At 74.4% G+C, this 55,315-nt stretch carries 53 protein-coding genes and 3 pseudogenes (1 of these 56 cut by a window edge); 39 read left to right on the forward strand and 17 right to left on the reverse strand.

Annotated features, from left to right (window positions below):
• From ABD345_RS29615 to ABD345_RS29635, 5 genes and pseudogenes are all read left to right on the forward strand, one after another.
• Window positions 1-524, forward strand: a pseudogene (locus ABD345_RS29615) (hypothetical protein); the annotation flags it as partial.
• The gene (locus ABD345_RS29620; RefSeq protein ID WP_344556529.1) at window positions 521-940 is read left to right on the forward strand and encodes a roadblock/LC7 domain-containing protein; all 420 of its coding nucleotides are present in this window, start codon (window positions 521-523) and stop codon (window positions 938-940) included. The pseudogene ABD345_RS29615 and the gene ABD345_RS29620, both read left to right, overlap by 4 nt.
• A gap of 8 nt (window positions 941-948) precedes the next feature.
• On the forward strand, window positions 949-1,458 hold the full coding sequence (locus ABD345_RS29625; protein ID WP_344556531.1) for a DUF742 domain-containing protein: 510 nt from the start codon (window positions 949-951) through the stop codon (window positions 1,456-1,458).
• The gene (locus ABD345_RS29630; RefSeq protein ID WP_344556533.1) at window positions 1,439-2,050 is read left to right on the forward strand and encodes a GTP-binding protein; all 612 of its coding nucleotides are present in this window, start codon (window positions 1,439-1,441) and stop codon (window positions 2,048-2,050) included. Before ABD345_RS29625 ends, ABD345_RS29630 begins: the two co-directional genes overlap by 20 nt.
• 597 nt (window positions 2,051-2,647) lie before the next feature.
• Window positions 2,648-3,307: a winged helix-turn-helix domain-containing protein gene (locus tag ABD345_RS29635; RefSeq protein ID WP_344556535.1), complete on the forward strand. Its 660-nt coding sequence runs from the start codon at window positions 2,648-2,650 to the stop codon at window positions 3,305-3,307.
• A gap of 119 nt (window positions 3,308-3,426) precedes the next feature.
• Here the strand turns inward: ABD345_RS29635 and ABD345_RS29640 are convergent, their stop codons facing one another.
• Complete coding sequence (locus tag ABD345_RS29640) at window positions 3,427-4,197, reverse strand: IclR family transcriptional regulator (protein WP_344556537.1); 771 nt, start codon at window positions 4,195-4,197, stop codon at window positions 3,427-3,429.
• Between the two features lie 365 nt (window positions 4,198-4,562).
• Here ABD345_RS29640 and ABD345_RS29645 point away from each other — a divergent pair, with 365 nt between their 5' ends.
• Genes ABD345_RS29645 through ABD345_RS29670 form a run of 6 tightly spaced genes read left to right on the forward strand, consistent with a single transcriptional unit; the run spans window position 4,563 to window position 10,249 of the window.
• Window positions 4,563-5,573, forward strand: a complete 1,011-nt coding sequence (locus ABD345_RS29645) for an ABC transporter substrate-binding protein (protein ID WP_344556539.1) — start codon at window positions 4,563-4,565, stop codon at window positions 5,571-5,573.
• A 30-nt stretch (window positions 5,574-5,603) separates the two neighbouring features.
• A complete protein-coding gene (locus ABD345_RS29650; protein WP_344556541.1) occupies window positions 5,604-6,644 on the forward strand; it encodes an ABC transporter substrate-binding protein in 1,041 nt (346 codons plus the stop codon).
• Entirely contained in the window at window positions 6,641-7,489 is an 849-nt protein-coding gene (locus tag ABD345_RS29655) for an ABC transporter permease (protein WP_344556543.1), read from the forward strand. Before ABD345_RS29650 ends, ABD345_RS29655 begins: the two co-directional genes overlap by 4 nt.
• Entirely contained in the window at window positions 7,486-8,238 is a 753-nt protein-coding gene (locus ABD345_RS29660) for an ABC transporter ATP-binding protein (protein ID WP_344556545.1), read from the forward strand. The genes ABD345_RS29655 and ABD345_RS29660 overlap by 4 nt, the downstream gene beginning before the upstream one ends.
• Window positions 8,239-8,264: 26 nt before the next feature.
• Window positions 8,265-9,173 carry an ABC transporter substrate-binding protein gene (locus tag ABD345_RS29665; protein ID WP_344556547.1) on the forward strand — a complete coding sequence of 303 codons (909 nt, stop codon included), beginning with the start codon at window positions 8,265-8,267 and terminating at the stop codon, window positions 9,171-9,173.
• A 5-nt stretch (window positions 9,174-9,178) separates the two neighbouring features.
• Window positions 9,179-10,249, forward strand: a complete 1,071-nt coding sequence (locus ABD345_RS29670) for an LLM class flavin-dependent oxidoreductase (RefSeq protein ID WP_344556549.1) — start codon at window positions 9,179-9,181, stop codon at window positions 10,247-10,249.
• A 68-nt stretch (window positions 10,250-10,317) separates the two neighbouring features.
• Here the strand turns inward: ABD345_RS29670 and ABD345_RS29675 are convergent, their stop codons facing one another.
• Complete coding sequence (locus tag ABD345_RS29675; protein WP_344556551.1) at window positions 10,318-11,307, reverse strand: aldo/keto reductase; 990 nt, start codon at window positions 11,305-11,307, stop codon at window positions 10,318-10,320.
• 165 nt (window positions 11,308-11,472) lie between these two features.
• Between ABD345_RS29675 and ABD345_RS29680 the strand changes: the two genes are divergently transcribed.
• The 8 genes from ABD345_RS29680 (at window position 11,473) to ABD345_RS29715 (ending at window position 25,108) form a co-directional block, all read left to right on the forward strand.
• Window positions 11,473-11,922, forward strand: coding sequence for a group III truncated hemoglobin (locus tag ABD345_RS29680; protein WP_344556553.1), 450 nt, complete (start codon window positions 11,473-11,475; stop codon window positions 11,920-11,922).
• Between the two features lie 142 nt (window positions 11,923-12,064).
• Window positions 12,065-16,129: an ATP-binding protein gene (locus ABD345_RS29685; RefSeq protein WP_344556555.1), complete on the forward strand. Its 4,065-nt coding sequence runs from the start codon at window positions 12,065-12,067 to the stop codon at window positions 16,127-16,129.
• Between the two features lie 150 nt (window positions 16,130-16,279).
• Window positions 16,280-18,451: an MMPL family transporter gene (locus ABD345_RS29690; RefSeq protein WP_344556557.1), complete on the forward strand. Its 2,172-nt coding sequence runs from the start codon at window positions 16,280-16,282 to the stop codon at window positions 18,449-18,451.
• A gap of 42 nt (window positions 18,452-18,493) precedes the next feature.
• Complete coding sequence (locus ABD345_RS29695; protein WP_344556559.1) at window positions 18,494-18,865, forward strand: DUF488 domain-containing protein; 372 nt, start codon at window positions 18,494-18,496, stop codon at window positions 18,863-18,865.
• Window positions 18,866-18,922: 57 nt separating this feature from the next.
• On the forward strand, window positions 18,923-20,605 hold the full coding sequence (gene aspT / locus ABD345_RS29700; RefSeq protein ID WP_344556561.1) for an aspartate-alanine antiporter: 1,683 nt from the start codon (window positions 18,923-18,925) through the stop codon (window positions 20,603-20,605).
• Window positions 20,606-20,611: 6 nt separating this feature from the next.
• Complete coding sequence (gene aspT / locus ABD345_RS29705) at window positions 20,612-22,309, forward strand: aspartate-alanine antiporter (RefSeq protein WP_344556563.1); 1,698 nt, start codon at window positions 20,612-20,614, stop codon at window positions 22,307-22,309.
• A gap of 22 nt (window positions 22,310-22,331) precedes the next feature.
• Complete coding sequence (locus ABD345_RS29710; protein WP_344556565.1) at window positions 22,332-23,984, forward strand: bifunctional aspartate transaminase/aspartate 4-decarboxylase; 1,653 nt, start codon at window positions 22,332-22,334, stop codon at window positions 23,982-23,984.
• Between the two features lie 260 nt (window positions 23,985-24,244).
• Window positions 24,245-25,108, forward strand: a complete 864-nt coding sequence (locus ABD345_RS29715; protein ID WP_344556567.1) for a universal stress protein — start codon at window positions 24,245-24,247, stop codon at window positions 25,106-25,108.
• Window positions 25,109-25,151: 43 nt separating this feature from the next.
• Here ABD345_RS29715 and ABD345_RS29720 read toward each other — a convergent pair whose 3' ends face one another.
• Window positions 25,152-25,781, reverse strand: coding sequence for a TetR/AcrR family transcriptional regulator (locus ABD345_RS29720; protein WP_344556569.1), 630 nt, complete (start codon window positions 25,779-25,781; stop codon window positions 25,152-25,154).
• A gap of 247 nt (window positions 25,782-26,028) precedes the next feature.
• Between ABD345_RS29720 and ABD345_RS29725 the strand changes: the two genes are divergently transcribed.
• Window positions 26,029-26,793 (forward strand): SDR family NAD(P)-dependent oxidoreductase, encoded by a 765-nt coding sequence (locus ABD345_RS29725; protein WP_344556571.1) that lies wholly within the window; start codon window positions 26,029-26,031, stop codon window positions 26,791-26,793.
• Window positions 26,794-26,851: 58 nt separating this feature from the next.
• Here ABD345_RS29725 and ABD345_RS29730 read toward each other — a convergent pair whose 3' ends face one another.
• Together ABD345_RS29730 and ABD345_RS29735 are read right to left on the reverse strand one after the other, a co-directional pair.
• On the reverse strand, window positions 26,852-27,181 hold the full coding sequence (locus tag ABD345_RS29730; RefSeq protein ID WP_344556573.1) for a MoaF-related domain-containing protein: 330 nt from the start codon (window positions 27,179-27,181) through the stop codon (window positions 26,852-26,854).
• 114 nt (window positions 27,182-27,295) lie between these two features.
• A complete protein-coding gene (locus tag ABD345_RS29735) occupies window positions 27,296-27,691 on the reverse strand; it encodes a guanyl-specific ribonuclease (RefSeq protein WP_344556575.1) in 396 nt (131 codons plus the stop codon).
• A 517-nt stretch (window positions 27,692-28,208) separates the two neighbouring features.
• Between ABD345_RS29735 and ABD345_RS29740 the strand changes: the two genes are divergently transcribed.
• Complete coding sequence (locus tag ABD345_RS29740; protein ID WP_344556577.1) at window positions 28,209-29,372, forward strand: glycoside hydrolase family 16 protein; 1,164 nt, start codon at window positions 28,209-28,211, stop codon at window positions 29,370-29,372.
• A gap of 31 nt (window positions 29,373-29,403) precedes the next feature.
• On the opposite strand, the gene ABD345_RS29745 is transcribed toward ABD345_RS29740, so the two are convergent.
• A complete protein-coding gene (locus ABD345_RS29745) occupies window positions 29,404-29,871 on the reverse strand; it encodes a hypothetical protein (RefSeq protein WP_344556579.1) in 468 nt (155 codons plus the stop codon).
• Between the two features lie 90 nt (window positions 29,872-29,961).
• Here ABD345_RS29745 and ABD345_RS29750 point away from each other — a divergent pair, with 90 nt between their 5' ends.
• The 4 genes from ABD345_RS29750 (at window position 29,962) to ABD345_RS29765 (ending at window position 33,289) form a co-directional block, all read left to right on the forward strand.
• Entirely contained in the window at window positions 29,962-30,519 is a 558-nt protein-coding gene (locus ABD345_RS29750; protein WP_344556581.1) for a hypothetical protein, read from the forward strand.
• A gap of 215 nt (window positions 30,520-30,734) precedes the next feature.
• On the forward strand, window positions 30,735-31,313 hold the full coding sequence (locus tag ABD345_RS29755) for a hypothetical protein (RefSeq protein WP_344556583.1): 579 nt from the start codon (window positions 30,735-30,737) through the stop codon (window positions 31,311-31,313).
• On the forward strand, window positions 31,303-32,022 hold the full coding sequence (locus ABD345_RS29760; protein WP_344556585.1) for a Fic family protein: 720 nt from the start codon (window positions 31,303-31,305) through the stop codon (window positions 32,020-32,022). Before ABD345_RS29755 ends, ABD345_RS29760 begins: the two co-directional genes overlap by 11 nt.
• Window positions 31,976-33,289, forward strand: coding sequence for an SUKH-4 family immunity protein (locus ABD345_RS29765; protein ID WP_344556587.1), 1,314 nt, complete (start codon window positions 31,976-31,978; stop codon window positions 33,287-33,289). Before ABD345_RS29760 ends, ABD345_RS29765 begins: the two co-directional genes overlap by 47 nt.
• A 28-nt stretch (window positions 33,290-33,317) precedes the next feature.
• Here the strand turns inward: ABD345_RS29765 and ABD345_RS29770 are convergent, their stop codons facing one another.
• Window positions 33,318-34,088: an IclR family transcriptional regulator gene (locus ABD345_RS29770; protein WP_380275378.1), complete on the reverse strand. Its 771-nt coding sequence runs from the start codon at window positions 34,086-34,088 to the stop codon at window positions 33,318-33,320.
• Window positions 34,089-34,224: 136 nt separating this feature from the next.
• Here ABD345_RS29770 and aceB point away from each other — a divergent pair, with 136 nt between their 5' ends.
• The gene (aceB, locus tag ABD345_RS29775; RefSeq protein WP_344556591.1) at window positions 34,225-35,871 is read left to right on the forward strand and encodes a malate synthase A; all 1,647 of its coding nucleotides are present in this window, start codon (window positions 34,225-34,227) and stop codon (window positions 35,869-35,871) included.
• Window positions 35,872-35,954: 83 nt separating this feature from the next.
• Window positions 35,955-36,341, forward strand: coding sequence for an allophanate hydrolase-related protein (locus tag ABD345_RS29780; protein ID WP_344556593.1), 387 nt, complete (start codon window positions 35,955-35,957; stop codon window positions 36,339-36,341).
• Between the two features lie 23 nt (window positions 36,342-36,364).
• Here ABD345_RS29780 and ABD345_RS29785 read toward each other — a convergent pair whose 3' ends face one another.
• Complete coding sequence (locus tag ABD345_RS29785; RefSeq protein ID WP_344556595.1) at window positions 36,365-36,739, reverse strand: hypothetical protein; 375 nt, start codon at window positions 36,737-36,739, stop codon at window positions 36,365-36,367.
• Between the two features lie 86 nt (window positions 36,740-36,825).
• Between ABD345_RS29785 and ABD345_RS29790 the strand changes: the two are divergent.
• Together ABD345_RS29790 and ABD345_RS29795 are read left to right on the forward strand one after the other, a co-directional pair.
• Window positions 36,826-37,567 (forward strand): annotated as a pseudogene (locus tag ABD345_RS29790) (RNA-guided endonuclease InsQ/TnpB family protein); the annotation flags it as partial.
• Window positions 37,498-37,683: pseudogene (locus ABD345_RS29795) on the forward strand (hypothetical protein); the annotation flags it as partial. The pseudogenes ABD345_RS29790 and ABD345_RS29795, both read left to right, overlap by 70 nt.
• Window positions 37,684-37,810: 127 nt before the next feature.
• Here ABD345_RS29795 and ABD345_RS29800 read toward each other — a convergent pair.
• The 7 genes from ABD345_RS29800 to ABD345_RS29830 form a co-directional block, all read right to left on the reverse strand.
• A complete protein-coding gene (locus ABD345_RS29800) occupies window positions 37,811-39,193 on the reverse strand; it encodes an 8-oxoguanine deaminase (RefSeq protein ID WP_344556597.1) in 1,383 nt (460 codons plus the stop codon).
• Entirely contained in the window at window positions 39,154-40,578 is a 1,425-nt protein-coding gene (locus tag ABD345_RS29805) for a nucleobase:cation symporter-2 family protein (protein ID WP_344556599.1), read from the reverse strand. Before ABD345_RS29805 ends, ABD345_RS29800 begins: the two co-directional genes overlap by 40 nt.
• A 209-nt stretch (window positions 40,579-40,787) precedes the next feature.
• Window positions 40,788-41,708, reverse strand: a complete 921-nt coding sequence (gene pucL / locus ABD345_RS29810; protein ID WP_344556601.1) for a factor-independent urate hydroxylase — start codon at window positions 41,706-41,708, stop codon at window positions 40,788-40,790.
• A 30-nt stretch (window positions 41,709-41,738) separates the two neighbouring features.
• Window positions 41,739-42,071, reverse strand: coding sequence for a hydroxyisourate hydrolase (gene uraH / locus ABD345_RS29815; RefSeq protein WP_344556603.1), 333 nt, complete (start codon window positions 42,069-42,071; stop codon window positions 41,739-41,741).
• A gap of 45 nt (window positions 42,072-42,116) precedes the next feature.
• Complete coding sequence (gene uraD, locus ABD345_RS29820; protein ID WP_344556605.1) at window positions 42,117-42,632, reverse strand: 2-oxo-4-hydroxy-4-carboxy-5-ureidoimidazoline decarboxylase; 516 nt, start codon at window positions 42,630-42,632, stop codon at window positions 42,117-42,119.
• A gap of 153 nt (window positions 42,633-42,785) precedes the next feature.
• Window positions 42,786-43,157, reverse strand: a complete 372-nt coding sequence (locus ABD345_RS29825; protein ID WP_344556607.1) for a helix-turn-helix domain-containing protein — start codon at window positions 43,155-43,157, stop codon at window positions 42,786-42,788.
• A complete protein-coding gene (locus ABD345_RS29830) occupies window positions 43,154-43,426 on the reverse strand; it encodes a thiamine-binding protein (protein ID WP_344556611.1) in 273 nt (90 codons plus the stop codon). Before ABD345_RS29830 ends, ABD345_RS29825 begins: the two co-directional genes overlap by 4 nt.
• A 200-nt stretch (window positions 43,427-43,626) precedes the next feature.
• Between ABD345_RS29830 and ABD345_RS29835 the strand changes: the two genes are divergently transcribed.
• From ABD345_RS29835 to ABD345_RS29870, 8 genes are all read left to right on the forward strand, one after another.
• Window positions 43,627-44,472 carry a TIM barrel protein gene (locus ABD345_RS29835; RefSeq protein WP_344556613.1) on the forward strand — a complete coding sequence of 282 codons (846 nt, stop codon included), beginning with the start codon at window positions 43,627-43,629 and terminating at the stop codon, window positions 44,470-44,472.
• Window positions 44,473-44,515: 43 nt separating this feature from the next.
• Window positions 44,516-45,403: a 2-hydroxy-3-oxopropionate reductase gene (locus ABD345_RS29840; protein ID WP_344556617.1), complete on the forward strand. Its 888-nt coding sequence runs from the start codon at window positions 44,516-44,518 to the stop codon at window positions 45,401-45,403.
• A gap of 231 nt (window positions 45,404-45,634) precedes the next feature.
• Window positions 45,635-46,747 carry a glycerate kinase gene (locus ABD345_RS29845; RefSeq protein WP_344556619.1) on the forward strand — a complete coding sequence of 371 codons (1,113 nt, stop codon included), beginning with the start codon at window positions 45,635-45,637 and terminating at the stop codon, window positions 46,745-46,747.
• A gap of 146 nt (window positions 46,748-46,893) precedes the next feature.
• Window positions 46,894-48,246, forward strand: coding sequence for an allantoinase AllB (gene allB, locus ABD345_RS29850; protein ID WP_344556620.1), 1,353 nt, complete (start codon window positions 46,894-46,896; stop codon window positions 48,244-48,246).
• Between the two features lie 38 nt (window positions 48,247-48,284).
• A complete protein-coding gene (alc, locus tag ABD345_RS29855; RefSeq protein ID WP_344556621.1) occupies window positions 48,285-49,436 on the forward strand; it encodes an allantoicase in 1,152 nt (383 codons plus the stop codon).
• A gap of 130 nt (window positions 49,437-49,566) precedes the next feature.
• Window positions 49,567-51,027 carry a catalase gene (locus ABD345_RS29860; protein ID WP_344556622.1) on the forward strand — a complete coding sequence of 487 codons (1,461 nt, stop codon included), beginning with the start codon at window positions 49,567-49,569 and terminating at the stop codon, window positions 51,025-51,027.
• Window positions 51,028-51,220: 193 nt separating this feature from the next.
• Window positions 51,221-52,012 carry an IclR family transcriptional regulator gene (locus tag ABD345_RS29865; protein WP_344556623.1) on the forward strand — a complete coding sequence of 264 codons (792 nt, stop codon included), beginning with the start codon at window positions 51,221-51,223 and terminating at the stop codon, window positions 52,010-52,012.
• A 52-nt stretch (window positions 52,013-52,064) separates the two neighbouring features.
• Entirely contained in the window at window positions 52,065-52,691 is a 627-nt protein-coding gene (locus ABD345_RS29870) for a GNAT family N-acetyltransferase (RefSeq protein ID WP_344556624.1), read from the forward strand.
• Window positions 52,692-52,977: 286 nt separating this feature from the next.
• On the opposite strand, the gene ABD345_RS29875 is transcribed toward ABD345_RS29870, so the two are convergent.
• Window positions 52,978-53,355 carry a fluoride efflux transporter FluC gene (locus ABD345_RS29875; RefSeq protein WP_344556625.1) on the reverse strand — a complete coding sequence of 126 codons (378 nt, stop codon included), beginning with the start codon at window positions 53,353-53,355 and terminating at the stop codon, window positions 52,978-52,980.
• On the reverse strand, window positions 53,345-53,842 hold the full coding sequence (locus ABD345_RS29880; protein ID WP_344556626.1) for a fluoride efflux transporter FluC: 498 nt from the start codon (window positions 53,840-53,842) through the stop codon (window positions 53,345-53,347). Before ABD345_RS29880 ends, ABD345_RS29875 begins: the two co-directional genes overlap by 11 nt.
• Before the next feature lie 170 nt (window positions 53,843-54,012).
• Between ABD345_RS29880 and ABD345_RS29885 the strand changes: the two genes are divergently transcribed.
• Both ABD345_RS29885 and ABD345_RS29890 read left to right on the forward strand, forming a co-directional pair.
• Window positions 54,013-54,978: an urea transporter gene (locus tag ABD345_RS29885; protein ID WP_344556627.1), complete on the forward strand. Its 966-nt coding sequence runs from the start codon at window positions 54,013-54,015 to the stop codon at window positions 54,976-54,978.
• 76 nt (window positions 54,979-55,054) lie between these two features.
• Window positions 55,055-55,315 carry the 5' portion of an urease subunit gamma gene (locus ABD345_RS29890; protein ID WP_344556628.1) on the forward strand. 45 nt of this gene lie beyond the right edge of the window, so only the first 261 of its 306 coding nucleotides appear in the window; its start codon is at window positions 55,055-55,057; the stop codon falls past the right edge of the window.

Genomic DNA, 55,315 nt, shown 5'->3' on the forward strand with positions numbered 1-55,315 from the left:
CCGGACGGCACCGCCGCCCCGGTGAGGACGCCGCGCCCGCCCCGGCGGCCGCGCTGCCCGCCGGTTCGCCCGCCGCCGAGCCGCCCGCCGGGCCCGCGCTCACCCCGGTGGTCGGCGGACTGCTGCCCAAGCGGGTCCGGCAGGCCAACCTGGCGCCCCAACTGCGGCCCGGCGCCGGGCCCGAGGCCGCCGAACCGGCCCGCGAGCGCGACCCCGAGGAGGCCCGCTCCGCGTTCTCCTCCTTCCAGCGCGGCTTCGCCCGCGGCCGCGGCGACCGGCTCCAGCCCGCCTCGCTCACCGTGGTGCGCTCCGAACCGGAGCCGCCCGGCACCGGGCCGGGTCAGGACCGGACCGCCCCGGCGCGGCCGCTGGTCCCCGTCCCCGGGCAGGCGCCCCGCCTGCGGGTCGCGCTGCCCTCCGCGCCGGTGCCGCCCGCGCTGCCCGCCGCCCCCAGCCGTTCCGTCCCGCCGGCGCACCAACCGCCGACCGCACCGCCCGCACCAGCAGAAGGAACCGAATCATGACCGCAACAACACCGCCGTCCGGGGACCTCGACTGGCTCCTCAACGACCTGGTCGGCCGGGTGGCGACCCTTCGGCATGCGGTGATCCTGTCCAGCGACGGCCTGGCCACCGGCGTCTCCAGCGGCCTCGGCCGCGAGGACGCCGAGCACCTGGCCGCGGTCGCCGCGGGCTTCCACAGCCTCGCCAAGGGCGCCGGCCGGCACTTCCAGGTCGGCGGAGTCCGGCAGACCATGGTCGAGCTGGACGAGGCGTTCCTGTTCATCACCGCGGCCGGTGACGGCAGTTGCCTCGCCGTGCTCAGCGACGCCGAGTCCGACGTGGGCCAGATCGCCTACGAGATGGCACTGTTGGTCAAGCGCGTCGGCGAGCACCTGGCCGCCGAACCGAGGACCGAGAACACGCTGCCCGGGAGATGACCGATTCGATGAGCGAGCCCGATCCGACCGAGCCGACCGAGGCCACCGCCCCGGCCGGTCCCGGTGGCGCGCCCGCGGACGACGAGGGGGCCGGCGCCGAGCCGGTCGACCTGTTCGCGCCCCGCACCCCGGTGGACGACCGCTGGTTCGACGACGAGGCCGGGCCGGTGGTCCGGCTGTTCTCGATGACCAGGGGGCGCGCCCGCCCGGTCGACGACGGCCTGTTCGACCTGATTTCCCTGGTCACCGCCGCCGGGCCGGTTCCCGGCCCCGGCGGCGCCCGGCCCGACCTCGTGCTCGACCCGGAACACCACGCGATCCTCGGACTCTGCCGCGACGAGCCGCTCAGCGTCGCCGAGCTGGGGTCCTACACCGACCTTCCGGTGAGCGTGGTCCGGGTCCTGCTCGGCGACCTCCACGACGCCGATCTGATCAGCGTCACCCGACCCTTCCAGCTCGCCCAGCAACCGGACGAGCGCCTGCTGCGAGACGTGATCAATGGCCTCCGTGCACTCTGACGCCCCGTCGACCTCCACCGCCGCCCGCAAGGCCCCCTGGGCCACCAGCGCGGTCAAGATCCTGATCGCCGGCGGCTTCGGCGCGGGCAAGACCACCCTGGTCGGCGCGGTCAGCGAGATCCGCCCGCTGCGCACCGAGGAGTCGCTCAGCGAGGTCGGCCGCCCGGTCGACGACACCGCCGGGGTGGAGGCCAAGCGCACCACCACCGTCGCGATGGACTTCGGCCGGATCGACCTCAAGCCCGGCCTCGCCCTGTACCTGTTCGGCACCCCCGGCCAGGACCGGTTCTGGTTCGTCTGGGACGAGCTCGCCCGCGGCACCCTCGGCGCGGTCGTCCTCGCCGACACCCGGCGGCTGGCCGACTCCTTCCCCTCGGTCGACTACTTCGAGCAGCGCGGCATCCCGTTCATCGTCGCCGTCAACTGCTTCGAGGGCACCGAGGTGTACGCCCCCGACGCCGTCCGCGCCGCGCTCGACCTGCCGGCCGGGGTGCCCGTGCTGCTGTGCGACGCCCGGCGCCGCGAGGACGGCAAGGAGTTGCTGATCCGCCTGGTCGAGCACGCGGCGGACCGGGCCGGCGTGCGGCTCTGACGCCGTTTCGGGCCGCCGGGCCCGGGCGGCCGAGGTAGTTCTGCCTCCGATATTTTCTGCGTCCCCGCAGGTCGGGGCGGTGGCATCCGGATGGTGGACGCTTTCCGTCTCGCCCTGCGGATGAGCCCCTCCGGTGGGTTGCCTTCCGGGCACCGGGCGTGGAAGTCTCGTAGTCGTGCCCGCCGCCGAACGGCCGCGGAGCCCGACACACCCGGGGGGAGGAGCCGCGCCATGACCGTATCGGTCCGCCTCGCCGCGCTCCCGGTGCTCCCCGTCCTCACCGTCCGCCGGTACATCGACCACGGCCGGATCTACAGCGCCTGCTGTCGCTGACGCACCGCCACCCGGCCCGCCCCTGACGGGCGGTGGCGGTTCCGTGCGTCCCCGCCGACCCACGCAGCGCCCGGAGAGCAACCGTGCACGTACGCACCCTCCTCGAACCGTTCTGGCCCTCGCGCCGGAACCACCACTTCGACCTGCCCTGTCGGCGCGCGACCAGCGCCTCCCGGCCCCGGACCTGACCAACCGTCAACTCCCGTGCGCCGGAAGCGCAGACGACGACCACCCACCGACCGTCACGCGCGAAAGAGCCCTCACATGTCGTACGCCGCCACCGCCACCGCGACCCCGCACCTGCGCGCGGTCCGCTCCCTCCCCAACCTCGCCCCCGCGACCGCCGCCGGCCTCGCCGCCGAACACCGGCGGGCCGCCGGGCCCCGGCCGGTCGCCGCCGCCACCGTCGCCCCCGCGCCCGCCCCGGAGAGCCTGCTCGCCGGACTCCAGGACGGCGCCGCCGTGGTCGCCGCCCTCCCGCAGTCCGTCCTCCCGCAGGGGCTGCTCGCCCAGCTCGGCGCGGCCAACTCCCCGCTGGTCGGCTACCTGGTCCTGGTGCCCGCGGAGACCCCGGTCGCCGCCGCCCCCGCTGCCGTCGAGGCCCCGGCGGCCCCCCGGCCGTTCACCCGCCCCGCCGACAGCGGCATCTCCGTCGACCTCGACCGCCGCAACGCCTACGTCGACGGAGTGCTGCTCGACCTCACCTACCTCGAATTCGAACTCCTCGCCCACCTCACCGAGCACCCGCACCGGGTCCACACCCGCGACCAGCTCGTCCACACCGTCTGGGGCTACGGCCACGTCGGTGACGGCCGCACCGTCGACGTCCACGTCGCCCGCCTGCGCCGCAAGCTCGGCGCGGCCTACCGCGACACCATCGTCACCGTCCGCCGGGTCGGCTACAAGTACGCCCCGGTGGCGTAGCGGACCGCACGCCCGCCCGCGCAGGCCGCGGCGAGGACACCCCGGTGTCCCGCCGCGGCCGTCGTGTTTCCGCGCCCCGGGCCGTCAACCGCCCTTCCGCACCGCCCCGGTGGCGCGGCTCAGCGCTGGTCCGGGGGCAGCAGCAGGACGGTGAGCGCCGCCGCGCAGGCCCGGGCGTGGACGAGGGCGCGGGGCAGCTCCTCGTCGGGGAGGCGGGCGGGAGTGGCGCGGACGGCGAGGGCGAAGCGCGCGCTGGGGGTGCGGTCGAGGACGGGGACGGCGAGGGTGCGGACGCCGGGGGCGGACTCGCCGTCGTTGAGGGCGTAGCCGCGCTCGCGGGTGCGGGCGAGCTCGGCGTCCAGCGCGGCCGGGTCGGTGAGGGTGTGCGGGGTGTAGGCGTCCAGCGGACCGTCCAGCGGCGGGTCGGCGGGGGAGGGCCAGGCCAGCAGCACCTTGCCGAGGGCGGTGGAGTGCAGCGGGCGGCGCAGGCCCAGGCCGGTGGAGGGCAGGACGGAGCCGCCGACCAGGATGACGGCGTGCGGGCCGGAGCGGATGGCCAGGTCGGCGGTGGCGCCGGTGCGGGCGGCCAGCCGGTCGAGTTCGGGGCCGGCCAGGTGCAGGCCGCGCTGGTGGAAGGTGAGCTGGCCGAGCTCGGCGACGGCCGGGCCGAGCCGGTAGCGGGCGGTGCGCTCGTCCTGGTCGAGGAAGCCGGTGGCGACCAGGGTGCGGGCCAGGCGGTGCGCGGTGGAGACGGACAGGCCGGTGCGGCGGGCGAGTTCGGAGGCGCTGAGGTCGGGCCCGTTGTCGTGGAAGCAGTTCAGCAGGCCGAGCGCCCGGTGGACCGCCTGGGCGCCGCTCGGCGGGGCGGGGAGGGTTCCGGGGGCGGGCATCGCACTTCTCCGGTTCGGTTCGTTGCGGGCTGAGGAGGGGGCAACTTCCGTGCTCAGCCCAGGATATGGGCGTGATCACGAAGGCAGTGTTGCGGCAGTGTTGCGGCCGACGGGTCTTGTGTGAACAGGTGATCCCATCATCTGGCAAGGCTTGATTCCGCCCCCGGTCGGATGGAACGCTCGGGTCATCAGGTCACCGCCGGCTGGAGCAGCCGGTCCGAACAGGAGGGAGCCCACCGTGAAGACGCACCGGTGCCTCTCCTGCTGTTGTCGCTGACCGCCCCCGAACCCCCTTTCCCCGCCCGGCCGTTCCCACCATGCGGAACGAAGCCCGCGCGCCTCCTGCCGATCACCGGAGCCCCGCCATGAGCACCACCCCCGCCGCGCCCCCGTACCCCGACACCCTGTGGTTCACCCGCTGCCCGGTGCCGACCGCCACCGGCATCGCCGCCGACCAGGGCTGGCTGGCCGAGGAGTTCGCCGCCGAGGGCATCGCGGTGCGCTCGCTGCAGGACGTCCCGCCGGAGGTCGCCGCCGACCACCACTACACCCACGCGCTGACCGGCCTGTTCCGGGAGGGCGGCAACGTCCCCGCGCTGTGGGCCCGTTCGCGCGGCGAACGGACCAGGCTGATCGGCCTCACCTGGATCGAGGAGCGCCAGACGGTGCTCGTCCGGGAGGGCAGCGGCATCGACTCCGCCGAGCGGCTGCGCGGGCGGCGGCTCGCGGTGCCCCGGCACCCGATCGCGATCGACTTCTGGCGGGCGATGGCGCTGGCCGGCCACCACGGCGCGCTGGCCTCGGCCGGACTCGGCCCGGCGGACGTCGAGTGGGTGGACGTCGAGGCCGAGCGGAACGGCGGCCAGTGGGAGGCCGAACTGACCGCGCTGGCCGAGGGCCGGGTGGACGCCGTGTACGTGAAGGGCGCGCTCGCCGTGGAGGCCGCCCGCCGCCACGGGGCCGTCCCCGCCGTCGAGTTGGACGCGCTGCCGGACCGCCGGCACCGGGTCAACAACGGCACCCCGCGCCCGATCACCGTCCACCAGCACCTGCTGGACGAGCACCCCGAGCTGGTGGCCCGGTTCCTGGCCGTGCTGCTGCGCGCCGCCGACTGGGCGGCCGAGCGGCCCGCGGACGTGGCCCGGATCCTCGGCGCCGAGACCGGCGCCGGACCGGAGGGCGTCGCGGGCGCCTACGCGGCGGGCAGCCACCGCACCCTGCACCCGGACCTGTCCGCCGAACGCCTCGAACTCCTGGCCCGGCAGGAGGAGTTCCTGCACACCCACGGCTTCCTCGCCGACCGGGTCGACGTGCACGCCTGGGCCGACCCCGCCCCGCTGGCCGCCGCCCGCGCCCTGCTCGCCGCCCGCTCCTGACACTTCCCCCCGACCCTGCTGGAGAGCCCCATGAGCACCACCACCACCGTCCGCCGCCGCACCCTGCTCGCCGCCACCGCCCTGACCGCCGTCGCCGCGCTCGCCCTGACCGCCTGCGGCTCGTCCGCCAAGGACGCCTCGGCCTCCGCCGACGGAAAGGGCGCCGAGGTGGTGCTGAGAGTCCCCGACCCCGGGAACTCCGGCTTCCTCGCCAAGGGCAAGAAGGACGGCTCGCTGGACGCGGCGCTGGCCGCCGTGCACGCCAAGGTGGTGTGGACGGGCAGCGCCGGGCCGTTCGCCCCCGCCGCGCAGGCCCTCAACGCCGACCAGCTGGACGTCGCCCAGGGCTCGATCACCTCGGCCGTCGCCGCGCTCGCCCAGAAGCCCGGCTTCAAGCTGTTCGCGCAGACCGAACCGGACCAGGCCGGCGAGGGCATCCTGGTGAAGAACGGCTCCCCGATCAAGGAGATCCAGGACCTGGTCGGCAAGAAGGTCGCCGTCTCGCAGGGCGGCACCTCCGAGTACCTGCTGCTCAAGGCGCTGGAGAAGAACGGCATCCCGGCCGACAAGGTCGAGCGGGTCTACCTGCGGGCCGACCAGACCTCCGGCGTCTTCAACTCCGGCCAGGTCGACGCCTGGGCGACCTGGGGCACCTTCTCGATCCCCGCCATCGCCAACGGAGGCGCGCACTTCCTGGCCGACGGCAAGGCCGTCGGCAGCGACAACTACGCGGTGTGGGCGGTGCGTTCGACCTTCGCCGAGAAGCACCCCGACGTACTGAAGGCGTTCTACGGCTACCTGCACGAGAACGGCGCCAAGGAGAAGGCCGACCCGGCCGCCTACCTCAACGTGTTCACCGACGCCGGCCCGACCGCCGTCACCCCCGCCGAGAAGGACATCGCCGTCGACTTCGGCAAGCAGCGCGCCGTCGACTCGCCGATCACCGACGCCGACGCGGCCCGGTTCGCGGTGGTCGCCAAGTTCTACGCCGACCAGGGCGTCACCAAGAGCCTGGTCGACGTCAAGCCCTACCTGATCGACATCGACTCCCTCGCCGGGAGCGGGAAATGACCGTCACCACCGAGGCGGCCCGGGCCGCCGGGCTGGTCGCCCCCCGGGCCCGCACCACCGCCGACCGGCCGCGCGGCGTCTCGCTCGCCCTGCGCACCCTGGGCCCGGTCGCCCTGATCGCCGCCTGGCAGATCTCCTCGGCGACCGGCGCGCTCACCCCCGACGTGCTCGCCTCTCCCGGTCAAGTCCTGCAAGCCGTCCAGGAGTTGTGGGGCAACGGGCAGCTCACCGACGCGCTCTCCACCTCGCTGACCCGGGCCGCCCTCGGCCTGCTGTTCGGCGCCGGCACCGGCCTGGTGCTCGGCGTGGTCACCGGCTTCTTCCGGCTCGGCGACGAACTGCTCGACTCCGCGATCCAAGTCCTGCGCACCGTCCCGTTCCTGGCGCTGGTGCCGCTGTTCATGGTCTGGTTCGGCATCACCGAGACCGCGAAGATCGCGCTGATCGGCGTCGCCACCTCCTTCCCGATGTACGTCTCCGCCTCCGGCGGCGTCCGCAACACCGACCGCAAACTCGTCGAGGCGATGCGCAGCTTCGGCCTCTCCCGCTGGGCCGTCGTCCGCGAGGTGGTGCTACCCGGCGCGCTGCCCGCCCTGCTCTCCGGGCTGCGGCTGTCGATGACGCTCAGCGTGATCGCGCTGATCGCCGCCGAGGAGATCAACTCCACCGAGGGGATCGGCTACCTGATGGCCCAGGCGCAGAACTTCTCCCGCACCGACGTGCTCGCCGTCTGCATCCTGATCTACGGCCTGCTCGGCCTGGCCGCCGACGGCGCGGTGCGCGTCCTGGAACGCGTCCTGATGCCCTGGCGGCCCGCCGGCGGGCGAGCGGGGGCCGGACGATGAGCACCACCACGACCACGACCACGACCACCACCCCCGCCGTCCACCTCCGGGGCCTGCGCCGGGTGTTCGGTACCCGGGCCGTCCTGGACGGCGTCGACCTGGACATCGCCCGCGGCGAGTTCCTCGCCCTGCTCGGCGCCTCCGGCACCGGCAAGACCACCCTGCTGCGGATCCTCGGCGCGCTCGACCGCGCCGACGAGGGCACCGTGCTCGTCCCGCCCTCGCGCACCGTGGTGTTCCAGGAGCCCCGGCTGATCCCGTCCAAGCGCGTCCTGGGCAACGTCACCGTCGGCCTGCCGCGCGGCGCCGCCACCCGGGAGACCGGCCGCCGGGCCCTGGCCGAGGTCGGCCTCGCCGACCACGCCGACGCCTGGCCCGGCACCCTCTCCGGCGGCGAGGCGCAGCGCGCCGCCCTCGCCCGGGCCCTCGTCCGGGAACCCGAACTCCTGCTGCTGGACGAGCCGTTCGCCGCCCTGGACGCGCTCACCCGGCTGCGCATGCAGGACCTGGTCGGCGAACTGTGCCGCAAGCACCGGCCCGCCGTCCTGCTGGTCACCCACGACGTGGACGAGGCGATCCGGCTCGCCGACCGGGTGGCCGTACTGCGCGACGGCGCGCTCGTCCGCGACGAGACCGTCACCGTCGAACGCCCCCGGGACGCCGCCGACCCCGACTTCGCGGCGCTGCGCCGCCGCCTGCTCGCCGACCTCGGCGTGCACCAGGACTCCGCACCACAGCACGTCAACTAGCCGCTCCCGCAAGGAAAGAGACCGCCATGACCATCACCGTCGGTGTGCACCGCTCCAACCCGTCCCTCTACCACCTGGCCCGACTCGACTACCTCCAGCAGGAGTTGGCCCCGCTCGGCGAGAACGCCGAGTTCCACCACTACGCCGACGGCACCAAGACCGGCCCCTACCTGGCCGACGGCACCATCGACTTCGGCGGCACCGGCTCCACCCCGCCGGTCACCGCCCAGGCCGCCGGGCACGACATCGTCTACACCGCGGTCTCCGCGCCCCGCCCCGACCACGGCGCGCTGCTGGTCGCCGCCGACGGGCCGGTGCACTCGATCGCCGACCTCAAGGGCACCACCGTGGTGCTCGGCATCGGCTCCTGGCAGACCCACCTGCTCGCCAAGGCCCTGCACCAGCACGGGCTCTCCTACCGCGACGACATCAGCGCCGAGCGCCCCGCCGGGGACGAGGCCGAGCGGCTGCGCGGCGGCGCCATCGCCGGCTGGATCGCCCAGGGCGCCGAACTCGCCGCCGCCCGCCGCACCGGGGACTTCCGCGAACTGATCCGCACCGGCGACGTCATCACCGACCGCTCGGTGTTCTTCGCCCGCCGCGAATTCGCCGTCCAGCGGCCCGAGGTGGTCGCCGCCATCGTCACCGCCCTGCAGCGCGCCGACCACTGGGCCGCCGCCCACCCGGCCGAGGCCGCCGCCCTCGCCGCCGAGGACCAGGGCGGCGAGGCCGCCGACTGGCACACCGCGCTGGCCGCCCTGCCCTGGCGACTGGAGCCCGCCACCGCCGAGTTCGTCGCCGAGCAGCAGGAAGCCGCCGACATCTTCCACCAGGTCGGCTTCATCGACCGCGCCGTCACCGTCGCCGACGCCCACCTGCCCGAGCTGGAGCAGCCCGTCGCCGCCGCCGTCTCCCGCGCCGCGAAGGAGGCGTGAGCACCATGGCCACCGAAGTCCTCTGGTACCTGATCCCCCGCGAGGGCCACTACCCGTGGGAGCCCGAAGGCCGCCGCCCGGTCGACCTCGGCTACCTCCAGCACCTCGCCGCCACCGTGGAACGGCTCGGCTACACCGGCGCCCTGCTCGCCACCGACCAGTACGACGTGTGGACGCTCGGCTCCGCGCTGGCCGCCGCCACCGGCCCCGGCTTCCAGCCCCTGCTGGCCGTCCACCCCGGCCTGGTCGCCCCCACCCTGCTGGCCAAGATGGCGCTCTCCTTCGAGCACCTGCACGGCCCCGGCCGGCTCCGCTTCAACGTGGTCAACGGCTCCACCAACCAGCTGCGCGAGTACGGCCTGCACGTCGAGCACGACGACCGCTACCGGCTGTCCGCCGAGTACTGGAACCTGGTCAAGCGCCTCACCAGCGGCGAAGTCTTCGACCACGAGGGCGAGTTCTACCAGCTGAAGAACGCCGGCGCCTCGCTGCGCGACCTGCCGCCGCTGCGCGAGGGCCACATCCCGCTCTGGTTCGGCGGCTCCTCCCCGGCGGGCATCGAGGTCGCCGCCGAGCACGTCGACGTCTACCTCACCTGGGGCGAACCCCCGCACCTGCTCAAGGAGAAGCTGGAGCGCGTCCGCGAACGCGCCGCCGCGCACGGCCGCACCCTGCGGCTCGGCCTGCGGCTGCACCTGATCGTCCGCGACACCGAGGAACAGGCCTGGGCCGCCGCCGACCGCCTGCTCGACGTCACCAGCGAGGCCACCTACGCCCGCCAGCTCGGCGGCCGGGCCGGCGAGGACGGCATCGGCTGGCAGCGCCAGTTCCGCCAGCACGGCGGCCGCGTCCCGGCCCGCGCGCGGGAGCTGGAGGAGCACCCCAACCTGTGGCCCGGGATGAGCCTGTTCCGCCCCGGCCCCGGCACCGCCGTGGTCGGCTCCACCGAGCAGGTCGTCGAACGGCTCCGGGAGTTCCAGGAGTTGGGCGTGGACACCTTCATCCTCTCCGGGAACCCGCTGCTGGAGGAGGCGTACCGGGTCGCCGAGACCGTCCTGCCGAAGCTGCACCCCTGAGCCCGGGCGTACCCGGAACGGGCCGGCGGGTGGCCGAACTCTCCCCGGCCACCCGCCGGTTCACCGCACTACTTGCTGATCCGGTCGATCTCCGCCAGCTCCTCCGCGGACAGCGGACCGGCCGCCAGCGCGTCCAGGTTCTGGTCCAGCTGCTTCACGCTCGACGCGCCGATGATCACCGACACCACCCGCTCGTCCCGCAGCACCCAGGACAGCGCCAGCTGCGCCAGGCTCTGCCCGCGGCCCTCCGCGACCTTCGCCAGCGCCCGCAGCTGCTCCAGCTTCTCCCCCGTCAGCGCCTCCTCCTTCAGGAAGTGGCCCACCGACATCCGCGAACCCGCCGGGACGTCACCCGACAGGTAGCGGTCGGTCAACAGGCCCTGCGCCAGCGGGGAGTAGGCGATCAGCGCGGTCTGCGTCTCGCCCACCGCGTCCAGCAGACCCTGCTCCGGCTCCCGGTTCAGGATCGAGTAGCTGGCCTGGTTCAGCAGGCACGGCGTGCCCAGCTCGCGCAGGATCGCCACCGCCTCCCGGTGCTGCTCCGCCGGGTAGTTGGAGATCGCCGCGTACAGCGCGCGGCCCGAGCGCACCGCCGTGTCCAGCGCCCCCATGGTCTCCTCCAGCGGGGTGGTCGGGTCCCACCGGTGCGAGTAGAAGACGTCGACGTAGTCCAGGCCCATCCGGCTCAGCGACTGGTCCAGGCTGGCCAGCAGGTACTTGCGGCTGCCGCCGTCCCCGTACGGGCCCGGCCACATGTCCCAGCCCGCCTTCGAGGCGATGAACAGCTCGTCCCGGAACGGGCGGAAGTCCTGCGCGAACAGGTAGCCGAAGTTGCGCTCCGCGCTGCCGTACGGCGGGCCGTAGTTGTTCGCCAGGTCGAAGTGGGTCACCCCCCGGTCGAAGGCCCGGCGCAGCACCGCGCGCTGCACCTCCAGCGGCTGGGTGTCACCGAAGTTGTGCCACAGGCCGAGCGAGACGGCGGGCAGCTGCACGCCGCTGCGCCCGGCGCGGCGGAAGGACATCGAGGCGTAGCGGTCTTCTGCGGGGAGGAAGCTCATGAACAGCATCCTGCCAGCTAGGAGCCCCGGGGGGACCAACGGCCCTGCCCGTGGACACCACCCCGGCGTAGCCTGGCCGGACGGGCGCGGCAGCGCGCACCGCCCGTGACAGCGCGTGACGACGAGTGACAGCGACAGCGCGGAACAGCACGAGAGGACACCGCCGTGGCACTGCCGGACATCACCAGCCGGGCCGACCTGGAACAGGCCCTCCGGCTCTTCTACCGCGCCGCCTTCGCCGACCCGCTGATCGGCCCGCACTTCACCGAGATCGCCCGCCTCGACCTGGACGCCCACCTCCCGCGGATCACCGACTTCTGGGAGAGCGCCCTGCTGCGCACCGCCTCCTACCGGGGCAACGCGCTCGCCCCGCACGCCGCCCTGCACGCCGCCGCCCCGCTCGCCGCCGCCCACTTCGGCCGCTGGGTCCAGCTCTGGCGCGCCACCCTCGACGGCCGGCACGCCGGGCCCGTCACCGAACGCGCCAAGGCCCAGTCCCAGCGGATCGCCGTCGCCATGCTGCGCCGCCTCGGCGAGGGCGACACCGGCGGCGGCAGCGGCGGCTTCGTCCCGCTCAGCGCCGTCCGACTGGCCTCGGGCAGCGCCGCCGGCTGACCGCGCCGCGAACGGCCCGGGCGTCAGGATCCGCCGGGCCGCTCCGGAGCCCGTTCGGAGTCCGTGCGGAGTCCGCTTGGAGCCCACTTGGAACGCAGGCCGGCACCGGTCGCGCGGGGGCATCGCATAGGCTCGACCCACGATGGTGCGGATCACTGTGCTCGGGACACTGACGGCGCAAGTGGCGGGGGCCGCCACCCGGTTGGGAGGCCCGCGCCAGCGCGGCGTGCTCGCCCAACTCCTGGTCGCCCGCGGGACGGTCGTCCCCGCCGACCGGCTGATCGACGGCCTGTGGGAGGGCCGCCCGCCCGCCAAGGCCGCCGGCTCCCTCCAGGCGTACGTCTCCAACCTGCGCCGCCTGCTCGAACCCGAACGCGGCCCCCGCCAGGAGGCCCGCCTGCTGGTCAGCGAGGCGGGCGGCTACGCGCTGCGCGGCGTGCGCACCGACGCCCAGGAGTTCGAGGACCTGCTCGACGGCCCCGCTGCTCCGGCTGCTCCCGGGGAGCCCGGCGGCCCGCACCCGGACGGCGCGGGGCGGCTGCGGCGGGCGCTCGGACTATGGCGGGGCCCCGCGTACGGCGAGTTCGCCGACCGGGCCTGGGCCGCCCCCGAGATCGCCCGGCTGGAGGAGCTGCGCACCACCGCACGGGAGTCCGCCGTCGAAGCCGACCTCGCCGCCGGCCGGGCCCGCGCCGCCGCGCGGGACGCCGCCGCCCTGGTCGAGGACCACCCGCTGCGCGAGGAGTCCTGGCGGCTGCTCGCCCTCGCCCTCTGGCACGGCGGCCGCCAGGCCGAGGCGCTCGCCGCCGTCCGCCGCGCCCGCGGCTACTTCGCCGCCGAACTCGGCCTGGACCCGGGCCCGTTGCTCACCGCCGTCGAATCCGCGATCCTCCACCAGCACGCCGAGGAGCTGACCCCGCGCCGCACCCCGCCGCCACGACCGGCCGGACCGGCCGGGGGAGCGACGGGCACCGCAGGGCCCGGAACCGGCGTGGCCGGCTGCGGCGGGGCCCTGATGCGGCCCGCCGGAGCCGTCGTCGGGCCGGCCGGGGCGGTGCTGCCGTTGGCCGGTGTGGCCGGTGTGGCCGGGGCACCGCCGGGGTCTGCCGGGGGCGTGGCTGGGCCGGATGACCGGGTGGCCGGGGTGCCGTTGGGGTCCGCCGCCGGGGTTGTTGGGCTCGATGGGGGTGCGGCGGGGGCTGTTGGCGGGGTCGTTTCCTGGGGTGTCTGGGCGGCCGGTCCGGCTGGGGCCGTTGCGCCGTCGGCCGGTGCGGCCGGTGTGGCTGGTGCGGCCGGGACAGCGCCGGGGTCCGCCGTCCGGGCCGCTGGGGATGCCGGGGGCGTGGCTGGGCCGGATGACCGGGTGGCCGGGGTGCCGGTGGGGTCCGCCGCCGGGGCTGCTGGGGATGCTGGGCTCGGTGGGGGTGTGGTGGAGGCTGGGGACGCCGGGGGCGTGGCCGGGCCGACCGGGGCGGTGCTGCCGTCGGCCGGTGTGGCCGGGGTGCCGGTGGGGTCCGCCGCCGGGGCTGTTGGCGGGGTCGTTCCCTGGGGTGTATGGGCGGCGGACCCGACTGGGGCCGTTGCGCCGTCGGCCGGTGCGGTCGGGGGCGCGCCCGGGCTCGGCGGGGCCGGCCCTCGGGCCGTCCCGGCGGCCGTACCCGCGCTCGTCCCCGTGGTCCGTCCGGGTGCCGGGCGTCCGCAGGTGTTCGTGGGGCGGCAGGACGAGGTGGCGGCGCTGCTGGACGCGGCCGGGCGGGCCCGGGGCGGGGCCGGGTTCGCGCTGGTGGGCGGGGAGGCGGGGGCCGGGAAGTCGACCCTGCTGGAGCGGTTGCGGGAGCGACTGGCCGACGGGGGCTGGCGGGTGGTGACCGGCCGGTGTCCGGAGAGCGCGGGGGCGCCGGCGGCCTGGGCGTGGACCGAGGTGCTGCGCGACCTGGCCCGGTACGAGCCGTCCACCGCCGCGGACCCGCTGCTCGCCCCGCTGCTCGCCGACCCGGACCCGACCGGTCGGCAGGACGCCGTCTCCGGCCGGTTCCGGCTGCACCGCGCGGTCGTCGCCCACCTGCACGCCGCCGCCCGGACGGTGCCGCTCGCCGTCCTGCTGGACGACCTGCACGCCGCCGACCCGGAGACCAGGGAACTGCTCGGCGAACTGGCCGCCGACCCGGCCGCCCCCGGCGGCGGCCTGCTGGTGGTGGCCGCGCTGCGCCCGGGCGAGGGCGAACTCGCGGACGTGCTGGCCAAGTTGGCCCGCCGTTCGCCGGTGCGGGTGCCGCTCGGAGGGCTCGCCGAGCCTGACGCCGGACGGCTGATCGAGGCGGTCTGTGCCGCCCCCGTCCGTCCGGAGACCGTCCGGGCGCTGGCCGAACGCACCGGCGGGAACCCGTTCTACCTCGCCGAGATCGCCCAACTCCTTTCCCTGGAGGACGAGTCCACCGCGCTGCGGCAGGTCCCGCAGGGCGTCCGGGACGTGCTGCGCCGCCGCTTCGAGCGGCTGCCCGCCCCCGCCGTCGACCTGCTGCGGCTGGCCGCCGTCGCGGGCCGGGAGAGCGACGTCGACCTGCTGCTGCGGGCCGGCGAGCAGGACGAGGACACCGCCACCGAGGCCGTCGAGGCGGCCGTCGCGGGCGGCCTGCTGCTCGAACCCCGGCCCGGCACCGTCCGGTTCGCCCACGTGCTGGTCCGCGACACCCTGTACGCCGACCTCGGCGGCCTGCGCCGGGCCCGCCTGCACGGCCGGATCGGCCACGCCCTGCACGACCTGCGTCCCGGTGAACTCACCGCGCTGGCCCACCACTTCACCCAGGCCGCGACCGCCGCCACGGCCGCCCTCGCGGTCGACCACTGCGTGCGCGCCGCCGAGGCCGCCGAGCGCCGCTACGCCCACCCCAGCGCCGTCAACCTGCTCCGGCAGGCCGTCGACAACCTGGAGCGCGCCGCCGAACAGCCCGGCGAGGACCGGCCCGCCCGCCGGATCGAGCTGCTCGGCGCCCTGCTGCGCGCGCAGGTCCGGGCCGGGCAGGTCACCGCCGCCACCCGCACCAAGGCCCGCGCGCTCGAACTGGCCCGGGAGAGCGGCCGGGAGGAACTCCTGATCGCCGCCTGGACCGCCTGGACCGAACCCACCCCGTGGGTCACCCACCCGTACGGCGCGCTCAACCAGGAGGCCGTCGACCAGCTCACCCGGCTGCTGCGCCGCACCGACCTGCCGCCCGCCACCCGCTGCCGGCTGCTCGACGCGCTCACCCAGGAACTCGACTGCGCGGGCTCCACCGAGGCGGTCGCCGCCGGGTACGAGGCGCTGGAGATCGCCCGCGCCGAGGGCGACCCGCGGCTGCTCTGCCTCGCGCTCACCGCCCGGGCCCGCTCCTGCGACCACGAGCTGGCGCCGGTCGACCGGAGCGCGCTGGCCGCCGAACTCGCCGCGCTCGCCACCGAGCACGACCTGCCCGCCTACCGCTGGCACGCCGAGCACCTGGCCGCCACCGCCGCCGCCGTGCACGGCGACCTCCCCGCGCTGCGCCGCCACATGGCGGTCGGCGAGGAGCTCGCGCACCGCTACGGGCTGGCCGAGTTCGTCGACGTGGTGCTGTTCCAGCGCGGCATGCTGGAACTCGCCGCGGGCCGGCTGGCGGAGGCGGCCGCCCTGTACGAGCAGGCCCTGACCGGCCTGCGCGAACGCGGCTCGCTGCACGCGGCCGGGCTGGACGCGCTGATCGGGGTGGTGATCGCCCACCGGCAGGGCCGCCTCGCCGAGACGCTGCCGCTGATCCGGGAGCACCAGGCCCAGTACGGCCCGCTGATCACCGACGTCACCGCGCTCGCCATGTTCGCCGCCGGGCACGACCCGCGGGAGGTCCGGCGGGCCCGGGGCGAGCCGCAGGGCGTCCAGGCCGACTACTTCCGCTCGCTGTTCCTGCAGCTGCGCGCCGAGCTGGTGATCGCCCTGGACGAACGCGAGGAGGCCGCCGAACTGCTGGCGGAGATGCGCCCGTTGGCCCACCTGGTGGCCGGTGCGGCGTCCACCTCGATCGCGATCCGCCCGGTCGCCCTCACCCTCGGCGAACTCGCCCGCCACCTCGGCCGCACCGCCGAGGCGGTCGGGCACTTCCGGCAGGCCGCCGAGGTCGCCCGCCGCTGGGAGGCCCCCGACTGGACGGCCGAGGCCACCGCCGCGCTGGCCGCCCTGGGCGCCCCGGACAAGTGACCCGCTCCGCCGCTGCGGGTCCCAGCCGAGGACGCCTCCCGGTCGGGCGTCCCCGGCCGGGACTTGGAACGGGCCGCCAAGTGGGCTCCAAGAGCGGCCTTCCACACTGGGGTCCGACCTCGTTCGACCGCTGCACGGAAGGCTTCTGCAATGTCCACACTCCTCGGCCGCCTCGGCGGGGCCGCGGCGGCCCGGCCCTGGCGCACCGTCGCCGCCTGGGTGCTGCTGATAGGCGCGGTGCTCGGCCTGGCGCAGGCGTTCGGCGGCGAGCCGCGCGACAACTACCGGATCCCCGGCACCCCGTCCACCGCCGGGATGGACCTGCTGAACGCGCGCTTCCCGGAGACCTCCGGCACCAGCGCCCGGGTGGTCGTGCACGCCCGCGACGGCGAGGAGCTGCCCGCCGACGCGCTGGCCGCGCTGCGCGGCAGCCTGGCGAGGGTGCCGCACGCGCTGTCGGTGAGCGAGCCGGTGCCGTCCCGGGCCGGGGACACCGCGCTGCTGACGGTCGGTTACGACGTCAAGGTGACCGCGTTCAAGGGCTCCGAGGGTCTGGACGCGCTGCGGGACGCCGCCCGGGCCACCACCGGCGCCGGGTACCAGGTCGAGTTCGGCGGCGAGCTGCCGGAGAACTTCAGCGCCCCGAACGGGACGGCCGAGGCGATCGGCATGGGCGCCGCGCTGGTGATCCTGGTGGTCGCGCTGGGCTCGGTCACCGCGGCGGGCCTGCCGCTGCTGGTCGCGCTGGCCGGGCTGGGCGCCGGCACCGGGCTGATCACCCTGCTGTCGGCCGTCGTCGACATCAGCGACATCGCGCCCACGGTGGCCTCCATGGTCGGCCTCGGCGTCGGCATCGACTACGCGCTGCTGCTGGTCTCCCGGCACGTGGAGGGGCTGCGCCGGGGCCTGGACGCCCGCGCCGCCGCCACCGAGGCGAACGCCACCGCGGGCTCCTCGGTGGTGGTCGCGGGGGCGACGGTGCTGGTCTCGCTGCTCGGCCTCAAGCTGGCGGGCCTGTCCACCTACGCCTCGTTCGGCTACGCCACCTTCGCCACCGTCGGCGCCGTGATGGCGGCCGCCCTGACGCTGGTGCCCGCGCTGGCCGCGCTCGCCGGCCCGCGCCTGCTGCGCCGCGCCGAACGCCGCGCCCCCGTTCCGCCCGCGGAACGCCACGGCTCCGCCCCCGCCCCCGCCGCGGAAGGCGCGACCCGCACCGAGCGCTGGGCCCGGCTGATCGGCCGCCGCCCGGTGACCGCCGCGCTCCTGTCGCTGGCCGTGCTGCTCGCGCTGGCCGCCCCGATGCTCGGCATGCGCACCTGGCCGCAGGACGCCGGCAGCCAGGCGTCCGGCAGCACCACCCGCAAGGCGTACGACCTGATCGCCGACGCGTACGGCCCCGGCGCGAACGGGCCGCTGCTGCTGGCGGTCGACCTGGATCGACTGCCCGCCGCCGAACTCCCGTCGCTGGAGCAGAAGCTGGCGGCGGAACCGGGCGTCGTCGCGGTCCGCCCGGCGCTGGTGAACGCGGCGGGCGACGCCGCGGTGATCAGCGTCCAGCCCGCCACCGGCCCGCAGGACGAGGCCACCGTCGAGCTGCTGGACCGGCTGCGCGACGGCGCGCTCCCGGCCGGGGTGCAGGTCACCGGCACGGTCGCGGCCTTCTCCGACATCTCCGACCGGCTCTCGCAGCGGCTGTGGGTGGTGGTCCCGTTCGTGGTGGTGCTGGCGCTGATCCTGCTGACCGTGCTGTTCCGGGCGCCGGTGATCGCGGTCAAGGCCGCCGCGATGAACCTGCTGTCGGTGGCCGCCGCGTACGGGGTGATGACGGCGGTCTTCCAGCACGACGCGGGGGCGAAGCTGCTCGGGCTGCCGCACGCGGTGCCGGTCTCCAGCTGGGTGCCGATCCTGATGTTCACCGTGCTGTTCGGCCTGTCGATGGACTACGAGGTGTTCCTGCTCTCCCGGGTCCGCGAGGACTGGCTGGCCACCGGCGACGCCCGCGGCAGCGTGGTGCGCGGGCTGTCCGCCACCGGGCGGGTGATCAGCAGCGCCGCGGCGATCATGGTGGCGGTGTTCACCGGCTTCGCGATCGACCCCGACATCACGGTCAAGATGATCGGCGTGGGCATGGCCGCCGCCGTCCTGGTGGACGCCACCGTGGTCCGGATGGTCCTGGTGCCCGCGACCATGACCCTGCTCGGCCGCCACAACTGGTGGCTGCCCCGCCGGCTGGACCGCCTGCTCCCGCAGCTGCGGATCGAGCACGGCGACGCCCCCGCCCCCGCCGTCCCCGCCCCCGCCGGGCAGCCGGTCGAGGTCTGACCCCGTCCGCGCCGCTCCCGCCCCCCGGGCCCCGCCGCGCTTATGGTGGGGCCCGTGGGCGTACGGGTGGAGCGGGTGTACGAGGAGCCGGACGGCGGCCTGCGGGTGCTGGTGGACCGGCTGTGGCCGCGCGGGCTGCGCAAGGAGGACGCGCACCTGGACCGCTGGGCGAAGGAGGTGGCGCCCTCCACGGAGCTGCGCCGCTGGTTCCACGGGCCTGACGGGCGGTACCCGGAGTTCGTCCGGCGCTACCGGGCCGAGCTGGAAGGGCCGGACGCGCGGCGGGAGTTGGACGGGCTGTGCGAGGCGGCCGGCTCCGGGGAGCTGGTGCTGCTGACGGCGGTGAAGGAGCCGGGGCACAGCCACGCGGAGGTGCTGCTGGAAGTGGTGCGGGAACGCTGCGCACGGCGATGATGATCATGGCGGCGTGTTAAATCGGACATATGGCTCCAATTCCGCTCTAATACGCTCATGAGTCTCCTGCGTGAGAACGCCGTTCTCGCCCTCTTCTTCTGCCTGGGCCTGGGCTACCTGGTCGGAAAGCTCCGCGTCGGACCGATCCAACTGGGCGGCATCTGCGGCGTCCTGATCGTGTCGATGCTGGTCGGCGCCCAGAACGTCTCGGTGAACGCGGACGTCAAGAACGTCGCGTTCGCCCTGTTCATCTTCTCGCTCGGCTACATCGCCGGCCCGCAGTTCTTCGCCAACATGAACGCCAAGGGCCTGCGCTTCGGCGTGCTCTCCGTCATGGAGGCGATCGTCGTCGTCCTGATGGCGCTCGGCATCGCCAAGGGCTTCGACCTCGACGTCGGCACCGCCGCCGGCATCCTGGCCGGCGCCGCCACCGAGTCCGCCGCCGTCGGCACCGCGCAGGACGCGATCGCCAAGCTCCCCGGCATCACCGCCGACCAGACCACCCAGCTGCAGGCGCACGTCGCCACCGCCTACTCGGTCTGCTACCTGTTCGGCCTGATCAGCATCGTCCTGCTGACCAGCCAGCTGTTCCCGCTGCTGATGCGGATCAAGCTGCCCGAAGCCTCCCGCCGGGTCTGGGAGAAGATGCGCGGCGAGGGCGGCGAACTGGAACCCGGCGAGGCCCCCTCGCTGCCCGCCCTGGTCGGCCGCACCTACCTGGTCTCGCAGGGCGAGGGCACCCGGATCAGCCAGGTCCAGGAGCGCTCCGGCCAACTCGTCACCGTCGAGGCCGTCCAGCGCGGCGGCAAGAAGCTCGGCGTCGACGACGACCCGGTGCTGCGCCGCGGCGACCAGGTGCTGGTGGTCGGCCGCCGCGCCGCCGTGCTGGACGCCGGGCACGAACTCGGCCCCGAGACCAGCGGCGTCCCCGGCCTGGACAGCCCGATGGCGGTCCGCCAGGTCGTGGTCACCAACAAGGAGGTCGCCGGACGCACCCTCAACGCCGTCCGCGACCAGGACCACGACGTCACCGGCGGCGTCTTCCTCACCGACATCCAGCGGGTCGACCACCACCTGCCCGCCGTCGGCGAGACCGAGGTGCACCGCGGCGACACCCTCACCGTGGTCGGCGCCCGCTCCCGGGTCGAGAAGTTCGCGGGCAAGGTCGGCGCCACCGTCCGCTCCGACACCGCCGACTACATCTACATCTCGCTCGGCATCTGCCTGGGCGTCCTGCTCGGCAAGGTCAACATCCACTTCGGCGAGGTCAACCTGACCCTCGGCACCGGCGGCGGCTGCCTGATCTCCGGCCTGGTCTTCGGCTGGTTCCGCTCGCTGCGCCCCACCTTCGGCGCTTACCCGCCGGCCGCCGCGCAGACCATGAAGGACCTCGGCCTGGCCATGTTCATCGCGGTCACCGGCATGGCCGCCGGACCCGACGCCGGGCCGCTGCTCAAGCAGTACCCCGTGCTGCTGCCGGTCTCCGGGATCCTGATGGTGGTCGTCCCGGCCTTCCTCGGCCTGTTCATCGGACGCCGCTTCCTCAAGATCGAACCGCCGATCCTGGTCGGCGCGATCGCCGGCCAGCAGTGCTCCACCCCCGCGATCACCGCCGTCGGCAACGTCGCCCAGAGCAGCGTCCCGATGCTCGGCTACACCATCACCTACACCATTTCCAACTTCCTGCTGCCGCTGACCGGACCACTGTTGGTCGGTCTGGTCGGCCTGGGCGGGGGATGAGGACCCATGGACTGGATCACCGACCACGTCTTCAAGCCCTACCCCGAACTGCTGATCTTCCTGACCATCGCGATCGGCTTCCTGGTCGGCCGGCTGCACTGGAAGGCCATCGGCCTGGGCGCCGTCACCGGCTGCCTGATCGCCGGGCTGTTCACCGGCTGGGTGACCGAGGTCGAGGTCAACGGCACCGTCAAGTCGGTGTTCTTCATCATGTTCCTGTTCGCCCTCGGCTACAAGGTCGGCCCGCAGTTCTTCCGCGGCCTCAAGAAGGACGGCCTGCCCCAGGTCGCGGTCACCGTCGCGGTCTGCCTCAGCGGCCTGGCGATCTGCTGGGGCTTCGCCGAGATGCTCGGGTACGGCCCCGGCCTCGGCGCCGGACTGCTCGGCGGCGCGCTCACCCAGTCCGCCGTCATCGGCGTCGCCCAGGACGCCATCGGCGGCCTGCCCGGCCTCAGCCAGGACCAGATCACCGCGCAGCAGAACCTCGTCCCGATCGGGTACGCCGTCACCTACCCGCTCGGCACCATCCTGTGCGCGATCCTGCTGGCCAACATCGCCCCCCGCTTCCTGCACAGCGACCTCGCCGCCGACTCCCGCGAACTGGCCGCCGAACTCGACGCCCCCGCCGACGACCCCGACCTCGCCGAGGGCTACTACGAGGTCGTGCTGCGCGCCTACACCGCCGTCAACGGTCCGATCGGCTCCACCATCGAGCAGTTCGAACAGCGCGAGCAGGCCGCCGGCCGCCGGGTCTACCTCACCCGGGTCCGCCGCGACGGCAAGATCCTCGACCACGACCAGCAGACCGTCATCGAGCGCGGCGACGTGCTCGCCGTCAGCGCGCTCCGCCACGACCTGGTCGAACTCGACCCGGTCGGCGCCATCGGCCCGGAGACCGACGACGTCGAACTGCTCGGCTACCAGACCGAGCACCTGCACGTGGTCGCCTCCGAGAAGGCCCAACTCGGCAAGACCATCGCGGAGCTCCGGCGCGAGCCGTTCATGGTCGGGGTGTTCGTCGACAAGGTCTACCGCTCCGGCGCCGAGTTCCCCTACCGGCTCACCACCCAGCTCGAACGCGGCGACACCCTGCTGCTCTCCGGCCCGCAGCGCCTGGTCGGACCGGCCGCCGCGGCGATCGGCAAGCCCGTGCCGACCAGCTTCGCCACCGACATGACCTGGGTGGGCCTGGGCATCTTCCTCGGCGGCTGCATCGGCATCCCCGCGCTCACCCTCGGCGGCGTCCCGATCAGCCTGTCCACCTCCGGCGGCGCGCTGATCATGGGCCTGGTGTTCGGCTGGATCCGCGGCAAGTACCCCACCTACGGCAACGTGCCGCCCGGCGCCCAGTGGTTCATGGACACCCTCGGCCTGTGCGCGTTCGTCGCCATCGTCGGCATCAACGCCGGGCCGAGCTTCACCAGCGGCCTCTCCCAGGCCGGTTGGGGCCTGCTGCTGTGGGGCGCCGTCGCCACCGTCGTCCCGCTGGTCGTCGGCCTGCTGGTCGGCCACTTCGTGTTCAGGATGCGCCCGCCGATCCTGATGGGCGTGGTGGCCGGCGCGCAGACCACCACCGCCGCGATCGGCGCCATCAACGAAGCCTCCCGCAGCCAGATCCCCACCCTCGGCTACACCATCCCGTACGCCGCAGGAAACGTCCTGCTGACCATCTGGGGCGCCGTCATCGTCGCCCTGCTCGGCTAGTCGCCCCGGAAGGACCCGCACCATGAGCAAGCCGTCGATCAGCCGCGAGGAGATCCAGCGCCTCTCCCGGCTCAGCCCGTTCGAACTCAAGGGCGAGTTCATCGCACTCGCCGAGCGCTACCAGGCCGACCAGCCCGGGCAGAAGGACAAGTCCACCGTCCACATGCTCAACGCGGGCCGCGGCAACCCCAACTGGGTCTGCACCGGCCCCCGCGAGGCGATGCTCGCGCTCGGCCACTTCGCGCTCGGCGAGTCCCGCCGGGTCTGGACCGCCGACAACCTCGGCGGCATGCCCGAGCAGAAGGGCATCGCCGCCCGCTACGACCACTTCGCCCGCTCCCACCCCGAACTGCCCGGCATCGACCTGCTCACCGCCTGCACCGGCCTCGCCGTCGACCGCTTCGACCTCGACCGCGACGCCTTCCTGCACGAGCTCGCGGACGCCGCGATCGGCGACAACTACCCCGTCCCCGACCGGATGCTGACCTGCGCCGAGCAGATCGTCACCGGCTACCTCCAGGACGAACTGATGGACCGCCGGCCCCCCGAGGGGCAGCTCGACCTGTTCGCCACCGAGGGCGGCACCGCCGCGATGTGCTACGTCTTCGACTCGCTGATGAAGAACGGCATCCTGCACAAGGGCGACAAGATCGCCCTGATGGTGCCGGTCTTCACGCCCTACATCGAGATCCCCGAACTCGACACCTACGAGTTCGACGTCGTCCTGGTCCAGGCGTCCTCCTTCGCCGAGGCCGGCGTGCGCGAATGGCGCTACCCCACCGAGGAGGTCGCCAAGCTCGCCGACCCCGCCGTCAAACTGGTCTGCCTGGTCAACCCCAGCAACCCGCCCTCGCTGGCGCTCTCCCGGCGGGTCGCCGACCAGATCGGGTCCATCGTCGCCACCGACAACCCCGGCCTGATCATCGTCACCGACGACGTCTACGGCACCTTCGTCGACCACTTCCGCAGCATCGCCGCCGACCTGCCCCGCAACACCCTGCTCGTCTACTCCTACTCCAAGCACTACGGCGCCACCGGCCACCGCCTCGGCGTGATCGGCCTCCACCGCGACAACGTCATCGACGACGCCCTCGCCGCCCTCCCGCAGGCCGAGAAGGACCGGCTCGCCAAGCGCTACGGCAGCCTCAGCCTCGACCCCGGCAGCATCCGGTTCATCGACCGCCTGGTCGCCGACTCCCGCCAGGTCGCCCTCAACCACACCGCCGGCCTCTCCCTCCCGCAGCAGGCCCAGCTCACCCTGTTCTCGCTCTTCGCGATGCTCCCCGAGGGCAAGGCGTACAAGGCCAAGGTGCAGGCCATCGTCAAGCAGCGCCTCGACCTGCTGCTCGAAGGCTCCGGCATGAAGATCTCCGAGGACCCGCAGCGGGCCGGCTACTACATCGAACTCGACCTGCTCGCCGAGGCCGAACGCACCTCCGGCCCCGACTTCGCCGCCTACCTGAAGAAGAACTACGAACCCACCGAACCCCTGTTCCGGCTCGCCGAGCAGACCGGCGTCGTCCTCCTCAACGGCGGCGGCTTCGACGGCCCCGAGTGGTCGGTCCGGGTCTCCCTCGCCAACCTCGACGACCTCGACTACCTCAAGATCGGCCACCACCTGAAGGCCATCTTCGACGACTACCGCGCCGAGTGGCAGTCCGCCGGGGGCAACTGACACCCCGTCGCACCGCCCGCCGGGGCCGCGCTCCTCGCCGGGGGGCGCGGCCCCGGCCGGTCAGTGCGGTTCCTTCCGGGCCGACCGGGAACCGGCCGTGGTGCTCTGCCCGGGCAGCGGGATCCGCATCCTGCGGGCCTCGGCGCGGGACCCGGCGGGGTCCGGGGACGGGGGCGGGGCCGGTCCGGGTTGGCCGGGCGGGGTGGGCGGCGCATGCTGGAGGGGAGTGGCCGGGGCGAGCCCGGTCCGAGGAGTGCGCCATGGAGATCAGGGCAGCGAACGGGGTGGTGGCGGGGATCGACGGGTCGGTGCCCGCGGCCGAGGCCGCCGAGTGGGGCGCCCGGGAGGCCGAGTGGCGGGGGACCGGGCTGCACCTGGTGCACGCCGTCAACACCGGGACGGTGACGCTCTCGCCGCGCGCCGGCGCCACCGTCACCGACCTGATCCTGCGCGAGGCCGCCGAACTGCTGGAGGCGGTGCAGGCCACCCTGGAAGCCGCCCATCCCGGACTGCGGATCACCGGCGACGTGGTGCCGCGCGACGCCGGGGAGGCGGTGCTGACCGCGGCCGAGCACGCCTCGCTCGCGGTGCTCGGGACCCGCGGCCACGGCGGCTTCGCCTCGCTGCTGCTCGGCTCGGTCAGCCTGCGGGTGGCCGCGCACGCCGCCTGCCCGGTGGCGGTGGTCCGCGGCGCCGAGCACCCGGACGGGCCGGTGCTGGTCGCCGTCCACGACGAGCGCGACGCCGCCGCGCTGCGCTTCGGCTGCGAGACCGCCGCCCGCCGGGGCCTGCCGGTGCGGGCGGTGCACGCCTGGTCGCCGGTGGTCGCCGACGTGGGGCGGATGGCGCCGATGGTCGACGAACTGGGCGAGGAGGCACAGCTGCACGAGCAGCTGCTGCGCCGCACCTGCGACCCGGTGCGCGAGGACTACCCGGACGTCGAGGTGGAGAGCCACCAGCTGACCGGCTCGGTCGCCGCGACCGTGGTCGAGGAGTCCCGGACCGCCGCCCTGGTGGTGCTCTCCCGGCACGAGCCCGCGCCGCGCTTCGGCCTGCGGCTGGCCACCCCGGTGCACGCCGTGCTGCACCACGCGCACTGCCCGGTGGCGGTCGTCCCGGTGTGAGGGGGGCCGGCCGGCGCTCGCGTCGGTCCGGTCGGCGTTCGCGTCAGGCGGGGGGCAGCAGCGGACCGGCGAGGCGGCGGAAGGCGGTCTCGACGAGGTCGGCGGCGTCCGAGGGGGGCGTGTCGCGGGCGGCCCAGGTCTCGACGGCCACCCGCATCGCGGTGTTCGCGGCGGCGGCCAGCAGCCGGGCGTCCAGCCCTTCGGCGTCCAGGCCGGTGAGCCGGGCCAGGACGGGGCGCAGCGCGGCCTCGGCGTCGTGGTGGACCCGGTGCCAGACGTCGCGCAGGGCCGGGTCGTCCGGCATGGCGCGCAGCAGGCCGCGGGTCCAGGCCAGCGACTCGGCGGGGCGGCCGGGGGCGGGGGCGAGGGAGGCGCGGGCGGAGTCCAGCAGGGCGGTGAGCGGCGGGACGGCCGGGTCGGTGGCGGCGAGCAGGGCGATCCAGTGGCGGGAGCCCTCGGCGAGCAGCGGGGCGACCGCGTCCTCCTTGGTGCGGAAGTAGCGGTAGAAGGTGCGCAGCGAGACGCCGCAGGTGCGGGCGACGTCCTCGGCGGTGGTGCCCTCGGCGCCGTTCTCGGCGAACAGGCGGGCGGCGGCGAGGGCGATCTCCTGCTGGGTGGCGGCCTTGCGGCGCTCGGTCAGGGAGAGCGGCGGGCGGTCGTCGGGCGCGGGCATCTGCGGGTCCCCCGGTGCGTGCGGTCGGTGGCGTGCGTGGGTCATGTGGCGTGCGTGCGTGCGTGCGTGCGTGCGTGCGTGCGTGCGTGCGTGCGGTCGGCGGCGTGCGCGGGTGCGGCCGCGGCGGCCTCCAGCCTAGCCGGGGGACGTCACGGGATGCGGGTGTGGCACAACGTGCCACTTAGGCGTACCGTGCACTCAACGGGCCGGACAGCGGGCCCGTCCGCACCACAGGGAGACCCCCGTCATGAAGCGTTTCGAAGGCCGCCGCGTCCTGGTCACCGGCGCCGGATCCGGCATCGGCCGGGCCACCGTCCACCGGATCCTCGCCGAGGGCGGCACCGTGGTCGCCGCCGACGTCGCCGAGGCCGGACTCGCCGCCACCCGCGCGCGGGCCGAGGCCGACGGCACCGCCGACCGGCTGGGCACCGTGGTCGTCGACATCTCCGACGAGGAGTCCGTCCGGGCCGGGATCGGCGGCTCGATCACCGGGCTCGGCGGCCTGGACGTGCTGGTCAACGCCGCGGGCATCCTGCGCTCCGCGCACACCGAGCACACCACGCTGGAGTTCTGGAACCGGATGCTGGCGGTCAACCTGACCGGCACCTTCCTGGTCACCCGCGAGGCGCTGCCCGCGCTGCTCGCCACCGGCCGCGGCGTGGTGGTCAACTTCTCCTCCACCTCCGCCGCCTTCGCCCACCCCTACATGGCCGCGTACGCCGCGACCAAGGGCGGCATCCAGTCCTTCACCCACGCCATCGCCGCCGAGTACGCCAAGCAGGGCCTGCGCGCCGTCAGCGTCGCGCCCGGCTCGATCGCCTCCGGCATGACCGCCGACCCCGGCCTGCCCGAGGACGCCGACATGTCGTGGTTCGCGAAGCTGCAGCCCGCGATCGGCGAGGGCTTCGCGGGCCCCGAGACGGTGGCCGGCGTGATCGCCATGCTGGCCTCCGACGACGGCGCGTTCGTCACCGGCACCGAGATCCGGATCGACGGCGGCACCCACGCCTGACCCCGCCGCTCCCTCCCGGGCGCGGGGCCGACCGGCCGGAGTCCCGGGCGCCCTCGGGCTACCAGGAGGGGGTGAGGGTGCCGGTGTGCAGCTCGCCGACCCGGCCGGTCTCGCCCTCCCAGGTCCAGAACACCTTCACCGTCAGGGCGTCGAGGTCCATCACGTGGCTGACGGTGATGCCGCTGCGCTCCGTCCAGGAGACGAACCAGACGTTCGGGCCGACCGCCGCGACGTGCAGCGGGACGTCCTCGTGCTGGCCGGCCGACTCGCCCAGGCCCTCCCAGTGCAGCCGGGTGCCGTCCGCGGAGTAGGCGTTGCGGAAGGAGGCGCCGTTGTCGACCTCGAAGAGGTAGGTGCGGCCGGCGAAGCCCGGCAGGGGGGCGTTCATGGGAGGTCCTTCGGGCGGTCGGAGCGGTGGTCGGATCGGCGGGCACGGTCGGGGTGGCCGCACCCGCCCAACCTATCGGACCGGCGCCCGGGCCGGGGCCCGGACCGGTGCGGGTCAGCAGCCGAAGTTGACGCGGTAGAACGTCGCGTAGTGGTCGGCCGTGTAGTAGTCCTCGTGGTAGACCTTGCCGGTGATGACCCGTCGGGTGCCGCGGGTCGAACTGCCCGGGGTGATCACGGTGTACTCGTGGTAGTAGCCGGACGCCTGCGCGGGCAGGATGCCCTCCCGGTTCTGGAACACCACGCCGTCCTGCGAGTAGGGGAACGGCCCGCCCGCGTCGATCAGGCGGATGGTGTCGCGTCCCTGGCTGGGCAGCGCCGAGTAGCAGATGTTCCCGCTGACCGCGGCCTGCGCCTGGCCGGTGGCCGCCAGGGTGGGGGCGAGGGTCAGCAGGCCGAGGGCGGCGACCGAGACGGCACGGATCTTCAACGCGCGTAGAGTCATTCGCATGGCAGCAGTCTGACGGCTCGTCGGCTCCGGCGGAACCCTTGGCGCGAACACTTCACGTGCGGGTCACCGCCGGACCACCCCGGCGACCCGCCCCGTACCGACGGCGACCCGCCCCGTACCGACGGCGACCCGGGGGCGGGCCCGGATCGGCCCGGACGGTGGTGACGGAGCGTGATGTGAGAGTGCTCTCAGCCGGGCCGGGATCCTTGGAGACAAAGCGACAATCTGCCTAGCCTGCGGGTGCGTCCAGGATCGGACGCACCCGCCGTCGGGACGCCGAATCCCGCCCGGTCGACGGCGTTCCCACAGCACACCACGGGCGGGAGCGGGGGACCCACGGCAGTACGCCGTGCCAGGCCACCCGCCCCTGCCCGGCGGCGCGGCCCGCGGCACGGCTCGGGGTGAAGCCGCGCGCACGCGCTCCTCGCGCGTCCGCGGGCGGCCGGGCGTGCGCGGAGAGTCACGCGGCGGCCCGAACCCGACAGCTCACCCCGCAGGCGTCGCGGAGGACCCACCCATGCGACCCAACCCCCTCGCTCTCGCCACCCCCGCCCGGCTCGGCGTCCTGGCCGGCGCCGCCGCGCTGGTCGGCGTGCCGCTCGCCGCGCCGGCCGGCGCCGCCGTCCTCACCGGGACCGCCACCGGCGTCGTCCAGGACCGGCTCGCCCCGGCCGGGATGACCGCGGGCAGCGCGAGCACCGCCTCGCTCACCCTGCACGCGAGCCGCTGCTTCACCGCCAAGACCGTCGGCGTCGGCGTCCGCGACGCCGCCGGGACCAACCTGGACTTCCCCGGCAGCGCGAGCAACGTCCGGATCTGCCCCGGCGGGACCACCGTCACCACCGGCGCCCGCACCCTCCCGGCCGGGAGCTACACCCAGTTCGGGTTCTGGCAGGACACCGCGGGGAGCTGGCACAACCTGCCCTCCCGGACGCTCACCGTGACCGACGCCGCCCCGGGCACCCCCACCGCCCCCGCCGCGCCCGCCGTCCCCGTCCCGGGCAAGGCGCTGACCTGGTCGGAGGAGTTCTCCGGCCCGATCGACTGGGGCACCAAGTGGACCGGCGACCGCAGCAGCGCCTACCGCTACGGCAGCCACAACCCCGACGACAACAAGCTCGACTGGCTGGCCCCGTCCGCCGTCACCGTCTCCGGCGGCGTCGCCACCTTCACCGCCACCCCGTCCGCGCACACCCTGGAGAACGGCGAGCGGGCCTGGGACACCGGGCTGCTCACCACCGAGTACAGCAAGGACGGCTTCCAGGTCCGCACCGGCGACTACATCGAGGCCCGGGTGAAGCTGCCCGCCGGCGACGGGGCCTGGCCCGCGCTGTGGACCTGGAAGGACGGCGGCAACGAGATCGACAGCTTCGAGTACCACCCCGACAACCCGAACCTGCTGGAACTCTCCAACCGGATCCGCTCCGGCCTGAAGTACCACACCGACGCGAACGCGATCGCCCCCGACCGCTGGGTCACCATCGGCACGTACTACGGCGCCGACTCGGTCGACTGGTACGTCAACGGCGCGAAGGTGTTCTCCGACGGGACGGGCGTCGGCGCGAACTGGTCGGCCTACCCCATCCTCAACCTGTCGCTCAGCGCCGGGCAGTACCACCCGGCGGCGAGCGGCAGCGCGCCGGTCGCGTTCGGCGCCGACTACCTGCGGGTCTACCGGTGACCTGCGGCTGACCGCCCGCCGGGGCGGAGCGTCAGGAGACGGTGAGGGCGAACGGCGTCCGGTTGTTCACCGGGTTGCGGTCGTCCGCGCTCACCACCCGCACCTGCCCCACGGTCCTCAGGCCGTGGGGCAGGCCCGCGTCCGCCCGGACCGGCACCAGCGCGGTCGCGGAGCGCAGCGGGGGGAGGCCCGCCGGGAAGGTGCAGCTCACCGTCCGCCCGGTGGCCGTGCAGGAGGACGGGAAGTAGGGGCCGGCGGGAGTGAAGCCCGGCGGCAGCTCGACCAGCACGGTGAACGGCGAACCCGCCGTCTGCGGGCCGCCGTTGGCCACGAAGGCGTGCACCGTGGTCGTCCCGCCGGGGGCCACCGGGTCCGGGTCCAGGCGCACCACCTTGAGGTCCGAGTCCGAGGTCGCGGCGGCCGCGCCCGGTGCGGCCAGGGTGCCGAGGGCGCCCAGGGCGAGCGCCGGGGCGGCGAGCAGGGAGACGAGGCGGCGCACGGGCCCTCCTACGGGGTGTCGACGGGTCTTCACCCAGCGTAGTGGCGGGTGCTCCCGGTGGCGTCGGACCACGCCGCTACAGTGCGCCGCATGACCTCTCCGTCCGCGTCACCCGCCGCCCCGCCCTCGCTGATCGACGCCGTCCGCGCGCACGAGGACGCGGCCGACTTCCTGCGTTGGCCCGGCGAGCTCGACCTCGACCACTACGAGCACGGCGAACCCGTCCACCTCGCCTCCGGGGCCCGGCTGGAGGTCTTCGCCAAGGACGGCGCCGGCGGGACGTACTTCTTCTGCGGCGAGGGCGGCGAGGAACGGCCCGTCCTGTACGCCGACTCCGAGGGCGGCGCCGCGCTGCTCGCCGTCGGCCTGCCCGAACTGCTGCGCCTGCTGCTGGTCGTGCCCTGGTGGCGGGACTGCCGGGAGTTCACCGCCGAGGAGAGCCGGGAGATCGCCGCGGAGCACCTGGAGGACGAACCCGACCTGGACGCCGGACGCGCGGCGGCGGCCGCCGCCCTCGGGATCGAACTCCCCACCGAGGCCGAGGTGTTGACCCGCCTGCGGGAGCGGGCCACCGTCACCGGCCGCGACCACCGGCTGATCTTCACCCCCGAGGGCACCGAGTACCGGCCCCTGATCGCGGGGGCCTGATCGCGGGGGCCGTCCGCGGGGCGGGCGGAAAACCGGGTGACGCGGCGGGGGCCGGGTGGCACCATCGGGCGGCCGCCCGGACCCGCCGGGCCGACCGTCGGGAGACCGCCGTTTCCGTTCGTCAGCATCCGTGGAACCTGGCCTGGGCCGAGGTCGATCCGGCCCGGCACCCGTTCGAGCTGGACGCGGCGGGGGAGGACGAACTCGCCGCCGCCGTGCTCGCGTTGCGGCCGCCGGGGCGCTACGGGCCGGACGGGAACGAGTTCACCCAGCGGGTGACGGCGCTGCTGGTCGGACGGTACGGGGCCTGGGCGTGCGGGTGGTGGTGGGCGGTGGGGGAGGGCGGCAGCGCCGGGCCGGTGCAGAGCTGGTGCTGCGCGTGGCACTCGCTGCGGCCGGGGCCGGAGGCGGCGGCGCGGGCGGTCGTGGCCGCGCTGCTGGAGTGGCGGGAGTGGCTGGAGCTGTCGGCGGAGCGGTTCGCCGAGCTCGCGCCGCCGCCCGGCGCGACGGAGGAGGACCGGAGCTGGGCCGTGCAGCGGGCGTCCTCCCGGCTGGTGACGGTGGTGGTGAGCGCGACGATGGCCCAGTGCGGCTGGCACAAGCTCGCCCGACGGACGCTCGCCTGGTACCTGGACTCGACCGGGGTGCCGGAGGAGCGGGCGGTCGGGCTGGTCGAGCGGGCGATCGGGGGGCGCTTCGCGAGCTGGACCGCGCCGGGCTTCTCGCTGGTCGACGCCGTCGGGGAGGACCTCGCGTTCGGCGTCACCGGCCACCGGCCCTACCGTGACCACTGACGCGCTCGCCGCCTGGCGCACCGTCAGGCGGCAGGTCGACTGGGCGGCCGTCGGCGGCACCGCCGACGCCGCCGATGCCGCTCCGGTGCGCCCCGTGACCGACGGACTGACCGACTGGATCGCGGCGGAGGGGGCCGTCCGGGGCGCCGGACGGGCCCGACGGATGCTGGCGGCCGGCGAGTTGATGCGGGCCGACGTCGCCGGGGGGCGTCCGCTCACGCCCGAACTGCTGCTCGGCTGGCAGCGGGTCGTCCTCGGTGACGAGGCGGTGGACTTCCGGCGCACCGACGCGTTCGCGAAGGGCGGCCGGGAGCGGTACGGGTACGCGCCGTCGCTGCGCGAGGACTTCGCCGGGTGCCTGCGGGAGAGCGCCGACCCGGCCCCGGGGCCGGCCGCGCGGGCGGCCCGGGCGTACCTGGACGTCGCGTTCTTCCACCCGTTCCCGGACGGCAACGGGCGCTGCGCGATGCTGGCGCTGTGCCACGTGCTGGAGTCGGCGGGGATCGGGCTCGACCTGGTCGGGCCGCTGACCGTCACCCGCTACGCCGACGATCCGGCGGGCGCGGCCGATCTCGCCGTGCTGGTGGGGGTGCTGGCCCGGGCGGCCCGGCGGCGGGCCGCCCGCCGGGCCGGCCGTCGGCGCGCGCCGGTAGCGTGGGGGCATGGGATCTTCGCGGGGGGCTGCCCGCCGGCAGTCGTGGACGGCTGAACTACCCGGGGCGGCAAGGGAGTTCCTCGACGCCGCCGGGGTGGAGTGGGAGCCGCTGAACGAGGGCGGGCTGCGGACCTTCGCCCGGTACGTGCGGGAGCACGCGGACGGGCAGGAGGAGGTCCTGCAGGCCGGGCTGCGGATCATGGTCGACCTGAAGCGGCACTTCGAGGGGCCGGTGCACGAGGCGCTGCTCGCCGAGTACCGGGAGGGGGCGGAGGGCGGGCTCGCCGACATGGTGGACGGCATCCGGGTCTGCGCGGACCGGTTGGACGTCGCGGCCGAGGTGATCGCGGTCATGCAGAACGAGGTGGTCGAGGAGTTGGCGGCGCTGGCCGCCGACCGCACCGGCCCGCCGGAGCGGCGCGCCGCCGCCGCGCGCAAGCACGTCGACCACCTGGAGGAGCACCTGCTGCACTACGTGGTCGACCAGGTCAACGAGGTCGCGGTGGCCGGGCTGACCGAGGCCGTCGAGGGGGCCGCCGCCCCCGGGCGCCCGGCCTCCGCGGCGCTGCTCGCCGCGCTCGACCGGGACGCGGACGCCGTCCCGGGCCACCGGGTGCTCTCGTCGGCGCGGGTGGAGCGCGCCGCCGGGGCGATGCAGTGCCTGACGGGCCGGGCCGAGCTGCTGACGGAGCTGCTCCGGGCCCGGGCGAGGACCGTCGACTTCCGCTCCCCGCCCGGCCCCGACGACGCGGTCCACCGGGAGTTCCTGATCGACCGGGGCACCGCGCTGGCGGTGTTCGGCGCCGACGGGACGGTCACCCTGACCGCACCGGAGCTGCTGGCCCGGGTCGGACACCGGCCGACCCGGGTGTTCCTGCGGGACGTCGGCCTGCCCGACGACGCGGTGTTCTTCGGGGTGAGCCAGGAGTACTGCGACGGCGAGGCGGAGATCGGCGACCGGGCGTGGGCGCCGCACGCGGGGCCGTTCGACCCGGCGCCCTGGCTGTGCGTCGGCGGCTTCGGCGGCGACGGCTTCCACCTCGACACCGCCACCGGCACGGTCTACTGCGTCCCCGAGGAGGGCGAGGCGCACCCGGTGGCGAGCAGCCCGGACCGCTTCGTCCTGGCGCTGTCCGCGCTGGAGACCGAGCGCCCGCTGTACGACCCCGAGCGGCAGCGGTTCGACGGCCTCGACCCGGAGGGCGTCGAGGACCGCTTCCTGGCCCTGCTGCGCCGCACCGACCCGGGGCTGCCGCCGGGCCCGGGGTCGTTCTGGTCCCGCGCCCTGGAGCACGTGCACCGCGGGCTGAACTGCTACTGACCGGTGCGCGAAGGGAGTTGACGAACCGTCAGAGGACTTCGCCGAGGCGGGCGGCGATGCCCTGCATGAGGGGGACCAGCCCGGCGGCGCCGGACTGGGCTTCGAGGGCCTGGATCCGGGCCTCGGGGCCGGAGACGGAGAGCGCGGTGGGGGTGGGCGCGCCGGGGACGGCGACGGCGATGCAGCGGACGCCGATCTCCTGCTCCTGGTCGTCGACCACGTAGCCCAGGTCGCGGGCGGTGGCGAGCCGGCCGAGCAGCGCGGCGGGCTCGGTGACGGTGTACGGGGTGTGGGCCTGGAGCGGGCCGGGGCCGAGCAGGGCGCGGGCCTCGTCCTCGGGGAGCTGGGCGAGCAGCGCCTTGCCGACGCCGGTGCAGTGCGGCTGGACGCGCCGGCCGACCTCGGTGAACATCCGCATCGAGCGGCGGGACTGCACCTGCCCGACGTACACCACCTCGCCGCCCTCCAGCACGGCCAGGTTGGCGGTCTCGCCGGTGGCCTCCATGAGTTCGGCCAGGTAGGGGCGGGCCCAGGAGCCGAGCAGGCGGCCCGCGGTCTCGCCGAGGCGGATCAGGCGCGGGCCGAGGGTGTAGCGGCGGGCGGTGTCCTGCCGGACGTAGCCCTGGGCGACCAGGGTGCGCACCAGGCGGTGGATGGTCGGCATCGGCAGGCCGGAGGTGGCGGAGAGCTCGCTGAGGGTGGCGATGCCGCCGGAGTCGGCGAGCGCCTCCAGGAGCTGGAAGGCGCGCTCGACGGACTGCACCGAGCCGGTGGTGCGTTCGGTGGAGGTGCTGGCCACGAGCGTTCCTTTCGCCGTCCGGGGAGTCCGGGGGAGGAGTAGAGTCCACGCGATCATCAACAAACCGTTGAAATTCTGTATCGCGGAAACTAGTCTCCACTGTACAGAACGGAACAGCCCGAGGAGAGTCCTGCCCATGGCCGCCGCAGATCAGGGTCCGTCCCCCGCCGTCCCCGGTGTCACGGTCGCCGGTCCGCCGGTGCCGCGTGCCGAGGAGGTGCTGACCGCCGGGGCGCTGGAGTTCGTCGCCGACCTGCACCGCACGTTCGACGGCCGCCGCCGCGAACTGCTGGCCGCCCGCCGCGAGCGCCGCGCCGAGATCGCCCGCACCGGCACGCTGGACTTCCTGCCGCAGACCGCCGACGTCCGCGCCGGGGACTGGAAGGTCGCCCCCGCGCCGCGCGCCCTGCTGGACCGCCGGGTCGAGATCACCGGCCCCACCGACCGCAAGATGGTCGTCAACGCGCTCAACTCCGGCGCGAAGGTCTGGCTCGCCGACTTCGAGGACGCCACCGCCCCCACCTGGGAGAACGTCCTCTCCGGGCAGGTCAACCTGATCGACGCCTTCGAGGGCCGGATCGACTTCACCAGCGCCCAGGGCAAGGCGTACGCCCTCAAGCCCGCCGGCGAACTCGCCACCGTCGTGGTCCGCCCGCGCGGCTGGCACCTGGACGAGCGGCACCTCACCGTCGACGGCGCCCCGGTGGCCGGCGCCTTCGTCGACTTCGGCCTGTACTTCTTCCACAACGCCGCCCGGCTGCTCGCCAAGGGCGAGCAGGACCCGAACTCCGGCCCCTACTTCTACCTCCCCAAGACCGAGAGCCACCTGGAGGCCCGGCTCTGGAACGAGGTCTTCACCCACGCCCAGGCCGCCCTCGGCATCCCGCACGGCACGATCCGCGCCACCGTGCTGATCGAGACCATCACCGCCGCCTTCGAGATGGACGAGATCCTCTACGAACTGCGCGACCACGCCGCCGGGTTGAACGCCGGCCGGTGGGACTACCTGTTCTCGATCGTGAAGAACTTCCGGGACGGCGGCGAGCACTACGTCCTGCCCGACCGCAACACCGTCACCATGGCCTCCCCGTTCATGGCCGCCTACACCCGGCTGCTCGTGCGGACCTGCCACCGGCGCGGCGCGCACGCCATCGGCGGCATGGCCGCGTTCATCCCCTCCCGCAAGGACCCGGAGGTCAACGCCGCCGCCCTGGTCAAGGTCCGGGCCGACAAGGAGCGCGAGGCCGGCGGCGGCTTCGACGGCTCCTGGGTCGCCCACCCCGACCTGGTCCCGGTCGCCCGGGAGTGCTTCGACGCCGTGCTCGGCGAGCGCCCGCACCAGAAGGACGCCCCCGGCTCGCCCGAGCCGGTCACCCCCGCCCACCTCCTCGACGTCGCCGGGGCCGGCGGCAGCTGCACCCGCACCGGCCTGCACAACGCCGTCCAGGTCGGCGTCCGCTACATCGAAGCCTGGCTGCGCGGCCTCGGCGCGGTCGGCATCTTCCACATGATGGAGGACGCCGCCACCGCCGAGATCTCCCGCTCGCAGATCTGGCAGTGGATCCACAACGGCGTGGTGCTCGCCGACACCGGCGAGAAGACCACCGCCGAACTCGTCCGCCGCCTGGTCGCCGAAGAACTCGCCTCCCTCCGGGCCGAGTCGGGCGAGGAGGCGTACGCCGCCGGCCGCTGGACCGAGGCCGCCGCGCTGTTCGAGCAGGTCGCCCTCGCCGAGGACTTCCCGGACTTCCTCACCCTCCCCGCGCTCGCCCTCATCGACTGAACGAGCGCCCTGCCCGCTCCGCCCCGTACCGCCGGCACCCTCACGCCGGCCGCGGTACGGGGCGGCCCGACGAAAGGAGCACCATGGCACGCGTCTTCTTCAACGGCCAGGCGATGACCGGCGGCCCGTTCCACGCCAAGGTCCACGGCCACCTGGTCGGCCCGGCCGCCACCGCCCCCGGCTACCGCTTCTTCTCCATCCGCGACGAGTGCCCCGCCCTGCTCGCCGACCCGGGCGTCGACACCGCCATCGAGGGCGAACTGTACGACCTCCCGCTGGAGCACCTCCGGGACGCCGTCCTGCCCGGCGAACCGCTCGAACTGGAGCTGGGCGTCATCGAGTTGGCCGACGGCACCCCCGCGCTGTCGATGGTGCTGGCCCGCGGCCAGCTGGAACGCGGCGTGCACCGCGAGATCACCCAACACGGCGGCTGGCGCGCCTACTTGGCGACCCTCGGTCGCGAAGCCTGAACTCAACTCCGGAGCACCGGAGTTCAGAACACCGCCTGCAGCAGGCCCCCCAGCAGCAGCACCGAACTCGGCAGCGCCGCCAACCCCGCGCGCACCCGGTGCCACCGCCGCCGCGGCAGGCCGAGCACCACGCGGCCCAGCAGGCCCACCAGCACCCAGCCGAGCACGGTCAGCAGCAGCAGCGGCACCCCCAGGATCAGCCACGGCAGCACGCCGTCGTTCTCGGTCGGCTCCCGGGAGGTCCAACCCAGCGCGTGCAGCGGGTAGCTCTTCAGGAAGAAGGCCGCCAGCCAGACCGGGACGACCAGCAGAACCCCGTACACCAGACCCGCTGCACCGGCCACCGCCCAGCGCACCGGCCCGGCCGGGGCGGCGGTCGGGGGAGAGGAGTCGTACACGGGGCGCCTCCGGGGCGGGAGAAAGAAGTAGGTATCGGGCAGGGTACGCGTCGGTTGGAGCGGCCCTCGCCCAGGTGCGCAGGTAGGGGGCGCCCCGGTACAAATCCCGCAGAGAAACCCGGCAAGCCGTCCGGTTCACCGCGAACGCCCGTTGGTCGATCACAGCTGGTGGGAAGTTGCGCCTGCCGAAGATCGGGGACGTCAAGGTGAAGTGGTCCCGCACACTGCCGTCGACGCCGTCGACGGTGACGGTGGTCAAGGACAGCGCGGGCCGGTACTTCGCGAGTTTCGTCGTCGAGACCGCCAACTCGGAAGAAACGTTGCCGGAGACCGATGCCGTGGTCGGGATCGACCCGGGGCTCAGGTGCTTCGCGGTCCTTTCCGACGGCCGGAAGATCGACAGCCCGCGTTTCCTGCGGCGGGCCGAGAAGAAGCTGAAGAAGGCCCAGCGCGCCCTGTCCCGGAAGGAGAAGGGCTCCCGCAACTGGGACAGGGCCCGCACCAAGGTCGCCCGCGCTTGTGCACGGATCGCCGATGCGCGGCGCGAGTTCCACCAGCCAGGTGTGCTCGTACTGCGGCACCAAGGACGGCCCCAAGCCCCTTCAGGTCCGTGAATGGACGTGCGGGGCGTGCGGAGTTGTCCTCGACCGGGATGTCAACGCGGCGGTCAATGTCGCCGAAGCCGCCGGACTGGCGGTGCCAGCCTGTGGAGCGCAGGCAAGACGGGCATCCGTGCCCGCACAGCGCGAAGAAGCAGGAACCTGGCCGGCTACCGGACCGGCCCCGCCCCCTCCGGCACCGGCAACCGCCACACCTTCGGCGGCCTGACCGACGCCGCGTTCCGCCTCGTCCCGCTGCTGGAGGCCGGGCAGGACGCGGGCTGGCCGTGGGAGCGGGACCAGCGGGGCTCGAAGAAGCACCCGGAGGTCCGGCCGCAGCGGTAGCGCCGCACCGGCCGGGCGCGCGACGGGCAGGGGTCGGCCCCGGACCCTTCGCCGTGGGTCCGGGGCCGTTGGTCCGGGGGCCCGCCGTCGTCCCTGGCGGTGGGCCCCCGGGGCTCGGTGGGGGTGGTCAGCCGCGGGCGGCGAGGTCGCGGGCGGCGCGGGCGGCGGCGAGGGCGATGCGGTCCTCGTCGGCGGTGGTGAGGCGGCCGTTCTCGACCACCGCGTTGCCGTTGACGAACAGGGCGGCCAGCGGGGGGAGGGCGCCGAGGACGAGGGCGGCGACCGGGTCGGCGATCGAGGAGTGCAGGACGCCGTCGACCTTCCAGAGGGCGAGGTCGGCGAGCTTGCCCGGTTCGATCGAGCCGATCTCGCGCTGGCGGCCCAGCACCCGCGCGCCGCCCATGGTGCCCAGGCGCAGCGCCTGGCGGACGGTCAGGGCGTCGGGGCGGCCGTGCAGGCGGTTGATCAGCAGGGCGTTGCGCAGTTCGGTGCCGAGTTCGCCGGACTCGTTGGAGGCGGTGCCGTCCACGCCGAGGCCGACCGGGACGCCCGCCTTCAGCATGTCGGGGACGCGGGCGGTGCCGGCGGCGAGCCGGGCGTTGGAGGACGGGCAGTGCGCGACGCCGGTGCCGGTCTCGGCGAACTTGGCGATGTCGGAGTCGTTCATGTGGACGCAGTGCGCCATCCAGACGTCCTCGCCGAGCCAGCCGGTCGACTCGAAGTAGTCGGTGGGGCCCATCCCGAACAGCTGCTTGCAGAACTCCTCCTCCTCGGCGGTCTCCGAGCCGTGGGTGTGCAGCCGCACGCCCTTGCGGCGGGCCAACTCGGCGGACTGCCGCATCAGTTCGGTGGAGACCGAGAACGGGGAGCAGGGCGCGACGGCGACCTGCAGCATCGAGCCGAACGAGGCGTCGTGCCACTTGTCGACGGCGCTCTCGGACGCGGCGAGGATCTCGTCGGTGTCCTCCACCGCGTGGTCCGGCGGCAGGCCGCCGTCCTTCTGGCCGCGGTCCATCGAGCCGCGCAGCGCGGTGAACCGCAGGCCCAGCTCCTGCACACCCGCCACCGAGGCGCCGAGCACGTCGCCGCCGCCGCGCGGGAAGACGTAGTGGTGGTCGGAGGCGGTGGTGCAGCCCGACTTGAGCAGCGCCGCGGCGGAGCCCTGGGTGGCGGCGTGCACCAGGTCCTCGTCGATGCGGGCCCAGGTCGGGTAGAGCGCCACCAGCCAGTCGAACAGGATGCTGTCCTGGGCCAGGCCGCGGGTGATCCACTGGTAGAAGTGGTGGTGGGTGTTGACCAGCCCGGGGGTGAGCAGGTGCCCCTCGCCGTTGATCCGGCGCGCCACGTTCTCCAGCCAGGCGGGCGCGGGCCCGTCGCCGACCGACTCGATCGTGTTGCCGAGCAGGACCACGTGGCCGCGGGCGTACTCGGTGTCCCGGGCGTCGACGGTGGCGATCGCGACGTTCTCGATCACGGTCCGCCGGTCGGCGGCGGGGGGCTGGACTGCCATGGGGGTACTCCTTGGAGGGAACGGCCGGCGGAGCCGACGTGGTGGAACAGCAGGTTGAGCAGCACCGCGGCCAGGCAGCCGGCCGAGATGCCGGAGTGCATCAGGGTGCGGACGGCCTCCGGGAACCCGTCGTAGAAGGTCGGTGCGGCGATCGGGACGATCCCCACCCCGAGCGCGACCGACACCAGGATGGTGTGCGAGGTGGACTCCATCCCGGCCTCCGCGAGGGTGCGGATGCCGGACGCCGCGACGGTGCCGAACAGCACGATCCCCGCGCCGCCGAGCACCGGCTGCGGCACCAGCGACACCAGCGCGCCGAGCACCGGGAACAGGCCCAGCAGCACCAGGATGCCGCCGCCGGCCGCGACCACGTACCGGCTGCGCACCCTGGTGAGCGCCACCAGGCCGATGTTCTGGGCGAACGCGCTGCACGCGAAGCCGTTGAACACCGGGCTGACCGCGGTGGCCAGGCCGTCCGCGCGCAGGCCCGCCGCCAGGGTGCGCTCGTCCGCCTCGCGGTCGACGATCCGTCCCAGCGCCAGCATGTCGGCGGTGGACTCGGTCATCGACACCACCATGACGATGCACATCGACACGATGGCCGCGGCGTCGAACCGCGGCCCGCCGAAGTGGAACGGCGAGGGCAGCGCGAACACCTGCGCGTCGCCGATCCCCGAGAAGTCGGCCAGGCCGAGCGGGAAGGCCGCGAGGGTGCCGACGGCCAGGCCGATCAGCAGCGACATCTGCTGCCAGAAGCCGCGCAGCAGCCGGTTGCCGAGCACCACCGCGCACAGCGTGAACGCGGCCAGGCCGACCGCCTTCGCCGAGCCGTAGCCGGGCGCGCCCGGCGAGCCGCCGCGCGCCCAGTTGACCGCGACCGGCAGCAGGGACACCCCGATCAGGGTGATCACGGTGCCCTGCACGACCGGCGGGAAGAACCTGACCAGCCGGCAGAAGTACGGCGCCGCGAGGAAGCACAGGACCCCCGCGACGATCACCGCCCCGAAGATCACCGGGAGGGCGTCCTTCGGGCCCCCCTTGCTTTCGATCGAGCCCTTGGCGATCGCCAGCATCGGGGCGACGCCGGCGAACGAGACGCCGTTGACGAACGGGAGCCGGGCCCCGATCCGCCAGACGCCGAGGGTCTGGAGCAGGGTGGCCAGCCCGGCGGTGAACAGGCTGGCCGATATCAGCAGGGCGAGTTCGCCGGGGGTCAGCCCGACGCCCGCGCCCACGATCAGCGGTGGAGCGACCACGCCGGCGTACATCGCGGCGACGTGCTGCAACCCGGTGCCGAACAGCTTCGGCGGGGAGAGCACCTCGTCGACCGGGTGGGTGGTGGGGGTGGAACCGTCGTCGGTGGTGGGGGTGGTGCGGAGTGCCATGGAAGAGCCCCTTTGCTGCCCCTGGCTCTCGGCGCAACCCGGGCGCTGGAGAGGGTGGTGGATCGGCCGGAGGGCGGGACGACGGTGCAGGGTCCCTCGGCGTGCTCTCCGGCTCCCGGGACTGCCGCCGTGAGGGCGGGCACGGTCTCCGAACGGTGTGGGGGAGGGAGAGGAGAACTGCGGTGCTGAGTGCGTGAGTTGACGGATCGTCAGGAAACCGGGATGACCGGGGTGACGCCCTCGCGGTGCACGGTGCCCTCGATCAGGCCGTACATCCGGTCGGCGGCGAAGTAGACCTCGTTCTCGTTCTTCAGTCCGAACGGCTCCAGGTCGACCAGGAAGTGGTGCTTGTTCGGCAGCTCCAGGCGGACCTCGTCCACCTCGGCGCGGTTGTTCAGCACCCGGGTGCCCATCGCGTGCAGGGTCTGCTGCAGCGAGTACGAGTAGGTCTCGGCGAACGCCTCCAGCAGGTGGCGGCGCACCTGCTGGTACGAGCGGTTCCAGTTCGGCTCCGGCTCGCCGTCGCGGCCGTGGAAGCCGAACGCCCAGCGGGCGGTCACCTGGGTGGCCAGGATGCGGTCGTACGCCTCCTGGAGGGTGGTGTACCCGTCCTTGATGTAGCCCCAGAACTCGGAGTTGGTGGTGTTCATCACCACCAGGTCCTTGAGCCCGGAGACCACCCGGAACCGGTCGCCGTCGTACACCACCTCGGTGGTGCGCACCTCCTGGCCCTTGCGGACGAAGGAGTGGCCGACCTCCTCGGAGCCGATGAACCGGGAGGAGGAGTCGGGCGTCCTGATCCGCTCCCAGCCGTACTCCTCGATCCGGATCCGGGCGCTGTGCACCACGCCGCGCTCGGTGTCCTCGACGAAGTGCCGGGCCAGCCGGACGCCGAAGCCCTCGGCGGACTCGATGCCGTGCTCCTTGGCGTAGGCGTACACGGTGTTCTTGGTGGTGTCGGTGGGCAGGCAGTTGGCGTTCGAGCCGGTGAGGTGCACGTCCTCGAACGCGCCGCGCAGCGAGACCGAGACGTTCAGGTCCTTGATCTCGTGGCGGGTGGAATCGCGGTAGACCCGGACGATGCGGTTCTCCGCCTTGCCGTACTGGTTCTGACCGAGCACGTGGGCCATGGGTGGCTCCTAGGGTTCCTGGCGGCCTACCTAGCTTCCGCGGTAGACCGAGTAGCCGAACGGGTTGAGCAGCAACGGCACGTGGTAGTGGTGCTGCGCGGGCGCGACCGTGAAGACGATCGACACCTCGGGGAAGAACGGCCGCTCGGCCGACCCCGCGTAGTACGCGGCGGTGTCGAAGAGCAGCCGGACGACCGAGCCCGCCTCCGCGGCCGGCAGGTCCGCGACCCGGCCGTCGGAGTCCGTGGCGGAGGCGCCGAGCACCTTCCAACCACCCTCGGTGTGCAGTGCCAGCTCGACCGGTACGCCCGCGGCCGGGCGGCCGAGGCTGGTGTCGAGCACATGCGTGGAGATGCCGGTCATGGGGGGAAGACCTCACTGGATGGCAGGGAGTGACTGTCCGTCAATTCACCGCGGCGCGTCGAGCAGCCGGTCGAGCCGGATGTCGTTGATCTTCCGCAGCTCGCCCCGGACGACCTCCGCCTCGGTGGCGGCGTCGTTCGGGTACCGCTCGCGCAGCGCGGCGAGCATGCCGTCCGCGGTGCGGCCGGTCGCGCAGATCAGGAACACGTGGCCGAACTTCGCCTCGTAGGCGGCGTTGGCGGTGCGCAACTCGTCCAGCACGGACGGGTCGACGCCCCGGACGCCGGCCTGTTCGCGCTCGGAGACGGCGTCCCCCGGCTTGGGGGCGCCGATCCGGGCGTGGCCGGCCATCGCGTCGTGCAGGTCGGCCGCGGAGAGTTCCGCCATCGCCTTCGCGTTGGCGGTGCGCAGCTCCTCGCGGTCGTGCCAGGGGCGGGACGCCGCGACGGCGGCGGCCCAGGCGGGGCTGGAACAGACCTCCAGCAGGGTCTCGCGCAGTGCGGACGCGTCAGCGGCCGAGAGCGCGGGGAGCCCGGAGCGGGCAGGGGGTGGCTTGGTCACGGGTGGACCTCCTGAGGGTTGGTGCCACCCGCACAAGCTAGATCGGCCGCAACAGGCCGTCAACACTTTGTTGAACTGTTTGTGGTGACAGCACACGGCGCCGGGTCCGCGACCCGGCGCCGTGTGCGATCCGCCAAGGGCGCGACCGGCGGCTCAGCCCTTCTCCTGCCGGTTGAGGTAGTTGTACACGGTGAACCGGCTGACCCCGAGCGCCGACGCGACCGTCTCCACCCCGTGGCGGACGGTGAACGCGCCGCGCTCCTCCAGCAGGGCCACCACCCGCTGCTTCTCCGCGCGGTCCAGCTCGGTCAGCGGCCGGCCGTCGAACTGCCGGACCATCTCCGCCAGCAGCCGGTCCAGCGCGCTGCTCAGGTGCGGCAGCCGCACCGCGACCGCCGGTGCGCCGTCCCACTCCAGCAGCACGTCCTCGGCCCGGGCCTCGGACGGCGCGACCGCGGTCGCGCCGACCGCGGCCAGCAGCGGCTGCAGGGCGGCGGCGAACGGGTGGTTCAGGGCGCCGCTCACTGCGCATCCCCTCCTTCGGGTCCTGCGGGCTCCCCGTCCAGCACGCTGACCTGGACCGAGATCCGGCTGGCCCCCGCCGCCAGGGTCTCCCGCAGCAGGCGGGTGACGGCGGCCAGGGCCTCCTCGGCCCCGCCCTCGGCGCTGGTGCCGAACGGCCCCACCGAGACGGCGAGCCCCGCCTCCTCCACCACGCGGCGCGCGGCCCTGGCGTGCTCGGGGAACCCGTCCAGTTCGAACGGCTCTGTCGTGAACTCCACCATCAATCGCACCCGCTCAGCTTATCGATCCGGCGCTGCTGGGGGATCGGACAGGGTGGCCGGGGCGGGCGGCCGGGCGTTCGGTGGCTTCAACAAAATGTTGCGGCGTCCTTGACAGCCCGGATGGCGGCGGAGAAGCTTCCATCAAGCAGAATTCAGCTTCCGGATCGTGGAAGTTGACCGGGGAGTTGCCCGGCGAGAGAGCGATTGAGGTGAACGACGTGACCGCTGCCGCCCAGCACCGCTTCACGGTCAACCTGTCCATCCTGTTCGGCGAACTGCCCCTGCTGGAGCGGCCCGCCGCGGCCGCCGCGGCCGGCTTCACCGCCGCCGAACTCTGGTGGCCCTTCGGCACGGAGCCCGCCCCCGGCGCGGAGGCCACCGAGGCCCTGGCCGACGCGTTCGAGACGGCCGGCGTCCGGCTGACCGGCCTCAACCTCCTCGACGACCTGACCCGCGGCGCCCGCGGCACGCTCTCCCTCCCCGCCGAGAGCGAGCGCTTCCGGGAGAACGTCCCGGTCGCCACCGCCCTCGCCGAACGCCTGGGCACCGGCGCGCTCAACGCCCTCTACGGCAACCGCGTCCCCGGGGTCGACCCCGCCGAACAGGACGCCCTCGCCCTGGAGAACCTCGCACTGGCCGCCCGCGCCGCGCACTCCGTCGGCGCCGTCCTGCTGGTCGAGACCCTCAACTCGGCCGAGTCCCCCGACTACCCGCTGGTCACCGCCGCCGCCGCGGTCGACGTCGTCGACAAGGTCAACGCCGCCACCGGCCTCGGCAACGCCAAGTTCCTCTGCGACCTCTACCACCTCGCCCGCAACGGCGAGGACCCGGCCGCCGTCATCGACGCCCACGCCGACCGGATCGGCCACGTGCAGATCGCCGACACCCCCGGCCGCAACGAACCCGGCACCGGCGAACTCGACTTCGAGGCCCTGTTCGCCCGCCTCACCGCGGCCGGCTACCGCGGGCTCGTCGGCCTGGAGTACCGCCCGGCCGGCGGCGTCAGCGCCGAGAGCTTCGACTGGCTGCCGCGCGAGCTGCGCGCCGCGCGCTGAGCCCTCCCCCTTCGACACCCTCACAGCTAAGGACCCGCACGCGATGAGCCGCAAGATCGCCTTCATCGGCCTCGGCATCATGGGCAAGCCCATGGCCGTCAACCTGGTCAAGGCCGGCCACCACGTCACCGGCTACAACCTCACCCGGGAGCCCATCGACGCCCTGGTCGCCGCGGGCGGCCACGGCGCGGCCTCGATCGCCGAGGCCGTCGCCGACGCCGAGGTCGTCATCACCATGGTCCCCGCCGACCCGCAGGTCGAGCAGGTCGTCCTCGGGGAGGACGGCGTCCTGGCGCACGCCCGGCCCGGCGCGCTGGTCATCGACATGTCCAGCATCACCCCGCAGACCTCGATCAAGGTCGACGCCGCCGCGAAGGCCGCCGGCCTGCGCGCCCTGGACGCCCCCGTCTCCGGCGGCGAGGCCGGCGCCGTCGAGGCCGTGCTCTCCATCATGGTCGGCGGCGCGGACGCCGACTTCGCCGAGGCCGAGCCGCTGTTCGACGCGCTCGGCACCACCGTCGTGCACGTCGGCCCGGCCGGGGCCGGCCAGACCGTCAAGGCCGCCAACCAGCTGATCGTCGCCGTCAACATCCAGGTCCTCGCCGAGGCCGTGGTCTTCCTGGAGAACGCGGGCGTCGACCTCGCCGCCGCGCTCGACGTCCTCGGCGGCGGGCTGGCCGGGTCCACCGTGCTGAACCGCAAGAAGGGCAACATGCTCGCCCGCGAGTTCGCCCCCGGCTTCCGGATCGACCTCCACCACAAGGACATGGGCATCGTCACCGACGCCGCCCGCGCCGTCGGCGCCGCGCTCCCGCTCGGCGCGGTCGCCGCCCAACTGGTCGCCTCCGCCCGCGCCAACGGCGACGGCTCCCTCGACCACTCGGCCCTGCTGCGCGGGGTCGAACGGCTCTCCGGCCGCGAGGTCAAGTAAGGAACGGGGAGCGCGCACCGACAGGGGCTCGGGGAACGGCGAGCCCGGGTCTGCTGGCGGTTCACTGCCGATGCGCGCGTGAGCTTCCGGTTCTGTTTACTACACGCAGCAGCACGAACCTCCGATGGGCTCCGGCCGTCAGCAGCATCGACTCGCCGTTCCCCGAGCCCCTGTCGGGGCTCTCCTGAGAATCCTCCTTCCTGTGAAAGGCCCGGTGTCGTGCGAGGTCATGTGGTTGTCGCCCCCGACAAGTTCAAGGGGTCGCTGGAGGGCGCCGAGGTCGCCGCGCGGATCGCCGCCGGGGTCCGGCGGGGGGTGCCCGGGGTGGAGGTGCGGGAGCTGCCGGTGGCCGACGGCGGGGAGGGGACGCTGGCGGCCGCGCTCGCGGCGGGGTTCTCCCGGGTGGACGTGAAGGTCGCCGGGCCGACCGGGCTGCCGGTGGTCGCGGGGCTGGCGGTGAAGGGCGGGACCGCGGTGGTCGAGCTGGCGCAGGCGTCGGGGCTGGCCCGGCTGCCGGGGGGCCGGACGGCGCCGCTCGCGGCGGGCTCGTACGGGGTGGGCCAGTTGGTCGCGAAGGCGGTCTCGCTCGGGGCGTCCCGGGTGGTGCTGGGCCTCGGGGGGAGTGCCTGCACGGACGGCGGCGCGGGCATGGCGCAGGCGCTGGGCGTCGAGCTGTACGACGCGGACGGCGCGCCGTTGCCGCCGGGCGGGGCCGCGCTGCGGCGCCTCGCCCGGGTGGAGCCGGGCCCGCTGGCGGAGCGCCTGCGCGGGGTGGAGGTGACCGTCGCGTGCGACGTGGACAACCCGCTGCTGGGCCCGCGCGGGGCGGCCGCCGTGTACGGGCCGCAGAAGGGCGCGGACGCCGCCGACCTGCTGGTGCTGGAGGAGGGGCTGACCCGCTGGGCGGACGCGGTCGCGCGGCTGACGGGCCGTGACGTCCGCGGCGCGGCGGGCGCGGGCGCGGCCGGCGGGGTGGGCTTCGCCGCGCTGGCGCTGCTCGGGGCGGCCGTGCGGCCCGGCATCGAACTGCTGCTGGAGCTGCTGGGCTTCGAGCGGGCGGTGCGCGGGGCGCGCCTGGTGGTGACGGGCGAGGGCTGCCTGGACGCGCAGACCCTGCACGGCAAGGCCCCGGCGGGGGTGGCCGCGGCGGCCGCCCGGGCCGGGGTGCCGGTGGCGGCGGTGGCCGGGCGGCTGGAGCTGGCCGAGCGGGAGTGGCGGTCGGCGGGCTTCGTCGCGGCGCTGGCGCTGGCCGACCTGGCGGGCGGTCCGGCGGAGTCGATGGCCCGGGCGGGCGAGCTCGCCGAGCTGGCGGGGGAGCGGCTGGCGGTCGCGCTGCTGCGCTGATGACCGCCCGGACGGGCCGCTCCGCCGCGCTGACGGCCCGTCGCACTCTCGTACGTTCACACATTGACGTTTTGTTGAAGGCGAGCCTAGGCTCCCAGCACTCCTTCGACCCACCCCCGCTCCCCACGACGCTCGGAGGTTCCCCCATGCCCATCGACGACGCGGTGATCCGCTCCCGGCGGGTGGTCCTGCCGGACGGCGAGCGCCCCGCCGACGTGCTGGTCCGGGCCGGGAGGATCGAGCGGGTCGCCCCGCACGGCACCCTGCCGGCCGACGGCCGCCGGCTCACCGACCTCGGCGCCCTCGCGCTGCTGCCCGGCCTGGTCGACACCCACGTGCACGTCAACGAGCCCGGCCGGACCGACTGGGAGGGCTTCGCCTCCGCGACGAAGGCCGCCGCGGCCGGCGGCGTCACCACCGTCGTCGACATGCCGCTCAACTCGATCCCGCCGACCACCACGGTCGCGGGCCTCGACGCCAAGCGGAAGACCGCCGAGGGTCAGGCGTGGGTCGACCTGGGATTCTGGGGCGGCGCCGTCCCCGGCAACACCGATCAGCTCGAACTCCTGCACCGCCAGGGCGTGTTCGGCTTCAAGTCGTTCCTCGCCCCGTCCGGGGTGGACGAGTTCCCGCACCTGGCCACCCCCGCCGACCTGGAGTCCGCGCTCGCCGAGCAGGCCCGGATCGGCGCCCTGGCGATCATCCACGCCGAGGACCCGGCCGTGCTGGACGCCGCCCCCCAGGTGCCCGGCACCCACTACCGCGACTTCCTGGCCTCCCGCCCGGACGACGCCGAGGCCGCCGCCGTCGGCGCCCTGCTGGCCGCCGCCCGCCGCACCGGCGCCCGGGTGCACGTCCTGCACGTCTCCTCCGCCGCCGTGCTGCCGCTGCTCCGGCAGGCCCGGGCGGACGGCGTCGAGGTCACCGCCGAGACCTGCCCGCACTACCTGACGCTGGCCGCCGAGGAGGTCCCCGACGGGGACACCGCCTTCAAGTGCTGCCCGCCGATCCGCGACGAGTCCAACCGCGACCTGCTCTGGCAGGCCCTCGCGGACGGCGAGTTCGCCGCCGTGGTCTCCGACCACTCGCCCTCCACCCCCGCGCTCAAACTCCTCGCCCGGCACGGCGGCAGCGGCGACTTCGCCGCCGCCTGGGGCGGCATCGCCTCCCTCCAACTGGGCCTGCCCGCCGTCTGGACCGAGGCCCGCCGCCGCGGCCACACCCTGGCGGACGTGGTCCGCTGGATGGCCGCCGGCCCCGCCGCACTGGTCGGCCTGACCGGCACCAAGGGCGCCATCGCGCCCGGGTACGACGCCGACCTGGTGGCCTTCGACCCGGACGGCGAACTGACCGTCCGCGCCGAGCGCCTCCAGCACAAGAACCCGGTCACCCCGTACGCGGGCCGCACCCTCACCGGGCTGGTCCACCGCACCTGGCTGCGCGGGCGGCCCGTCGACCCCGACGGCGCCCCGCACGGCCGGCAGATCGTCCGACCCTGACCCCGCAGACACCGCAACGCTGGAAGAAGGAGCATCAGTTGAGTACTGACCTGACCTCGAACGCGCCGTTCACCGAGCTGGTCGACCTGGCCTCCCGGCTGCTCGGCGCGGGCGTGGTCGCCACCAACGAGGACACCTTCGCGGACGCCGAGAACCTGCTGGTCGCCGCCCCCGCCGAGTTCCGCCCGCACACCTTCGGCCACAAGGGCCAGATCATGGACGGCTGGGAGTCCCGCCGCCGCCGCGGCGCCAGCGCCGAGCAGCCGCACCCCACCGACGAGGACCACGACTGGGCGGTCGTCCGGCTCGGCGTCGCGGGCCGGATCCGCGGCGTGGTCGTCGACACCGCGCACTTCACCGGCAACTACCCCGAGACCGCGTCCGTCCAGGCCGCCTCGGTGCCCGGCCACCCCTCGCCGGAGGAACTCGCCGCCGCCGACTGGACCGACCTCGTCCCGCGCACCGCGCTCAAGGGCGACACCGCGCACCGGTTCCCGGTCGACCACCCCGGCCGCTGGACCCACGTCCGCCTCAACATCTGGCCGGACGGCGGCGTCGCCCGGCTGCGCGTGCACGGCGAGGTGCTGCCCGACCCCCGCGACCTGGCCGGCCTCACCTTCGACCTGGCCGCCCAGGAGCACGGCGGCGTCGCCGAGGCCGCCTCCGACCGCTACTTCTCCTCCCCGCACAACCTGAACGCTCCCGGCCGAGCCTCCGTCATGGGCGACGGCTGGGAGACCCGGCGTCGGCGCGACAAGGCCAACGACTGGGTGCGAGTGGCCCTGGCCGGGGGCGGCGAGGTGCTGGCGGCGGAGGTGGACACCTCCTGCTTCGTCGCCAACGCCCCCGGCTGGGCCGAACTCGTCGGCACCGACGGCGAGCGGGAGACCGTCCTGCTGCCGCGCACCCGGCTGCAGCCCGACACCCGCCACCGCTACCGGCTCCCGGCGGGCACCCCCGTCACCCACGTCCGGATCAACGTCTACCCCGACGGCGGCCTCGCCCGGCTGCGCCTCACCGGCCGCCTCACCCCCGCCGGGCAGGACGCGCTCGCGCTGCGCTGGTTCAACGCGATCCCGCTGCCGGAGGCCCGCGAGGCGCTCGCCGCGGCCGGCCTGCCGACCGACCTCGCCGAGGCCCGCCCGCTCACCGACGCGACGGCCATCCGGCCGCTGTACGAAGGCGTTTGAGGGCGCGCAGCCCGTTCACCACACGCAGCAGCACGAACCTTCGACGGGCTCCGGCCGTCAGCAGCACGGACTCGCCGTTCCCCGAGCCCCTGCCTCCTCCCGAACCATCTGCCGAACGCAAGGACCACGCATGCCCAGAACCCTCACCACCGAGTCCGGCGCGCCCGTCGCCGACAACCAGAACAGCGCCTCGGCCGGCGAGTACGGCCCGCTGCTGGTGCAGGACCAGCACCTGTTGGAGAAGCTGGCCCGGTTCAACCGGGAGCGGATCCCGGAGCGGGTGGTGCACGCCCGCGGGTCGGGTGCGTACGGGTACTTCGAGGTGACCGACGAGGTCTCGCGGTACACCAAGGCGGCGTTCCTCTCGCAGGTCGGCAAGCGCACCGAGCTGTTCCTGCGCTTCTCCACCGTCGCGGGCGCGCTGGGCTCGACCGACGCGGTGCGCGACCCGCGCGGGTTCGCGGTGAAGTTCTACACCGAGCAGGGCAACTACGACCTGGTCGGCAACAACACCCCGGTGTTCTTCATCAAGGACCCGCTGAAGTTCCCGGACTTCATCCACTCGCAGAAGCGCGACCCGCACACCGGCGTCCAGGAGGCGGACAACGTCTGGGACTTCTGGGCGCACTCGCCGGCCTCGACCCACCAGATCACCTGGCTGTTCGGCGACCGCGGCATCCCGGCCTCGTACCGGCACATGAACGGCTTCGGCTCGCACACCTACCAGTGGGTCAACGCCGAGGGCCGGGCGCACTGGGTGAAGTACCACTTCAAGACCAACCAGGGCATCCGCTCGCTGGACGCCGGCCAGGCCGCCGAGACCGCGGGCGGGGACGCCGACAGCCACCAGCGGGACCTGCACCAGGCGATCGGGCGCGGGGTGTTCCCGTCCTGGACGCTGTACGTGCAGCTGATGCCGGTGGAGGACGCCGCGGACTACCGGTTCAACCCGTTCGACCTGACCAAGGTGTGGCCGCACGCCGACTACCCGCTGGTCAAGGTCGGCCGGCTGGTGCTCAACCGCAACCCGGAGAACGTGTTCGCCGAGGTCGAGCAGGCCGCGTTCTCGCCGAACAACTTCGTGCCCGGCATCGGCCCCTCGCCCGACAAGATGCTGCAGGGCCGGCTGTTCGCGTACGCCGACGCCCAGCGCTACCGGCTCGGCGTCAACCACACCCAGCTGCCGGTCAACGCGCCCCGCGCGGCGGAGGCCGCCAACTACGGGCAGGACGGCCTCGGCGCGCTCAACCCGAACGGCCGCGGCAAGAACTACGAGCCCAACTCGTACGGCGGCCCGGCCCAGACCGACGAGGCCCTGCACGCCCCGCAGCCGGTCTCCGGCCACACCGGCACCTACGCCACGCCCGCGCACGGCAAGGACGACGACTTCTTCCAGGCCGGGGAGCTCTACCGGCTGATGACGGAGGCCGAGAAGTCCCGCCTGATCGCCAACCTGGCCGGTTCGCTGGCCCAGGTCGGCCGGGACGACGTGGTCGAGCGCAACCTCGCCCACTTCCACGCCGCCGACCCGGAGTACGGCGCCCGACTGACCGCCGCCGTCACGGAACTCCGCGCGGCGAACGAGGACTGACGAACCGTCAGGTCGGCGGGCCCCGGCCCCCGGCGGGCGCGGCGCCCCCGGGATCCGGGGCCCGCCCCGTCGGGGCATATGCCTGTCAAGGGGGACCGGTCCGCGGGGGCGAAAAACCGGTGAGGGGCCGGTGCGGGAGCGGTGCGGCCCCTACGCTGAGAGGGAGGCGGTGCCGGCGGGAGGGGGTCAGACCATGTCCACGGTGCGCGGCGGGGGACGGCGCGACGGGCTGCCGGGGGCGGGCGGCGGCGGGGCGGGCCCGTTCGGGGTGCTGCGCCGGGCGCTGCGCCTGCTGGAGGCGGTGGACCGCCGGCCGCAGGGCGCGACGGCGGCCGAACTGGCCCGGGAGCTGACCCTGCCGGAGACCCACGTGCGGCTGATCGCCGAGGAGTTGGAGACCGAAGGGTACCTGGTCCGGCTGGAGGGCGGCTGGGCGCTCGGCGGGGCCTGCACCCTGCTGGGGGCGCAGCAGCGGGAACCGATGGTCCGGGCCCGGCTGAACCACCGGCTGGAGGAGCTGCGCGACGAACTGGGCGCGGCCGTGTACTTCAGCCGCTACCACGACGGGGAGCTCTCGGTGGAGGCGGTGTGCGCGGACGAGGACGCCCCGGCCGTGCACGAGTGGGCGGACTTCCGGGCCACCGCGCACGCCTCCGCGATCGGCAAGTGCCTGCTCGCGCAGCTCGACCACGACGCCCGGCTCGACCACCTCTCCCGCCACCCGGCGGCCCCGCTGACCGCCCGCACCATCACCGGCACCGACCGGCTGCTGCAGCGGCTCGACCGGCAGCCCGCCACCGTCCCCGTGCTGGACCTGCAGGAGTACTCGATGGACACGGTGTGCGCGGCCGTCCCGGTGGTCGCCGGGAGCACCGTCGGCTGCCTGGCCACCTCGCTGCCCGTCGCCCAGGCGCACCGGCTGCGCGAGGCCGCCGAACTGCTGGTCGTCCGGGCGGCGCCGCTGATGCTGGCGATGGCGGTCTGACGGGAGATCAACCCCCTTGTCGAACGGAGGTTTCGACAGCAGGATGCGCGGCATGAGCCAGCTCCCGCCCCGCCCCGCCGTCCGCCCCTACCGGCCCGCCGACCGGGCCGCCCTGTTCGACATCTGCGTGCGCACCGCCGAGAACGGCGGCGACTCCCGGCAGACCTACCCGGACCACGAACTGCTCCCGAACATCTTCGCCGCCCCGTACGCCGCCCTGGAACCGGACCTGGCGTTCGTGCTGGACGACGGCGGGCGCGCGGTCGGCTACGTGCTGGCGACCGCCGACACCCCGGCGTTCGTCCGCCGCTTCCGGGACGAGTGGCTGCCCACCCTCGCCGACCGCTACCCGCCGCTCACCGGCGAACCGGCCACCCCCGGCGAGGTGATGCTCCACCTGATGCACACCCCCGAGCGGATGCTGCTGCCCGAACTCGCCGACTACCCCGCCCACCTGCACATCGACCTGCTCCCCAGTCACCAGCGGGCGGGCCACGGACGGGAGTTGATGCACACCCTGCTGGCCGCGCTGGCCGCCAGGGGCGTCCCCCGGGTCCACCTCGGCATGGTCACCGCCAACACCGCGGCCCGCGCCTTCTACGACCGCCTCGGCTTCCACCCCATCGCGGTCCCCGACCCCGGCCCCCTCACCTACCTGGGCCGCCGCACCGCCGGTTGAGCCGCACCGCCGGTTGAGCCGGGGCGCCGTCAGCGCGAAGAGGCCCGCCGACCGGATCGGGGGCGATCCGGCCGACAGGCCCGTACCGTTCGACGTGTCCCCTCAACCACCGGTGAATCCCCCCATCGGGTGGCAGCACGTCGACCACGAAGCGCCCCGAGCGGCGAGGGCCTTCTTCGCGTGGACCACGTTAGCCAGCCGTGGCGGCCGCGGGTTGGCCGTGCGTCCACAGCGGGTTGGCACTGGGTCCACTCCGGCGCCGGGCCGAAGCGGCCGCGGCGGGCCGTCAGCGCAGGGCGCCCGCGACCCCCGCGCCCGCGAACGACAGCGCCGTGCCGGCCAGTACCGACACCGCCAGGTACAGCCCGGACAGCGCCACCCGCCGGGTGGAGGCCAGCGTGAACACCTCGTAGGAGAAGGTCGACCAGGTGGACAGCGCCCCGCAGAAGCCGGTGCCCAGCAGCAGCAGTCCGTGGGCGCCCAGGTGCCCGCGCAGCGCCGCCTCGGAGAGGAAGCCGAGCAGGAGGCAGGCCGCGGCGTTGGCGGCCAGCGTCCCGTACGGGAACGGGCTGTGCACCCGGGACTTGACGGCCACCCCGGTCAGGTAGCGGACCGGCGCGCCGACCAGGCCGCCGAGCAGCACGAGCAGCCAGTCAGCGAGCACCGGACGCCTCCTGGTGCGCCGGGACGCCCACCGCGGCCCGGGCCGCGAACACGCCGAGGACCACGCCGGCCAGTGCCGCCGCCACCGTCAGCAGCAGGTAGGCCGCGGCGGTGCCGTAGGCGTCGCCGCGCACCAGCTCCCGGACGTTGTCCGTGTAGTGGGAGAAGGTGGTGAACCCGCCGAGGAAGCCGGTGCCCAGCAGGGCGCCCGCCATCCTCTTGTGCCGGGGGAACCGCGCGGCCAGCACCGTCATCAGGGCGCCCATCACCAGGCACCCCACCGCGTTGACGGCGAGGATCGGCCACGGGAACGCGGTGCCGGCCGTCGGCCACAGCCGTTCCACCCCGTAGCGGGCGCCCGCGCCGAGCGCCCCGCCCGCCGCGACCGCGGCCACCACCGGCAGCTGCCGGCCCGGGGCGTGCTCCGAGTGGGCGTGGCCGGGGGGCCGGGCCCGGTGGTGGGCCGGATCGAGGTACGGGTTGGTCATCGGGCTCCTCCGGGGGCCGCCGTGGGCCGATCAGGCGAACAATCGCGAACACGCGGTTGGCCCGGCCGGCCGTCCGGCCGAACCGGGATAGAAGTGACGCACAGTCATCTACGGTGCGCAACAGCGTATTTCACCCGAACCGCAAGTCCTGGGACATTTCCGGAGAACAAGTGACACGAGCGGCCGAAACGGGTGGACGCGGTCCCCTGGAGCGCGAACCGCTGGCCTACCTCACGGCCTCGCTGCGCGGCGTCGGCCAGGTCGACCTGCAACCGCAGCTGCTCACCGGCGCGTTCATCCTCGCGGGGCTGTGGGCGGCGGGCTGGAAGGTCGGCCTGTTCGCGACCCTCGGCACGCTGATCTCCACCGCCGCCGCGTACGCGTTCGGCGTCGACCGCGGCTCCGTCGCGCTCGGCCTGCAGGGCTACTCGGGCTGCCTCACCGGCATCGCCCTGATCGGCTCGCTCGGCAACCACCCCGCCACGTACGTCCTCACCGTCGTCGGCTGCGTGCTGTGCACCGTCCTGACCGCCGCGCTCACCACCCTGCTGAAGCCCTACGGGCTGACCGCGCTGACGGCTCCGTTCTGCATCGTCTCCGGCGTGATGGTGCTCGGCGCCCCCTCCTTCGACCGGATCTGGCACGGCGCCCCCGCCCCCGTCGCCGAGCCCACCAGCGGCGACACCGGCATCACCTTCTCCGACCTGTGGCACGCCTTCTTCGGCAACGTCTCGCAGGTCTTCCTGGTGGACAGCTGGTACGTCGGCCTGATCATGCTGGTCGGCCTGGCCTGCGCGGGCGTCCGGGTGGTGCTCGCCGCCGCGCTCGGCTCGGTGGCCGGCATCGTCTCCGCCTGGGCGCTCGGCGCGCCCACCGCGCAGATCTCCTCGGGGATCTACGGCTACAACGCCGTCCTGGTCGGCATCGCCCTCGGCGCGGTCCTGCTGGCGAACACCCCCTGGAACGCGGGCTACGCGCTGTTCGGCGCGGCCCTGTCCACCGGCCTGACCGCCGCGATCACCTCGTTCTTCAAACCCTTCGACGGCCACACCTTCACCTGGCCGTTCATCCTCACCACCTGGGGGCTGCTCGCCGCCGTCCCGCAGCTGCCCCGGCTGCGGGCCGCCACCGCCTGACCCGCGCCACCCGCCCACGTCCCCGCCGTCCCGTCCCCGCCGTCCCGTCCCCCCGTCCCGAGGAAGGCACCCGCCGATGAACCTCGCACCCCGCGAGATCGACAAACTGGTCGTCTACGTGGTCGCGGACCTGGCCCGCAAGCGCCAGGGACGCGGCCTCAAGCTGAACTACAGCGAAGCCGTCGCCCTGATCACCGAAGCCATCCTGGAAGCCGCCCGGGACGGCAGGTCCGTCGCGGACTGCATGGAGCTCGGCCGACACGTCCTCGGCGCCGACGCCTGCATGGACGGGGTGCGGCAGATGCTGCCGCTGCTCCAGGTCGAGGCCTCGTTCACC

Origin of the sequence: Kitasatospora saccharophila, assembly GCF_039529925.1 — a bacterium.
Classification (GTDB): Bacteria; Actinomycetota; Actinomycetes; order Streptomycetales; family Streptomycetaceae; genus Kitasatospora; species Kitasatospora saccharophila.

Coding starts and splice junctions, on each gene's coding strand:
- ABD345_RS29725 (WP_344556571.1), top strand. CDS start 26,029: ATGAAGCGTTTCGAAGGCCGCCGCGTCCTGGTCACCGGCGCCGGATCC.
- ABD345_RS29620 (WP_344556529.1), top strand. CDS start 521: ATGACCGCAACAACACCGCCGTCCGGGGACCTCGACTGGCTCCTCAAC.
- ABD345_RS29625 (WP_344556531.1), top strand. CDS start 949: ATGAGCGAGCCCGATCCGACCGAGCCGACCGAGGCCACCGCCCCGGCC.
- pucL (WP_344556601.1), bottom strand. CDS start 41,708: ATGGCCCACGTGCTCGGTCAGAACCAGTACGGCAAGGCGGAGAACCGC.
- ABD345_RS29765 (WP_344556587.1), top strand. CDS start 31,976: ATGGGATCTTCGCGGGGGGCTGCCCGCCGGCAGTCGTGGACGGCTGAA.
- ABD345_RS29865 (WP_344556623.1), top strand. CDS start 51,221: ATGTCCACGGTGCGCGGCGGGGGACGGCGCGACGGGCTGCCGGGGGCG.
- ABD345_RS29740 (WP_344556577.1), top strand. CDS start 28,209: ATGCGACCCAACCCCCTCGCTCTCGCCACCCCCGCCCGGCTCGGCGTC.
- ABD345_RS29635 (WP_344556535.1), top strand. CDS start 2,648: ATGTCGTACGCCGCCACCGCCACCGCGACCCCGCACCTGCGCGCGGTC.
- uraH (WP_344556603.1), bottom strand. CDS start 42,071: ATGACCGGCATCTCCACGCATGTGCTCGACACCAGCCTCGGCCGCCCG.
- ABD345_RS29670 (WP_344556549.1), top strand. CDS start 9,179: ATGGCCACCGAAGTCCTCTGGTACCTGATCCCCCGCGAGGGCCACTAC.
- ABD345_RS29840 (WP_344556617.1), top strand. CDS start 44,516: ATGAGCCGCAAGATCGCCTTCATCGGCCTCGGCATCATGGGCAAGCCC.
- ABD345_RS29690 (WP_344556557.1), top strand. CDS start 16,280: ATGTCCACACTCCTCGGCCGCCTCGGCGGGGCCGCGGCGGCCCGGCCC.
- ABD345_RS29870 (WP_344556624.1), top strand. CDS start 52,065: ATGAGCCAGCTCCCGCCCCGCCCCGCCGTCCGCCCCTACCGGCCCGCC.
- ABD345_RS29720 (WP_344556569.1), bottom strand. CDS start 25,781: ATGCCCGCGCCCGACGACCGCCCGCCGCTCTCCCTGACCGAGCGCCGC.
- ABD345_RS29660 (WP_344556545.1), top strand. CDS start 7,486: ATGAGCACCACCACGACCACGACCACGACCACCACCCCCGCCGTCCAC.
- aspT (WP_344556561.1), top strand. CDS start 18,923: ATGAGTCTCCTGCGTGAGAACGCCGTTCTCGCCCTCTTCTTCTGCCTG.
- ABD345_RS29630 (WP_344556533.1), top strand. CDS start 1,439: ATGGCCTCCGTGCACTCTGACGCCCCGTCGACCTCCACCGCCGCCCGC.
- ABD345_RS29730 (WP_344556573.1), bottom strand. CDS start 27,181: ATGAACGCCCCCCTGCCGGGCTTCGCCGGCCGCACCTACCTCTTCGAG.
- ABD345_RS29860 (WP_344556622.1), top strand. CDS start 49,567: ATGCCCAGAACCCTCACCACCGAGTCCGGCGCGCCCGTCGCCGACAAC.
- ABD345_RS29655 (WP_344556543.1), top strand. CDS start 6,641: ATGACCGTCACCACCGAGGCGGCCCGGGCCGCCGGGCTGGTCGCCCCC.
- ABD345_RS29715 (WP_344556567.1), top strand. CDS start 24,245: ATGGAGATCAGGGCAGCGAACGGGGTGGTGGCGGGGATCGACGGGTCG.
- ABD345_RS29675 (WP_344556551.1), bottom strand. CDS start 11,307: ATGAGCTTCCTCCCCGCAGAAGACCGCTACGCCTCGATGTCCTTCCGC.
- ABD345_RS29685 (WP_344556555.1), top strand. CDS start 12,065: ATGGTGCGGATCACTGTGCTCGGGACACTGACGGCGCAAGTGGCGGGG.
- ABD345_RS29805 (WP_344556599.1), bottom strand. CDS start 40,578: ATGGCACTCCGCACCACCCCCACCACCGACGACGGTTCCACCCCCACC.
- ABD345_RS29665 (WP_344556547.1), top strand. CDS start 8,265: ATGACCATCACCGTCGGTGTGCACCGCTCCAACCCGTCCCTCTACCAC.
- ABD345_RS29695 (WP_344556559.1), top strand. CDS start 18,494: ATGGTGGGGCCCGTGGGCGTACGGGTGGAGCGGGTGTACGAGGAGCCG.
- ABD345_RS29800 (WP_344556597.1), bottom strand. CDS start 39,193: ATGGCAGTCCAGCCCCCCGCCGCCGACCGGCGGACCGTGATCGAGAAC.
- ABD345_RS29645 (WP_344556539.1), top strand. CDS start 4,563: ATGAGCACCACCCCCGCCGCGCCCCCGTACCCCGACACCCTGTGGTTC.
- aceB (WP_344556591.1), top strand. CDS start 34,225: ATGGCCGCCGCAGATCAGGGTCCGTCCCCCGCCGTCCCCGGTGTCACG.
- ABD345_RS29710 (WP_344556565.1), top strand. CDS start 22,332: ATGAGCAAGCCGTCGATCAGCCGCGAGGAGATCCAGCGCCTCTCCCGG.
- aspT (WP_344556563.1), top strand. CDS start 20,612: ATGGACTGGATCACCGACCACGTCTTCAAGCCCTACCCCGAACTGCTG.
- ABD345_RS29650 (WP_344556541.1), top strand. CDS start 5,604: ATGAGCACCACCACCACCGTCCGCCGCCGCACCCTGCTCGCCGCCACC.
- ABD345_RS29735 (WP_344556575.1), bottom strand. CDS start 27,691: ATGCGAATGACTCTACGCGCGTTGAAGATCCGTGCCGTCTCGGTCGCC.
- allB (WP_344556620.1), top strand. CDS start 46,894: ATGCCCATCGACGACGCGGTGATCCGCTCCCGGCGGGTGGTCCTGCCG.
- ABD345_RS29880 (WP_344556626.1), bottom strand. CDS start 53,842: ATGACCAACCCGTACCTCGATCCGGCCCACCACCGGGCCCGGCCCCCC.
- ABD345_RS29640 (WP_344556537.1), bottom strand. CDS start 4,197: ATGCCCGCCCCCGGAACCCTCCCCGCCCCGCCGAGCGGCGCCCAGGCG.
- ABD345_RS29780 (WP_344556593.1), top strand. CDS start 35,955: ATGGCACGCGTCTTCTTCAACGGCCAGGCGATGACCGGCGGCCCGTTC.
- ABD345_RS29750 (WP_344556581.1), top strand. CDS start 29,962: ATGACCTCTCCGTCCGCGTCACCCGCCGCCCCGCCCTCGCTGATCGAC.